Below are 56,852 nucleotides of genomic sequence, written 5' to 3' on the forward strand. Positions count from 1 at the left end.
CGAGAGCACGAAGTTGCGGCGGCGGTCGTACTGCTCGCGCATCTCCACGACCTCGTCCTCGCAGTTGCGCAGCGCCTCGATGGCGGCGTGCTGGGCGGTCGTGGGCGCGGACAGCATCGTGTACTGGTGGATGCGGTTCATCGACTCGATGGCTTCCGGCGGCGCGAGCGCGTAGCCCAGCCGCAGCCCAGTCATCGCGTACGCCTTCGAGAAGCCGTTGAACACGACCGTGCGCTCGCGCATCCCGGGCAGCGTCGCGATGGACGTGTGGTCGTGCTCGTAGGACAGCGCGGCGTAGATTTCGTCGGCGAACACGCGCAGGTCGTGCTCGCGAACGAATTCGGCAACCGGTTCGAGTTCCTCACGGGTCATCGTTGCGCCGGTTGGATTGTTCGGGTAGCACAGCACCAGCGTGTCCGCGTCGGCGGCACCCGACGCTTCGAGCACGTCGCGCGTGAGCTTGAATTCGTCCTCGCGGCGCGTCGGTACGTCGAGGACGTCAGCGCCTGCAAGCCGGGCCGCCGGCACGTAGGAGAGATACGACGGCTGCGCGACCGCGACCGTGTCGCCGGGGTCGTGGAACGCACGGAACGCGAGGTCGACGGCTTCGCTCGCGCCGGCGGTGACCAGCACCTCCTCGTCGGCGTCGTAGTCGAGGTCGTAGTTGTCGTCGACGTGCTCGACGATTTCCTCGCGGAGTTCGCGCAGCCCGCGGTTCGGCGTGTACGAGGTCTGCCCGCGCTCCAGCGACGTGATGGCGGCGTCGCGGGCCGCCCACGGCGGCGCGAAGTCGGGTTCGCCGACGCCCAGCGAGATGATGTCGTCCTGTTCCTCGGCGAGTTCGAAGTACCGCCGGATGCCGCTGGGCGGGACGGTTTCGAGGCGTTCGGACTCCTCGAAGCTCATGGCGAGACTGAGAGCCGGTCGTCGTCGTCGCCGTCCTCGAATTCCACGCCACCCTCCTTGTACGTCTCCATGATGTAGTGGGTGACCGTCTGCGTGATCTCGGGGACGGGCGCGACCTGCTCGCTGATGAAATTCGACACCTCGCTCATCGAGTCGCCCTCGACGTCCATCGCGAAGTCGTAATCACCACTGACCAACCGCAATCCCTCCACTTCGGGGAACTTCGCGAGGCGCTCGGCGATGTCGTCGTAGCCCGTCTCGCGGTCGAGCGTGACGTTCAACTCGACGGACGCACGCACGCGCTCGGGCTCGATTTGGTTCCGGTCGACGATGGCGCGATAGCCGCGCACGACGCCGTCGCTCTCTAACTCCCGGATGGTCGCTTCGACCTCCTCGACGTCGAGGCCGGTCTGCCGGGCCAGGTCTTCGGTAGAGTAGCGCGCGTTCTCGCGCAACAACGGGAGTATCTTCTCGCGATTGCTCATAGATACCTTCCACGGCATCACGACAAAAGGATTTCTCACCCTCGGCAGATACTGACACGCCGCCGGTTCGGAGGGCGGCCAACGAGGCAGGTGACGGAATCGACGACTACCCGGCGACTACAATAGGCACCTATTTTACCTAAGTCAACTATTGAATAGTGGGGCCCCTACCATCGTGAGCGCCTGCCCGGCAGTGTTCGAACCTAACTTATTGTGTGAGGGCGACGTATCGAGTGACATGGTATCTACTGGCGACTCCGCACCGCAGTTCGAAGCGACGTTCGGAACGAGCGATCACGAGGACTTCGCGCTCGAAGACCAGCTCGGTGACGGCCCGGTCGTGTTGGCGTTCTTCCCGGGCGCGTTCACGCCGCCGTGCACGAACGAGATGGTCGCGCTGCAGGACCGCCTCGACGACTTCGAGGACGCGGGCGCGACCGTCTTCGGCGTGAGCGCGGACTCGCCGTTCTCGCAGGGCGCGTTCCGCGAGGAGCACGGCATCGAGTTCGACCTCGTTAGCGACATGGCCGGCGACGCGATTCGCGCGTACGACCTCGAAATGGACATCCCCGACCTCGGACTCTACGGCATCGCCAACCGCGCGGTGTTCGTGCTTGATGACGAGGGCGATGTGGTGTACTCGTGGGTCGCAGACGACCCCACCAACGAACCCGACTACGAAGCAATCATCGACGCGGTCGAATCGGCATAACAGTCCACGTATCGACAAAATTCTTTCAGTAGCGGTTTCACATCGTCGCTTCGTCGGAGGACCCCCGACTGAAGGCCACAATTAACATCGTTGGATGTTATTTCTTACCATGGAATGAGCGAAGATCCGATCAGCGGGGACGATCTCGTCACCGACTCCCCGCGAGATGCAGCCAACGAGACATCAGAGGAGAGTAACCCGCAGCTACTGCTTTACCGCACCCTCCGCGACGAAACGCAGTCCCGGACTGCACAACACCAACAGCGGCTTCTAAGTGGGCTTTCAGTCATCGGCGTCATCATCGCCTACGCGCTCCTCTCCGGCGAATTCGTCTTTCTCGCGGTCATTCCAATCGTCGTCGGATTCGTCGCCATCCAAACCGCACAGTACCTCAACAACCTCTACTTCATCACTCGACACCTGAGTCGAATCGAACACGCGCACACGGACGAGTACCCGCTATTCGAGTGGGAGCACCGGTACGGCATCGCTGGCACCGATCGAACTGTCGTTCGGTGGGGAATTGACTGGTCGAGTGTCCCTCAGCTCATCATCCTGGTTCTGGCTGCACTCGGATATCTCGGCAGTATCTACGTGGCCTACGTCGTCTGGCCACCGACCGGAATCGAAGTCCTCGCCATCGGACTTACACGAAGCGGCCTCCTCGGAATCTACGCTCTGTTGACCGGCCTCATCTGTCTCGCCGGCTACTCCTTCTACCTCCATCATGCCAAACTGACAGCCGTCGAGCCGTAGCGAGGACACCCGTATCGGGTCACTCGTGACTACCTCAGTCTGGGTAGACCGTTGAATCGAGAGAGTGGCTGGGGTAGCGTAGCCTCAGCCGCTGAGGTACTGGTTTCGTTCTCGCGGTCAGGGCGTGACGACGAGCTTCCCGAGGTAGCTCTCGGTGAGCATGTCGCGGTGGGCGTCGGCGGCCTCGTCGAGGTCGTACGTCTCCGCGAGCTCGATGGAGAGTTCGTCGGTCGCCATGAGGTGCGCGACGCCGCGCAACGGCACGCGCAGGTCCGGCGTGTTGAACATGCTCATGAACTGGTAGGTGACGTCCTTCTTGCGGGCCGCGGTGTCGTTCGTGAACCCGGGGTCGGGACTGTTCTCGCCGATGCCGATGACGCGAGCGTCGTGCGCGGCGACGTCCGCGTCGAACTGGAGGTAGTCGTCGAGGCGGTGGTCGAGGACGACGTCGACGCCGCCCTCGGAGGCCGACACGACGGCGTCTTCGAGGTCGTGGCGCGTGTAGTCGAGGACAGTGTCGGCACCGAGCGCACTGACGTCGTCGTGGTACTCCGGTCGCGCCGTCGTGAGCACGCGCGCGCTCACCGCGTCCGCAATCTGGACGGCAGCGTGCCCGACACCACCGGAGCCGCCGTGGACGAGCGCGTACTCGGCGGGGTCGAGAGCAGCGTGGTCGACGAGCGCGCGCCACGCCGTGACAGCCGCGACACCCGCCGCGCCCGCTTCGACGATGTCCGCGCCGTCCGGCAGCGCGACAGTGCGGTCCGTCGGGACGGTCGCGTACTCCGCGTACGCGCCCTGATGTGCGCTGTTCCCGATACCCGTGCCGTAGACGCGGTCGCCGACTTCGAACGCGTCGACGCCCTCACCGACCTCGGCGACGGTGCCGGCGTAGTCGACGCCCGGCGTGAACGGGAGTCCGACCGGCTCGTACGACCCCTCACGGTAGTACGTGTCCACGGGGTTGACCCCCGCAGCTGCCACCTCGATGCGGAGTTCCCCTGCGTCGGGAGATGGTCGGTCGACGTCCTCGACGTGCATGACATCCGGGTCGCCGTGTTCCTGTAAGCGGACTGCTCGCATACTGCGTGGCCACGATACACGGGGGGATAAGACTACGGCCTCCCGCGGAACGAGCGGCCAAGTGGAGCCCTTAGAAGAGTCCGACGCCGATGCTGAGCGTCCAGCCGCCGCTGGCGACCGCTGCGACGACGAGCGACCCGCCCGCGAGGGAGACGTTCTTCAGGAAACTGTTCACTTCGTCCTGTCGCTGGTCCTCGGGGACCGCCCAGAAGTCGTGCATGACGACCGCCGAGACGACGAGGAACGCCGCGAGCGCGATTGCGGCGACGACCGGGAAGATGCCGACGATGACGCCCAAGCCGCCGAGGACGAGGAGTGCGCCGGAGGTGAGGACCGAGAGCTTCGGCGCGGGGAGGCCCTTGTACTCGGCGTAGCTGGCCATCTGTTCGGTCTGCGTGAAGTGACCGAAGCCGGTGAACGCGAGGACGCCACCGAAGAGGATGCGGCCGACGATTAGGAGGGCCGTGTCGAGTGCGAGCGCCATCAGGCGCTCACCCGTGTCGGTGTTCGGCGTACACTATCAGCGGAACCGTGCGGAGGGTTCGTCGTCATACCGTTACTGGGGCCGTGGGACGGATACGTCCGTTGACCAAGTGGTAAACGACGGACTGAAACGTACCGAGAAACCCGGTTCCGGGAGTCGCTTCCAACCATTAAGACATCGCACGTACACGCCGCCTCGGGCGTCGGGTACTACCCGAGCTGAATCGCGGCGACGACTACTGTTAAGGTCTGGACGCCGCGTACGAAACGTATGCGCGCAGCAGTCCTACAGGAGTACGGGGAGCCGTTGGTGGTCGAGGAGGTGCCGGACCCCGATTTGGACCCCCACGGGGTCGTCGTCTCAGTCGACGCGTGTGGTATCTGTCGGAGTGACTGGCACGCCTGGAAGGGGCACGGCGAGTGGGCCGACGACCAGGTCGACCGCGGGCAGATTCTCGGCCACGAACCCGCGGGCACGGTCGTCGAAGTCGGCGACGACGTGGACAGCATCGCCGTCGGCGACCGCGTCGCGGTTCCCTTCAACCTCGGTGAGGGAGCGTGTCCGCAGTGCCGGCGCGGCCACGGGAACGTCTGCGAGGACGGCTACGCGCTCGGGTTCGAACACGACGCACAGGGCGCGTTCGCCGAGCGCGTCCACGTACCACACGCGGACTTCAACGCCACCGCCGTCCCCGAAGACGTGCCGATGGAGGCGGTGGCGGCGTTGGGCTGCCGGTACGCCACGGCGTTCCACGCGCTCGCCCACCGTGCGGATGTCGCGGGCGGCGACTGGGTGGCCGTCCACGGCTGCGGCGGCCTCGGACTCGCTGGGATCCAGATTGCGACTGCACTCGGAGCCGGCGTGGTCGCCGTCGACGTGCGGGAGGAACCGCTCGCGCTCGCCGAACAGGTCGGCGCTGTAGAGACCGTGCGCTCGGACCGCGTCGAGTCGGTGCCCAAGCGCATCGCGGAGTTGACCGACGGCGGCGCGCACGTCTCGATGGACGCGCTCGGGCGTGCGGAGACCTGCCGGAACAGCGTCGACTGCCTCCGCACGCGCGGCACGCACGTCCAGGTCGGGTTGACGACCGAAGCCGAGAAGGGCGAAGTTTCGCTCCCCGTCGACGAGATCACGCGCTGGGACGTCTCCGTGCTCGGGTCGCGCGGAATGCCGCCCTCGCGGTACGACGAACTCCTGCGGATGATTGCCTCGGGACGGCTCCATCCCGGCAAACTCGTCACCGAGCGGGTTTCCCTCGAAGCTGTCTCTGACCGGTTGGCGGCGATGACCGAGTACGAAACCAGCGGTATCGAACTCGTCACGGAGTTCTAGGCGACGAGCGGGCTTGCCGCTTGCCGCACGCTTTTTCGGCCGGTGGACGTATCGCCGAACGAATATGAGTGACTCCGACGACGGGCTCGGGTTCGTGCAGTTCGGCGACACCGGCCTCCAGACCAGCGAGTTGCAGTTCGGGACGTGGCGATTCGGCAAGGAAACTGAGGAGGGGAACGTCGAAATCGGCGAGAAGCGCGCGAAGAAACTGCTGGACGCGTACGCCGACGCGGGCGGGCGCTACATCGACACGGCGGACGTCTACGGCGGCGGGAAGAGCGAGGAGTGGATCGGCGACTGGCTCGCCGACCGCGACCGCGAGCGCTACACCATCGCCTCCAAGATTTACTGGCAGATTCGAGAAGGTGACCCGAACAGCCGCGGGAACAACCGAAAGAACATTCGTGACCGCGTGGACGCCATCCTCGACCGCCTCGACACGGACTACATCGACGTGCTGTACATCCACCGCTGGGACGACCAGACGCCGACGCGGGAACTGATGCGGACGCTGAACGGTCTCGTCGAGGCCGGGAAGGTCCACTACATCGGCGCGTCGACGCTGCGCCCGAACGCGTGGAAAGTCGCGCAGGCGAACGAACTCGCGCGCAGCGAGGGCTGGGAGCCGTTCACGGTGCTCCAGCCGCGGTACAACCTCGTCGACCGCGAAATCGAGGGAGACTACCTGGAGATGGCCCGCAGCGAGGGGCTAGCAGTCTGCCCGTGGAGCCCGCTCGGCCAGGGCTTCCTCACCGGGAAGTACGACCGCGAGGACGGACTCACCGGGGAATCACGGGCCAGTGAATCCTCGCGATTCGAGGAGAACTACCTCACCGAGGAGAACTTCGCAGTCCACGACGTGCTCGACGAGGTTGCCGACGAAGTCGACGCGTCGCCCGCGCAGGTCTCGCTCGCGTGGCTGACTCATCGCGACGGTGTCACTGCACCTATCGTCGGCGCGCGCACCGTCGACCAACTGGAGGAGAATCTCGCGGCCGCGGCCATCAATCTCTCCGACGAGCAGGTCGACCGACTCACCGAAGCCAAGGAAGGCCCGTACGCCGGGCTCTGAGCCGGCCGGCCGACACCTCGATAGCGGTCGATTTCTGCCGTCGTCAGTAGCCGGTGCCGAGGTAGGTGTGCATCGCCTCGCGGGATTCGAGTTCGTCGACGAACGCCACCGCGAAATCCTCCATGGAGATGTAGCTCTCGCCGTCCTCGTCGGCGACGAGTTCGCCCTTGGCGGTCCGGTACTCGCCGGTGCGTTCGCCGGGTTCGATGAGCGCCGCGGGCGCGACGTACGTCCAGTCGAGATCGTCGACAGCCTCGAAAACCTCGTAGGCCTCGATGGCCGCACGAGCCACTGGCTCCCACTCCTCGGGGAATTCCTCGGTCTCGATGAGGCGGGTGTCGGGGGCGACGTGGAGGCCGCCCGCACCGCCCGTCCAGACGAGGCGGTCGACGCCCGCCTCCCGCATTCCTTCGACGACGGCTTCCGCCATCTCGACGAGCACCTCGGGGTTCTCGCCCTCGCTGGGACCGAGGGCGGACGCGACTGCGTCGTGGCCCTCCGCGAGGTCCGCGATGTCGATGTGGTTGGTCGCGTCGCCGGCGACCGCCTCGAAGTCAGGGTCGTCGATGCCGTCGACCTGCCCGCTCCGGGAGATGCCGGTGACCACGTGCCCGCGGTCGAGGAGTTCGTTCGCGATTCGCTGGCCGATTCGACCGCTCGCACCGAGGAGGAGTACGTCCATGTTAGCTTCAATATTATTCAGTGAGCGACATATGGTTTTGTGAAGGGGCACGCCACGGGATTGCGAAGTATCGAACTGTGACTGCGAAAATGGACGAGCGACTACTGTACGGCTTCGACGGCAGCTTCCATCGCCGCCCCCTCGTCATCGAGGTCGTCGTAGGCGGTCTCGTAGCGGTTTGCGAATTCCAGCGCACGCTCGAACGCTGGCTCCTGCTCGTCGAACGTCTCGATTGGCTCCTCGCGGTCGAACTCGTCGCGGTTCCCGCGAATCGCGCCGGCCCGATACTGCTCGGCGTCGTGGGGCGACGACGTCGACACCGGGAGCACGTGCACGCCGACGTCGTGGTTCTCCCGCACGAACAGCGTCGGGTTCGTCGCGCGGTACTTCTCGGTGATGTAGTCGGGGTTCTCTACCTCGTGCCACTCCGCCGGCAGGGACGCCATACGTTCGCTACCGACGGCCGTGGCTTGTGTGTTCTGGCAGATTCAGTCCTCGCGGCGCGCTTCCTGGACGGCCTCGGCGATTTCGTCGGGATGGTCGGCGGCCACCCGGAGCACGGCGTCGTGGAGTTCGCGCTTCTCCTCGTTGCGGACGCCTGCCTCGCGCAACGTGCGCACGACGTCCAAGTCGAGGGTGTCTTCGAGGGCCGTCCACGCCTCCGACCGTGCGTACATCGGTGCCTGCTTGACGTCGCCGTACTCGAACGCCGGCCCCTCGCTAGTCGTGGCCTCGGACGTTGCGTCCTGCTCCGTGTCCGAGTCAGTCACGGTGTCGGTCGCGGAGTCCGCCGTCTGGTCGGCGTCCGTCTCGGACACTTCTAGGTCGTCTCCGCGCTCGCTCACCGGTTCGTCGTGACCGGTCCGGTCCTGTTCGGCGGCTTCGAGGTCGTCGAAGCCCATCAGCGGGTCACCTCCCCACGCTCGACGATGGCCGCGAGTTCGTCGTACGCTCCGAGTTGGTCGCATTCGGGGTCGTAGTCGCGCAGCGGCACGCCCTCCTGGTGGGCGTCGTCGATGGCCGCACGATACCGGATGCCCGGGAGGTCGCCGTTGTAGTCGCCGGCGTCGATGGCTGCCCAGTCCCCCTCGGAGAGATACGCGAAGTTCGGGACGAGGTGGTCGATGGCGTCTCGGGTCGTAATCTCGCGGAGGAGTTTGCGGTCCCGGGTGGACTGGTCGATGCGCTTGCGGAGGTCGGAGGGAACGACCGCGAGGATGTTCAACTCGAAGTACTCGCGGGCTTCCTGGACGAGCCGGTCGAGCGTGTTTGTCAGCCCGGTCTCGTAGCCGTTCTCCGGCCGCAGCGGGATGATGAGGTTGCCGGTGGCGTACATCGCGTTGTCGTTGAGCTTCCCGCGGTTGGCGGGACAATCGATGACGACGTAGTCGTACTCCTCGCCGAGCAGCGGGTCGACGAGGTCTCGTTTCAGCCGCGTCGTCCCCATCGTCGCCTCCTTGAGTGCGGACTGCACGCTCTCCAAGTCCTCGTGTGCGGGGAAGAGGTCCAGGCCCTCCGCGACGTTGACGACGTACTCGCGGGGGTCCTCGCCTTCGAGTAGGACGGCCTCGGCGTGGTTGCTGCCGTCGTCGTCGGTGCTGTTGTACCTGTCCTCGAATCCGAGGTTGAGCGTCATGTGTCCGTTGTCGTCGAGGTCGACGACGAGCGCGCGCTCGTTGCGGTGCGCGAGTTCGCGTGCGAGGTTGAGCGCGGTGGTCGTTTTCGCGAATCCACCCTTCAGGATGCCGACACTGACAGCGCGTGGTTCCGTTTGCATTATTTACCTCGTCAGGAATAGGCACCTATTGTGGATGTGGTGCCTACGCTGAATCAGGTAGTGATTCCGCGTCATCCGGCATAAATCAACGGGAATAGGTAGACGAGGTAGCTAAGCAAGGTGCACAAGCTACACCACCTAACTTAGCTACAATAGGTAGCTAAGGCACCCCAACTACAGATACCTATTGTAGATGTGGTGACTTCGCTGAACCAGGCGGTAATTCCGCATAATACAGCATAGAACAGCAGAATAGGTAAACTAGGAAGCTAAGCAAGGTGAACTACCTACGCCAACTAGCTTAGTTGAAATAGGCACCTGAGGCGACTTAGCTACCTTCGCTCGAATTTCGTCGATAACGTCCGCGCACGAATCCTACCTCCGATAGGGGTCGTTGATGCGTGGCGAGGCGAGACCGATTGCGGTAACCACGCCTCGTGCATCAGTCGGAAGCGCTGTGCGCTCTTTCGGCGACAGAGAGAGAGCAAGCTCCCTCAGGCAGCCGGCGGGTATGCCCGTCGGCGACAGCGAGCCGCGGGAGTGTCGTGAGTGCAACGAGCGAGACCACGGGAGACGAGCACTGCGAGTCTCCCGACAGTCGAGACCGCTGAGGGCCTTCAAAACGCAACGTCGTCTCCGCTAGGTTCGTCTGCTTATCTGAACACTGCCTGCTTGAACGGCGAACCTCACAAAAAGAGAATCGGAGGCAAAGAGAGCACACACGGCTGCTCGGCACGACGTGTAGGGCTAGGGCCTGATGTCGGCATTCACCGATGACCACTGAATCCCAACCGGAAGCGTATTTTATATCGTGGAATATGGTTTATCTCCCGTCGAAACAGCGAGATTGCGTTCGAAAAGCAGCGTCAAACCCGATAGCTGAGACCGATACTCGAAAACGAGACAAGTCAGCGCCACCCGTAAACGGGTGGCTTGTCGGTGGAATCACGAGTTTCGCGCTCCACGGCTGAAAACCTCCGACTTGTAATTCTAACGCGGGGCTTCCTCGGAGACCACAGTCGGGAAGTCGGAAGGGACTCGTTCAGCGCCCCCGACTTCGAAGGCAGGCTGACAGACTGCCCGTCTCACCGACCACTTTTGAGCCAGTGAGACATATTTTTCTATCACACCCAAAGGCCAGATAAGCCAATCACTTCCGCCCAGCCTAAGCTTCCGCAAGCACACTAGGAGCTGTTCAACGTCCCCGGAGACTACTTGATAATTCAAAACAGTGCCGTCGACCCACGAGTGTTCGACCCTACGATTTCGCTACTGCATACCGTAGGTGAGATCGACCGTCAGTATCTAGACGCTGGCGTAAGGGTAGTCGAAGCCCTCGAAGAAACCGGCGGTTGACCCTCGTAAGGCCGTAAGTCAACGACCAGACGCCTCCTTCAACAGTCAGCGAACACGGCAATTCAGTTCCCGAGAACATCCAGCTGCGCTGAAATCACCGAATTCGGCATCGTACTCTTCGAAATCGGCAGGTGCGGGGAACTCGTGCGTGCGCACGATACGACTGATACGTCGTGAACTACCCCGACCTACCGCGCTCGGGCCTACCCGGTGCTCGTTGAGGGTGGGGCTTAGCGCCTGCAAAAAGCTAAATCGTATCTATAAACCGTATTCTAGGATATAGAGTTGTTACTACAGCGCTTCACAGATTCCGCGTTTAAATTTCTACAAACCACCAATTAGACGATACTTCCCATAGATCCCGACCGAATTAAGCGCTTGATAAGAATCGGTCGATACCCGTCACTCAAGATTAAATCGGTAAATCTCGGGTTCTCGGACGTTTTGTAGCAGGATGTGGTTGGAACCGAGTAGGTTCCCCTCCTTCTACACTCAGGGGATTGGAAACAGCGATCACTTACAGGGGACAACAGCGTATGGGCCGCTCGATATTACGTACGCCTACAGCCAAGAATCCGACCGAGTTATTGTCGAGGTCATTCTACTGAATGACAACGAGTGTGCGTCGTGTACACGCTATTACGAGTATGACGCAACAGTCTCATTACGGGAGGCACCCGAGGTCGTGGCGGTTGCCCATTCGGCCCCAAGAGGGACTGGAAATACAGGCATTAGTAATCGAAGAAGAGACAACCACATCCCCTGCCTGAGCAGATTCGTAACCATTCGGCATCCTGTCTTGGCGGGCTTGACCGTCCATTCGCCGCCCACATTTACTGACTGTCAGTTAACCGTTTTGCTGTAGGCAGTGTACACTCTATATTTACGGAAATCAAGGAGAGAGATCCGCCTTCAGGACGGAGATGAATCCGAAACGGCCTGTTCAATTCCACGGAACAGACGATGAACTAGGAGCGATGAACCAGCAATAAACAGAAGTAATGCGAATATGGCTCCAGCGTCCCCGTTGTTGGATAGTTATTGTGTTTGGCGATGGCTTAAGTAGCAACGTCTTGAGTGTCGTATACACTGTAATAGCTAGTATTAGGAGGCCAACCGTACTTTCGATAGTGGCTGAACTATAGTTCATCGTAGCTAATTACTGGTTCTGTCTATTCAGACAAAATGTTATTGGTGGTGAAATTAGCTGTTAGAGATCTTGGTCCCTGGCGTCATCACCCGGAAGTTCCCACCCATTAAAACCAGAAGGAAGATCGACTGAGACTCCAGTTCCCGGAATAGAAACACTCACACTTTCGAGAATATTCCATTTCGAAACATTTCCGACACTCCAAGTGTGTGAACAGTCCAGAAACGATTCCCTGAGTTGAAGTATTCTGTTTACGAACGACCATTTGTGCGTAGCCGTATCCTTCTGGATACCAGTCCGAAGCATCATCTGTATGGAATTTAAAAGTATTATCAAACGTTACTACCCCTGCTTGAGTTGGTGCATCAGGATCAGCAATCCCAGGCTCAGATTTAGCCGATATCCAATACAGTAGATCGAATCGTTTCAGACACTGGCTGAAATAGCCTTAAACGAACTGTTCAGATCGCAATATCGTATTCGTTATTCTTGTGGAACCAAGCATGGTCAGCTGCTTTTCGCCCGACATCCCGGTCCTCTCCGACACAAGACGTTGAATCCGAGAGATTCGTCGCGTGCGTCGTATGCCCGACAAGAACAGCATACTTCACACCATAATGATGGGGTCATCGATGAGATCACGGGAAAAGAACGCGGGAAGGTCTACCGAGCAACTGAAATCCGCGCAATCGTCGAGTCACCGTAACCTCTCAAACGCAGCCCCATCACCGTCCAAAATGCTGGTGTAGCAGTAGTTCCCAATACGGCTTCTTTATCAGTAGTTGCGAATACGGTTTCTTTATTCAGAGTGAGAGCTGGAACAGTCGCTAAGTACAGGTAAATGAGTGGACGCGACTGGCCGATTACTCACCTAGCGTGTGGCGTTGAATGTCGTGGTAGAAGACGGCGAGAATGGTGAGCCGACTCACGACGAACGAAATACCGTAGCACATAGTGGCGAGGGGTTCGTAACGAATTAGAAGTGTGCCGTAGGAGCCGATAACAAGTCCATTATCGGTATCAACGGTATTTCGAGAATTACGCAACATGGGCTTGAAAGTCTTGTTGATAGACTCACCGTCTGAATTAAAATCAATCTCTGAACAAATCCTCACACCTTAATGTGAAGGTACTAACACCATCAGTGATTCGTATGTCTGATTCACCCAGACATGTCAGTCGGCGTCGAGTCCTGAAAGGTATCAGCGGAATCGGTCTTTCAGCGGCCACATTCGGGGCGGTTACTGGTTCCGTCACAGGCCAACAAGAATCCGGCAGCTCAAAAAAGAAGCAATACATCGAAGAGTACAAAGTCACGTACCCGAACGGGATGAATAGCCAGCCCACGATAGAGCCAATCACGGGAACTGTCGACCGTGGTTACTGGCAAGAAATGATGGCAGCTGAAGCAGCCGCTGCTCAAGTTCGTCAAACTCTCGCTCAGAACGGACTCGATCAACGGGCGACTGTTTCGGTCAAAACAGAAAACTCTCGTCAAGAACTCATCGATCCGACAATCTCGGTCGATTACAACGCAGCCAAGACGCTCCCCCAGACCGAAGCAATCAGCAGTAAGCAAGCTGAGATTGAATCCATCAAGAGCAACGTCCCAAAGAAAGCAGAGGGCCGTATCGAAGACGAAGGAAAGACCATCTCCCGGTCTTTCGACGTCATCGTGGATACTATCGAAAAGAAGCCAGCCACAACTCCATCTACAGCCGATATCGACTGGAAGTACGACAGTGAATATCGGCCTGTTCCAGGTGGCTGCCACATCACCACACCAAACACGAACGGCTCACACGGGACACTCTGCCACAGTTTCTGGGAGCCAGATTCCAGTGCGCGGTTCCACATCACCGCATCGCACGTGTTAGCTGATGGCGGTACCCAAGAAAATCCAGAGTACAGTACCCGAGTCTATCAGCCCTACTCGGATGGGATTGGTTCAACAAAGCGAAGCGCTTGCGTCTACGAAGACAATTTCGAAGCTGGCTTCGTTGAACCGCAATCAGTCGATCCTGGCTACATCAACAAGATGGCCAACCAGGATGGCTCGAAGACGGACAACTACGTGTCATACTTCAAAGATTGGCAATGGCTCAGCACTGACGGTAAGACGACAGACATCACCAAGCAAGGAGCACGAACTGGCGAAACCTCCGGTTCGGTCTACGCGGCGGACAAGAGTAACTGGACATTCTGGATGGAAGCTTCGATGAATGGTGGCGACTCTGGAGGTCCGTCCTACATCGTGGAAGACGGGAAAATCAAACTGGTCGGAATGATGCTCTGGAGTACCTCCACTCCCCAGCAAGCTGGTGGGAATGCTATCGCAGGTCTCAACGACCGTCTCGGTCTAGTTCCGTAGCATAAGCCACAAAGCGTTTAATCACACCATTATTATTAGACATTATGGCCCCCGTGTATAAGTCAAAGCTTCCTCTCTGCCTGTTGGCCCTCACCATGATCACGGCAGGCTGTTTGGGGAATCCAACGTCTCCCAGTTCAACATCGACAGAGAATCCATCGGCCACCATCTCGGAAATGCCCAACCACCTCGAGGTCAACAAAGAATTCACTACCAACCACACGTACCACGCAAAGAACAATACTATCGAGTACATCGAGGAATACCGGGTTTCAGTTAACGAAACGACTGGGAATGTAACCAGAAAACCAGTCTACGGGACTTCCCCCGCAGACGTTTGGCTGAAGCACATGGGTGCATCGGTTGCAGCCCAAGCAGTTCGTCAAGAACTCACTGCGAATGTATCTAATCAAACCTTAGACGGTATCACAGTTGAATCAGTCTCTAAGCCAACCGTGCACGTCGCGGTCGTCTGGACGCGCAACAAGGTCGGTGACACCGCCCAAACGCCACGCCTCTCCCAAGAGACCCTCCGCGAAAACATCCCCAAGGATGTAACTGTCACACTTAGCGTCGATGAAAAGCAAATGACGCGAACCTACAACGTCACCGTCGAGGAACGAACCAAGATGTGAAACCTAACAGGAGTTGCTAGCGCTGTTTCTTTATTTAGCGGGATGTGTGAAACTGGAATGGCTAAATCGGTAAGTAGGCAATTCCACTTAGCGGTTCGACGTGCTTCAGGACTTCCAAGACCACGAGTTCAGCTACGACCATGCTGCTTAGATTGGACTATTTTCTTTCTTGTCCATTCTACAGTATCTGGGCGTGTATTCCGAATTACCGCTGAGAGGTGATTCGTATCTGTGAAAATTAACGTATACGAGACAGCCCCATCAACCAAAATAAGTCCATACTGGGGAAGGGCATCGGAAACAACTAATTGATCTATCAGTCTGGAATCATCGGTTAGCGAATTCGCGGCACCGGTATTAAACGTCTCAGCGACCGTTTCTGTAGTTATCAGGCTAATTTCGATCTGGCTTGCGTTACGTTGGTTACTGATTTCTTCCAGGTATGGAGATATGAGCACAGGAGTCATCACAACAATATTGTCAGCTTGCAAGAGATCATCAACTAAAGGATCGATTGTTGTGTAGGGAGCGTGGTCGGGTGTTTGAAATAACGAAGCACCTTCCAGAATCGTTCCTGGGAGCGTTGTTTCGACTGGGAGTGCTGCTAACTCCTGTTCAATTTTGGAAAGCCTGCCGAAAGATTGCTCAAACTGTTCGTATAGTTCATTCGCTAGTTGACCGGCGGAAGTGGGCTTGCAGAGCCCGTTGTCCCGGCATACGAGATGTTCTTCTTCTAGTTCGCGGATTGCTCGATCAATAGTTGGGCGTGACTTGGCTACCTCATCTTCTAAGTTCCGTTTCTCCGGCATCTCGTTACAGACCAGATGGAGGACTTCGGCACGCCTGAGGACAGTTTTGAGCATGTTATTGCCTTCAGACATGGGTTTGACATCCTAACTCCTCATTTAGCCACTGAGTTGGGTATGTAGTCAACCAGACACCAGATTTCATCATCGTATTCAGATTAATAATTGGACACCATCAACCCAAAATAGGATTTTATCCACCTGAATAACGGCGAAATCTATTTATGTGTTAGATTATTACATCTCTAACTCATGGGTCAATTCATAACATGTAGGCAGATGATTTTGTAGACTAGCACACGAATGCGATTCCTTCACCGATTCATCTCTTCGGTTTCGTCGTCTGAGATGGGTATGAGGTCTTCTTCCATCTGTTGGAATTTCGCTTCGCGAAGCGCTTCTTCCGACGGCTCTTTCTGCACAAGAGATTCTCCTTCGGGTAAATCCATGTCCTCTTCCTCCAGTGGGTCTGAGTCGGCTACCATCTTGCGGATTTCTATATCCCGATTGAGCTTCCCAATCAGCTGCTCGAACGACGTATCACGCTCGTGACGCAGCCGACGCAGTTTTCGAACCTTCCGCTCGAACTCCGTCTGTTCTGCCCAATCATAGATCCGACGACCAAGCAGTGTGAGCTTATACCGCTTTTCGGTTCCATGCTCAGTCGGACTGTGACTCACTGTGAAAATATCACGTTCAACACCCTCAGATAACCGTGAGGACACTGTTGAGGAACTCACTGCAACCGCGTCGACGAGTGCGTTAAACGTCGCTGTTCTCGTCCCGATCTCCGTGACGAGTTCCGGTGCGCCCTTCTGCCGGAGAAACCCCTCTAAGTCGTCTAATCCCATCGTATCCACGCATTCGCCATCACGCACTATAAATCCAACCAATATATAACTCACACCGATATTTGGTCTATACCGTATTTTAGCCACAACCAATTCTGCAACTACAGCCTGCATACCCTTTCATACATCCGCAGTGACAAGCCCCAGACAGACTACCAACGCTAATGGCTGACCCCGATTTTACTCTATTCTATACCGATATTCGTCATCCCAGCAGGGCTACACTGGGACTGAACCACTCCACAATCTGGCTAGCATCACGCTACCAGTGCAGTAGCGCGGCTCGGAGGCAGGATAATGATGAGTGACCCGTCGGCGGTCGCCCAGTCAATCGTCGTTCACGCGGAGACGCTCTGTGAGCGCGAAGACCACCTCTGGGATGTCATTCGCCAGCTCTCGATTCCAGTTAACGATCTCGAGGACGCCCGCGACCAGAACCGCGTCAACTTCGGAACCGACGAAATGTTTCGCACGCTCCTATTCAAAGGCATTCGCGGGATCTCACAGAACGAATTAGCGCAACGACTCGGACGAGAGCCAAGTCTTGTCAAGAGCTTCCACTTCGATATTACTGACCTCGAGAAGACGCCGACCCAACAGCAACTCTCGTACACGCACGGAAAATTCAGCGAGGACACCCAAGAAGTCCTCAACCGGACTGTGGCTGGCGTCCGGCAAGTTGCGCTCGACCATAATGTTGTCACGGAAGGCCTCGTGCCGTCCGTCCCAACCAAAACCGATGAAGAGGAGTCACAGAGCACGAGCGAGTACAAGAAGGAGAAGGCCCAGAAGACGCTGACGCTTGCTCGCAAACACGTCATCCCCGAGTTCGACACCCACCGAGCGGCCCACAAGACGTACTCCGACGAGGTGATCTTGGATATGTTCGCGAGTATTTGTGCAAACAACGGGAGTGCTCATTCAGAAGCGGAGTACGGCTGGCTCACCGACGACGACCTCACCTGCGACGACTCAACGTTCCTGCGGGCAATCAAGAAAATCGCCACGCTCGAGGAGTCAGACGGGCAGCTCACGTTCGAGGATTTCGAGGACGATGATTCGATGCCCGAAATCGACCAGATTCGGGACGCGATTATGACGGCGTTCAACGCCGCCACGGAGAACATCATCAACTCAATTCGCGGTGATGATCCCTTCGACTCACGGGAGACTGTTGCAGCGATAGACATCACCCACGAGCAGTTTCACGTCTGGCCGTGGGAAGACAAGGAAGCAGGTGTCGCGAAGCCGGACTATCCGAAGATGGTGAGCGGCTACAAAAAGGACGGCGAGTACAAACGCGGCTACAAGTACGCGACCATCACGCTGGTTGGCGACCACGCACCACTCATCCTTGGTATTGAGCCAGTCAAAGAAGACTCTACGTGGGAGCCCGACGGTTCGCCGTCGTACTCGAAAGCTGACCTGGTGAGTCGATTGCTCGACCGAGCGGAGCAGTTCGTCGACCTGGACATGGTGATGTTCGACCGTGGGTTCTACGCCAATCGCGTGTACGCAAATGTTGACGAGCGCGGGCTCACGTACCTGTCGCCGGTCCCTCGATACGAAGACGATTTAGCAGCGATCCAGGATGTCCAAGCGCATCCGACAGCAGACAAGGCCGTCAAACACGATGTCCCGCTAGGGATCGACGGCGACGTTCATCACGAGGCGGAGTTCCTCTACACGCCAAGCACGAGCGATGATGCTGACGGGAAGTACGCAGTGTTCGTGACGAACCAGGACCACGTCGAGCCGGAGGAGATTGGGAGCGTGGTGAATGGGTATAGTCGGCGGTGGGACATCGAGAACCAGTACAAGTCGATCAAGGACTTTCTGCCGAAGACATCGTCGACGGACTACCGGCTGCGCCTGTGTAACTTCGCGTTGTCGACATTGATATATAATCTGTGGCGGCTCACAGACTATCTGATCAAGGTCGCACTCGATAAACCGATTCGGTCGCCGCCAGTGATCACGGCGAAGACGTTCGTACGGGCGTTAGGTGACTTCCTACGGGAGTTCGGGTAACGCTTTTCTCACGCCGGGTTCATCGATTCAGTAGCGGCTGCGCTGTTCATTTTCCCGTATTTTCGCGGTATCTGTCAGTAGTTCGAGCGATGGTCAGTCGGTAAGTCGATCTCGTCCGGTTTTCGAGCTGCTTGCGGACTCACCAACTCCCAGAATTCCTAGTTTCGTTTGTAGACTTAAAAGGACGCGAAGAATGTGGCGCTTCGTTCGACGATGAGGATATCGGCTCCAAGATCCGTTAGCTTGGGAGAAGTATCTGTGAACTACCCACCTACTCAGCCGCTGGTGCGGCTTCGTTGAGGGTTGGGCTTCCTGTTTTGATAACGCGCTTTGCAGACACCTGAGTAGCGTGCGTAGGGAGGCAGTCTCCAAAGGCGTCTTTTCAGGCCATCCCAGCCCTAACACAACAAACCCGCCTGTAGAACGCTCATCACCGCATTCGCCTCCCAGTTTGCTTCGAATCCACACGAGACGCAGGAGTGTTCTCGAGCCCAGATAGGTTTCGCTGTCTCCACACCACACTTCGCGCACTCTTTGGTCGTCCCCGCCGCTTCGACGCCGAGGAAGCCTAGTTGCTCCGGGAGCGCCGCGTGGTGGGAGAACGTGAACTCTTGTGGGGGCCACGTCGCGTACGCAGACCCCTGAAAGGAGACGATGACGACGACCAGCAGCTCGAGTGGGAACACAAGCGTCCCGGACAGCAGCGCCTGGTAGCCGACGATGACCATCAGTGCGATGCCGATTAAAATAACAAGAGTAATCGTGTTATTCTTGTTCCGGACGGGTGGTCCGCCACAGACTTCGGCAAATACGAACGAGTTTCTGGCGGTCAGTTTCGTGCGAACCACCGGTGTACGCCGCGGACTCTCGGTTCGTTCGGTGTAATCGGGTAGAGATTCGAGTTCGTGGCGTCGAGTCCGTGGATTAGTGATTAGTTCACAGCGACACGTACCAGCAGATGGTCATTACTCGTCTCGTTCTCTATTTCCGAAATACGAATATTTCGACTCCCGAAGAAGCTCTGAGGGAGTGAATCCGTCATATTTCACGTTGTTAGGCCAAGCAGGCACAGAAATACAATCCCCCGTTCGTATTTCAGAAATTCCAAGTCGTATTTCGGGAATCGGGCGGTGAGCGTGGAGCTACGAATGCGAGAGGTTGAGTTCGACGATGTTCTTGGCGTTTCGGAGCTGCTGCTTGAGTTCGCCCTCGATTCGCTCCTCGGACATCCGGCTGGTCGGACCCGTGATGCTGATGCCACCGGCGACGTCGCCGTCGTTGAACACCGGCGTCGCGATGCACTTCAGGCCGTGAATCCGCTCCTCGCGGTCGTAGGAGAATCCTTCCTTACGGATGTCGTCGAGCGCGTCGTAGAGCGCCTCGCGGTCGGTAATCGTCCGGTCGGTCTTCTCGGGGAGTCCGTGGCGCGCGAGGATGGCTTCGACGCGCTCCTCGGGCAGGTTCGCGAGAATCGCCTTGCCGACGGCGGTCGTATGGAGGTGTATCTGCTGGCCGTTGTAGGAGTCGATTTTCACGGCGTTCTCGCCTTTCTTCCGGTAGATGAACGTGCCGCGGCCGTCCTGTTCGACGAGGAGGTTCGCGAGCTCGCCGGTCTCCTCGGCGATGGTCTCCAGTTCGGGTTCGGCGACAGGGTACAGCGGGACGTTGGTACGGGCGTACGCGCCCAGGTCGAGAAAGCGGAGGCCGACCTCGTAAACGCCGTCGGTCTCCACGACGTAGCCGCAGTGTTCGAGCGTCTTCAGGTAGTTGTGGACGCTGCTCTTCGGGAGGTCGAGCGCATCCGTCGCTTCCGTCAGCGTCGCGCCGTCGACGTCCTTGAGGAACTCTACGAGCTCGAACGTGCGCTCGGCCGTCTTCACGGGGGCTTGTGGACCCGTGTTCTGCTGTACCATACCTACGTAGAGGCGGGACGCCGAGAAAAGTGTTCGGGAAATACGAATCCGGGAGGTCCCTAGCTTGTCACCGCCGCTGGCCGCGGCTGCACGGTTACCGGTTCAGCGTGTGAATCGCCTGACCCTGTGCGTGCTCGGCGGCCTCCATCACGGCCTCCGAGAGCGTCGGATGCGTGTGAATCGTGGAGGCGACGTCGGCGAGCGTGGCACCCATCTCGATGGCGAGGGTCACTTCAGCGACGAGTTCGCTGGCCTCCGGGCCGACGATCTGTGCGCCGAGCACGAAGCCGGCGTCCCCACCTGCGACGATTCGCACGAACCCATCGTCGTTGCCAGTTGTCAGCGACCGGCCGTTCGCACGGAACGGCATCTCGCCGACGACCGGGTCGAAGCCCGCCTCCGCGGCGTCTGCCTCGGTCATACCGACGGTCGCGATTTCGGGGTCGGTGAACACGACTTTCGGGACGGCCTGAGAATCGAGGGCCGCTGGCTCGCCCGCAACGACCTCCGCCGCGACGATACCCTCCTTGCTGGCTTTGTGCGCGAGCATCGGTTCGCCCGCGACATCGCCGACGGCGAAGATGTTCTCGACGGCCGTGCGCGCCTGGTCGTCCGTCGCGAGGAAGCCGTTCTCGTCGGGTTCGAGTCCGATTGCGTCGAGTTCGAGCGTGTCCGTCACCGGCTCGCGACCGACCGCCACGAGCACCTTCTCGGCGTCGTACGTCGACTCTGCACCATCCTCCGTCTCCGTGGTGACGGTGATGTCGCCGTCCTCGCCCTCCCAGCCGGCCGCGCCCTCGCCGAACTGGAAGTCGATACCGAGGTCCTTCGCGCGCGCTTTCACGACGTCCGTGAGGCGGCTGTCGTAGCCGGGGAGCACGTCGTCGAGCATCTCCACGACGGTGACGTCAGCGCCGGCTTTCGCAAACGTCGTCGAGAGTTCCATGCCGATGTAGCCCGCGCCCACGACGACGATCTCCTCCGGGAGTTCGTCCGTCGCGAGCGCATCCCGCGAGGACCACACCGGGTCGTCGGCGTACTCGAAGCCCGGCACCTCGATGGGTCGGGAGCCGGTCGCGACGATGGCGTGCTCGAATTCGATGGTTTCCATGCCTTGCCCGCTGCCGTCGTGCGCGATGCGGGCGGTGTGTTCGTCCTCGAACGCCGCCGTACCGTCGACGAGGTTGACGCCGTTGGCCTTGCAGAGCTTCTCGACGCCGCCGGTGAGTTGGTCGACGACGTCGTCTTTCCAGTCGGCCATCGCTGCCACGTCGATTTCGGGGTTCGCGCTGACGCCCATCGCCTCGGCGTTACCCGCGTCGTGTGCGAGGTCCGTCGCCGTGATGAACGCCTTCGAGGGGATGCAGCCGTAGTTCAGGCACGTCCCGCCGTACGCGTCGCGTTCGACGAGCGTCGTGTCGAGGTCGTGTTGTGCCGCACGAATCGCCGCAACGTATCCGCCGGGACCGCCGCCGACGACGAGGACGTCCGTCCCGGTCGCTATGTCGCCCATTACCATACTACTCGCTTCGCGGTCCCCTGTCAAAAGTCCACGTGTTCGGCGGCCGTTTGCCGCCGCGACTTACAGCAGCAGGCGCGCGGGCTGCCCGAGCAGTTCCTGCACGCGGTTCGTGAACTGCGCAGCCTCCGCGCCGTCGACGAGCCGGTGGTCGACGGACATCGACAGCCGCATCGTCTCGCGGGCGACGACCTCGTCGTCGACGACCCACGGGCGCTTCGCAATCGGCCCCATCGCGAGGATAGCAGCTTCGGGATGGTTGATGATGGGCGCGGAGAACTCCCCGCCGATGACGCCGATGTTCGTGATGGTGAACGTCCCGCCCTGCATCTCCTCGCGGGAGAGCTCGCGATTGCGCGCACGGGTCGCGAGGTCGTCGATTTCCGCCGCGAGTTCGACGAGGCTCTTCTCGTCGGCGTGCTCTACCACCGGTACCATTAACCCGGCGTCGGTGGCGACGGCGATGCCGATGTTGTACTCGTCGTGGAGTACGATCTCCTCGGCGTCCTCGTCGAGGCTGGAGTTCAAGAAGGGGAACTCCTGGAGTGCGCGCGTGACCGCCTTCACGACGAATGGCAGGTACGTGAGGTTCACACCCTCCGCCTCTGCGGGGTCACGGAGGTCTTCGCGGACCGCCACGAGGTCCGTAGCGTCGAATTCGTCGTGGTGGGCGACGTGGGGTGCGGTGTACTTCGAGCGCGCCATCTGCTCGCCGATGGTCCGGCGAACCCCGCTGTACGGCACGCGCTCGCCCGACGTCGGCCCGACTCCCGCAGTCTCTGCTTCCGCGGGCTCAGCTGCTTTCCCGCCGGATTCGACGTACGCGCGCACGTCCGACTGCGTGACGAACGCCTCGCCGTCGCGCTCCTCGCTCGTGGGCACGTCGTTGATGTCGACGCCTTTCTCGCGGGCGAGTTGCCGGGTCGCTGGCATGGCGAGCGTGCGGTCGCGTGCCGCACCGTCGCTCTCCACGAGCACAGGCTCCTCCGCTTCCGTGGACTCACTCTCGGTCGCGTCTGCGGTCTGCGCAGGCTCGGCGGCCTCACCGCTGGATTCGACGTGGGCTCGGACGTCGGCAGCGGTGATGCGGCCGCCCGGCCCGCTACCCGAAACGTCGGCGAGGTCGGCGTCGAGTTCGCGCGCCAGCGTCCGCGTGCTCGGTGCTGCGAACACGCGCCCCCCGGACTCGCCCGTCTCGCTTGCTTCGCCTTCTTCGACGGGTTCGACCGCGGACTGCACTTCCTCCGCTGCTTCACCCTCATCGTCTTCAACCTCGAACGCGACGATGACGGAGTCCACGGGAACCGTCTCGCCCTCCGCCGCGTGGAGTTCTTTCACGGTGCCGTCGTAGGGTGACGGCACCTCCACGAGTGCCTTGTCGGTCTCGACCTCCGCTATCGTCTGGTCGGCTTCTACGACGTCACCGGGCTCGACGAGCCAGGAAACGAGTTCGCCCTCAGCGATGCCTTCTCCGAGGTCCGGTAGCTCGAACGTCTGCTCGGCCATACGTTGTACGCGTCGGCTGCCCCTTTCAGTATTTCCGTCTATCAGAAAACAGAGTGGTTAGACGGCGAGTGCGCGCTCGATGGCGTCGAGGATGCGCGGCGGGTGCGGGAAGTAGTAGTCCTCCATCGACAGCAGCGGCACGGGCGTGTCGAAGCCAGTGACGCGCTCGACGGGAGCTTCGAGGTACATCAGCGCCTCGTCGTTGATGCGCGCGACGACGTCCGCGCCGACGCCGTTGCTCCGCGGCCCCTCGTGGACGACGACCGCGCGTCCAGTCTTCTTCACGGACTCGACGACCGTCTCGGTGTCCAGCGGCGAGATGGTGCGGAGGTCCACGACTTCCGCGTCGGCGTCGAGTTCGTCGACAGCCTCCAGCGTCGCGGGCATCATCGACCCCCAGCTAATCACCGTGACGTCCTCGCCTTCCTGCCGGATTGCGGCCTCGCCGAGGGGGACCTCGTAGTCCTCGTCGGGGACTTCCTCGCGGAACGACCGGTAGATGCGCTTGGGTTCCATGAACAGCACCGGGTCGGGGTCGCGAATCGACGCGAGCAACAGCCCCTTCGTGTCGTGTGGGGTGCTCGGCGCGACCACCTTCAGGCCCGGAATGTGGGCGTACGCGCCCTCCATGCTCTCGGAGTGGTGTTCGAGCGCGCGCACGCCAGCGCCGTACGGCATCCGGACGACCATCGGCGCGGTGAGTTCGCCGCGGGTGCGCCAGCGGATGCGGCTGGCGTTCGTCACGAGCTGGTCGAACGCCGGCGGCAGGAACCCCGAGAACTGAATCTCGGCGACCGGCCGCAGGCCGTACATCGCCAGCCCCGTCGCGGCACCGACGATGGCAATCTCGGACAGCGGCGTGTCGACCACGCGGTTCTCGCCGAACGCTTCGAGGAGTTCGTCGGTCGCGCGGAACACGCCGCCGCTCTCAGCGACGTCCTCGCCGAAGACGACTACGTCGTCGTCGGCGTCCATCTCCGTGTGTAATGCGTCGTTGACTGCTTCTACGATAGTTGCCTGCATGAGTCACCCTTTGGGCCGCTGCTCGATGTAGTCGTACATCTCCGGGCGGCGTTCGAGGAGGTCGACGAACTCCTCGTACTGGCGCTGGAGTTCGGGCGGCATCTCCTCGTAGACGTGCGCGAAGATTTCGACGATTTCGCGCTCGGCGAACTCGTTGGCGGCATCGAGCGCGGCGTCGAACTCCGCCTCGATTTCGTCGACGATGGCGTCGTGGTCGATGTCCGCCCACAGGTCCTCGGCTTTCAGGAACTCGCGGTAACGCTCCAGTGGGTCCTGCCTCTCCCACGCTTCGACTTCCTCGTCGCTACGATAGCGCGTCGGGTCGTCGCTGGTGGTGTGGGCGTCCAGACGGTACGTGACGGACTCGACGAAGACGGGTTCGCCCTCGCGGACGCGCTCTCGGGCCTCCTCGACGGCTTCGTAGACGGCGAGCACGTCTTGGCCGTCGACGCGGATGGCATCCATGCCGTACGCCAGCGCTTTCTGCGCGATCGTGCTGGCGCCGGTCTGTTCGTCCGCGGACAGTGAGATGGCGTACTGGTTGTTCTGGCAGTAGAACAACGCGGGGACGCCGAGCGCGCCCGCGAAGTTGATGGCCTCGTGGGCGGCGCCCGTCGAAGTCGCGCCGTCCCCGAGGTACGCGGTGGCGATGGCGTCGTCGTCGCTGAGGTCCATCCCCCACGCCAGCCCCGCGACCAGCGGCAGGTGGCTGCCGATGGAGATGGCGATCTGGGAGTTGTGCTCGGCGAACGACTGCTGGCCCTCCTCGATGCCGCGCCAGAACAGAATCATGTCCTTCATCGGGACGCCGCGCATGAACATCGGCGTCCACGCGCGGCCGACGTACAGCCAGTCGTCGGGATCGAGGGTGTACGCGCTCCCGATGATGCTTGCTTCCTGGCCGCGGGTGGACCCGAAGGTCCCGAGTTCGCCGCGGCGCTGGATGCTCACCATGCGTCGGCTGAACACGCGGTCGGTCAGCATCCACCGGTAGAGGTCCCGGAACTGCTCGGCGTCGAGGTCGGGGACGTCGTCGGCGTCGTAAGACCCGTCCGGTCCCACTATCTGGTGGGTGTCGACCGTGAGGTCGTCCTGCGTGAGGAACCGGGGTTCGCCAGCGCTAACGGCAGCGTTGGCTGGGTGGTCGGTTGGAACGTTCTCGGTCATTCGACGGATACGACGTTGTGAGCGGGACTAAATAAATTAGGGGGTGGGGTTCGCTGACAGGACCGAACAAATTCGACCCGAGTAAAGATTTATTACAAATCACGCCGACCGACTGCGTATGCCGCCCGTTCACACAGCGGTGGTGAGTCGATGATAGACCCCAGCGAGCACCTCGTCGTCGACTGCGACTGGCACTACGCGGACACCTTCGAACAGGTCGCGCCGTACATGCCAGAACCGTGGAAGACGAAGTTCCAGAAGAGCGGCTGGGGTGGCACCGGCGTCAAACAGAACCTCTCGGCGTTCTTCCCCGCCTCCACGGGGAACCGCTTCAACTACGGGAAAATCGAACGCGAGTTCTCCGAGTACCCTGACGGCGGCGACGACAAACAGGACGTCGTCGAGGGCATGGACCACCTCGACATCGACGTCACCCTCCAGATTTCGCACCTCATCCTCGCGATGGGCGGCATCAGCGCCGACGACCGCCGCGTCGAGTCGTTCGTCAAGGGGTACATCGACTACATGCTCGAAGAAGTGCTCGACCCCGACGAGGGCATCTACGGGCTCGCGCCGATGCCGTACCACGACATCGACGCCTCCATCGACGTGCTCGACCGCATCGAGGACGAGGAAGCGTTCGTGGGCGTCGTGATGGTCACCGCGGGCGCGAGCCCGCCGCTGGGCAACCGCAAGTACGACCCCATCTACGAGCGCTGCGAGGAGGAAGGCTACCCCGTCGTCTACCACACCGGCGGCTCCGGGCTGGACGACTACGTCCGCGCGGGCTACCAGGACATGATCGAGACGCACACGCTGGGCTTCCTCGAATCGAACATGTCCCAAATCGTCAGCGTGGCGTGTCAGGGCGTCGCCGAGAAGTTCCCGGACCTCGAAATCGTGTTCATGGAGTCCGGCGTGACCTACATCCCGGGGCTGGTCAGCCGCATCAACGAGGAGTACCTCAAGCGCTCCGAGGAGGCTCCGATGCTGGAGAAGAAGCCCGGCGACTACATCACGGACTTCTACTTCGGCACGCAGCCCCTGGAGGTCTCGGCGCGCCCGGACCTGCTGGAGCTGTGTTTCGACATGATCGGCACCGACAGGATGCTGTACGCGTCGGACTATCCTCACTGGGACTTCGACAGCCCGAGCGTCATCACTGACCTCCCGATGCTCAGCGACGAGGACCGGAAGAACATTCTCGGCCAGAACGCCGTGGAGGTGTTCGACCTATGAGCGCCGACGACCGCGTCGAAGTCGGCCCCGCGTCGGAGTTCGAGGACGGCGACGCCGCCATCGTGCAGGTCGGTCGCGTGGACGTCGGCGTCATCAAAGCGGACGGCGAGTTCTACGCGCTGCGCAACGAGTGCCCCCACGACGGCGGTCCGGTCTGTGAGGGGAAAGTCGAGCCGCGACTCGTCGGCGAGTGGGGCGGCCCCGGCGAGCGCGTCGACCAGCACTACGACGACGACCAGTGCATCGTCTCGTGTCCGTGGCACGGCTGGTCGTTCGACGTCGAGACGGGCGAGCACATCGGCGACGACCGCTACATCCTCCCGATGTACGACGTCGTCGTCGAGGATGGACTCGTCTACGTGAACGACGAGTAACACCGCTCGCGGTCCGCTCCGTCTACGGGAAGTTCCGTTCTGGGGCTTCTTCGGGCGCGTTCCCGGGTTCCGGTTTATCCACCGACGTTCGTGTTGATTATCCAACATACAGACATCTTTTTGTAATTTGAGTGTGGTGCATGGTACGATGACACAGAGGAGCACTAACAGGCGCACGTTTCTGAAGAGTGGCACGGCTGCCGCGGCGGTCGGTCTCACGGGAATCACGGGTTGCCTCGGTGGCGGTGGGGGCGGCACGTCGAGTCTCACCCTCGCGTTCACCGTCCCGGTCGAGAACCTCGGGTCGCTGTTCGACATCCCGGACATCCGCGACCAGGTGTCGAACGCGGGCGACGCCTACGAACTCAGCGTCACGCGCAACGAGAGCACGCCCGACTCGCTGAACTCGATGGCGGCCGGCGAGGTCGACCTCGCGCTGCTCACCACCGTGAGCTACGGGTCCGCGGTGCGCGAGGAGGCGGTCCCCGGAAACATCTCGATGATTTCGACGGACTTCTGGGACGCCCACTCCGAATGGTACGGCTTCACGATTTTCTCCGGGCCGGACACCGGCGTCACCGAACCGGCCGACCTCGAGGGCGCGAACGTCGCGCTGAACTCGCAGGGGACTGGGGTCCACGCGGTCGTCCGCAAGGCTATCACGAGCGCGGGGCTTGACCCCGAGAACGACGTCAACATCGTCGAGATTCCGTTCCCGTCGATTACGTCGGCCATCAACGACGGCCGTGTCGACGCCGGCATCTACCCGGCGCTGTTCGCGGGCGGCGCGCGCGCCGAAGGGTTCAACGAGGTCGTCGCGAGCCAGGACCTCTGGGACGAGGCGTACCCGTTCGCGTACACTGTCGCGTCCAACGACTCCCTCGACAACAAGTCCGAGGCCATCGAGCTGTTCGGCGAGGACCTCGCGGAGCTCGTCGAGTACAGCTACGACAACCGCTCGGAGGTCGTCTCGCTGGCCGCCGAGCACTTCGAACTCCCCGAGCCGGTCGTCGACGGCTTCTTCCTGAACAACAACGACTACTACCGACAGGACATCAACGTCAACATGGACCGCCTCCAGAGCACGATGGACGAGCTCGTCGAGATGGGCTTCCTCGAGGACACCTTCGACGTCACCGAGTACGCCACCAACGACTACGTCCCGTCGATCAACTGAGACCGAGGCACAGCCGGTTTCGACCCGATAGACACTTTTTGCGCGCGCCGGGAGGAAAAGAGAGAACGCTACGTCCAGCGAAGCAGCCGGCTCCGAGCGAGTCGGAGCAGCCGGTCGAGGAACAGCCCGACGAGCATGATGGCGATGATGGCGGCGTACGTCTGCGTCGACTGGAACGACCGCACGCCCTCGATTTCGAGCGCGCCGAGGCCGCCGCCGCCCGCAATCATCTCGAAGACGAACGTGATGATGAGCGACAGCGGCAGCGCAATCTGGATGCCGGTGACGATGCCCGGAGCGGCCGCGGGGAGGACGACCCGCCACAGCAGCCGCGTGTCGCTGGTCCCCATCATGCGCGCCGCCCACACGAGGTTCTTCTCGACCTGCTTGGTCGCCTCTCTGGCGTTCACCGCGATGGGCCAGAACGTCCCCACGGCGACCATGATTATCTTGGACATGTCGCCGATGCCGAACCACAGCATGAACACCGGGATGAGCGCGATAATCGGCACCGGATAGCCGATTTTGATGATGGGGTCGAAGAACCAGTCGGCGACTCGGTTCCGCGCGCTGAGCACGCCGACGACCACGCCGAACACCACGGCGATGGCGAGCCCGACGAACGCGCGTTTCAGCGTGAGGTAGGCGTTCTCCAGCATCTCGCCGGACGCAGTTAGTTCGTAGAATCTCGCGAGGACGTCCGACAGCGGCGGCAGGAAGTAGTAGTGAATCATCCCGAGCTGGGTGACGACCTCCCAGAGCACGAGGATGATGACCAGCGAGTAGACGGACTTCAGCGCGCTGACGAGGTCGAACCGGCGGACGTTCACGTCCATACTAACACCCGTTCACGGAGGATTTCGAATCCACGGACGGCGAAGTACGCGACCGCGGAGATGACGACGATATTCGCGAACATCGTCGGGTAGTTGCCGATCTGGCCGGCCGTCAGGATGAGGTAGCCGATGCCCTGGTCGGAGGCGATGAGTTCCGCGCTCACCAGCGCGATGAACGCGATGGGAACCGCCTGCCGGATGCCGGTCATTATGTCGGGAATCGTGGCCGGGATGATGACCTTGACGAACAACCGGCGGCCCTCGGTCCCCATCATCTTCGCCGCCCACACGAGGTTCTGGTCGACGTTCTCGGCGGCGTTGTACGCGTTCATCACGATGGGGAGCAGGCACGCGAGGAACACGATGAGGACCGCGGTCTCGGTACCGACGCCCAGCCAGAGAATCGCGAGCGGGACCAACGCGGTCTTCGGAATCGGGTACGTGAGCGCGAGCAGCACCTCGAAGAAGTTCTCGACGGGGTCGAGGCGGGCCATCCCGATGCCGAGCAGCACGCCGGCGGCGATGCTCAGTCCGAGGCCGACGCCGATACGGTACAGTGAGACGAACAGGTGCGAGAACATCGTGCCCTCCACGATGAGCACCTGTATTTCGCCGGCAACGATGCTCGGCGATGGCAGCACTTCCGCGGGAACGACGGTCCCGCTGGCGTACTCCCACAGGAGCGCGAGGACGGCGAGCGGAATCCAGTCGAAGACGAACTTCCCGGCGCGCCGGACGGATTCCGGGACGCTGTCCGTCGACTGGACGGTGGCGTTGCTCACGGTTACGGTTGCACCTCCGGTTGGGTCTCCTCCCTGAGCGACTTCCAGACCTCGTTTTTCGTCTCGGTGAACGCGTCGCTGGTGATAATGTCCTCGCGGGACTGCGAGCGGTCGATGTCGACCTCCGTGACGGTCTTCTTCGTGCCGGGGTGGCGGGTCATCACCATCACTGTGTCCGAGAGGTAGACGGCTTCCTCGACGTCGTGGGTGACGAAGATGACGGTCTTGTCGAGGTCACCCCAGATGTCGATGAGTTGGTCCTGGAGGTCCTCGCGCAGCGGTTGGTCGAGCGCGCCGAACGGCTCGTCCATCAACAGAATCTTCGGGTCGTAGGCCAGGGTGCGCGCGAGCCCGACGCGCTGTTTCATCCCGCCGGAGAGCTCCTTCGGGTAGTTGTCCTCGAAGCCCGAGAGGTCCATCATGTCGATGTACTTCTGGGCGGTCGAGCGGCGCTCCTCCTCGGGCATGTCCTGTTCTTCGAGCCCGTAGGTCACGTTCTCCATGACCGTCCGCCACGGGAACAGCGCGTAGTCCTGGAAGACGACACCGCGGTCGGTTCCGGGACCGTCGATGGGCGTCCCGTCGATGTCGATGGTGCCGGAGGTCTCGTCGAGGAAGCCGGCGACGAGGTACAGCAGCGTGCTCTTCCCACACCCGGACGGCCCGACGACGCTGACGAACTCGCCGCCGTCGATGTCGAAAGAGAGGTCCTCGACGGCGATGGTCCGCTCGGAGCCGTCGTCGTACACTTTTTCGAGGTTGGATATCGTGACGTTTCCGTCCATGAGTTCAGTTCAACGCTCGTTTCCGCGGGCGAACCGTCGTTCGCTCGGGGTCTGTGCCTTCGGCTGGATGGGACCGTGTCGGGCCTGTGCGCGGTGGTGTGCGGACGTGGTCGTGGGACTGCAACCCACGCTCACTGTGGTGGAGTGTCACACTGCACTTGAAGTAGTAACCGTATAAAAAATTTTCCCGTAACGCGGGCATCGGGCGCGCTGCGGCGTCGTTTCAGCGCGTACGCACGGCCGGTGAGCCGCCCCGATTCGGCTGGCTCGCCGGCTACTCCGGCGCGACGAGTTCGACGGGGTGTGTCGACGCCTGCGGGAGCAGCGACCCGAGTTGCTCGTGGCAGGACGCGCCACTGGCGACGAGCTCGCGCTGGGCGACGTCCTGAGCCTCGAACTGGTCGGCGAGCGTCTCCCCGACGTCGACGCTGAGCTCGTAGTACTCGGACTTGTAGCCGAAGCTCCCCGCCATCCCACAACACTCCACGTCCGACGTGACGACGTCGTAGCCGAGGCGCTCGAACACCGCCTCCGTGTAGACGTCGACGTCGAGCGTGCGCTGCTGGCAGTGGCTGTGGAACGCCACCTCGCCGCCCGAGGCGAGCAGGTCGGCGTCCGCGCCGTTCTCCAAGAGGCCGTAGACGTACTCCATGACCTCGTAGCTGTGCTCGGCGAGGCGCTCGGCGCGGTCGTCGTCGAGGAGGTGCTCGTACTCGCGGCGGAACGCCGCCAGGTCCGAGGGTTCGACAACGACCACGTCGCGTCCCGAATCGAGGTGCGGGTCGAGACTGTCGGCGACGCGTTCGGCGTTCTCGCGCGCGGTTGCAATCATCCCCTGGGAGAGCGGTGCGCGCCCACTCTCGTGGCACGGTGCGACGGCCACGTCCACGCCGAGCGCTTCCAGCGTCCGGACGGCGGCCTTCCCGCGGTCGACGAGCACGTAGTTGGTGTAGGCGTCCGGGTAGAGGACGACCTCGCGGTCGGCGTCGCCGGCAGCCGGGAGCGGGTCTCGGGCCTCGAACCAGTCCACGAGCGTTTCGCGCTGGAACTCCGGGAGGTCGCGGCGGCGGTCTACGCCCGCGACGCGCTCCATCACCGCGCGCGTCGGCCCCCAGTCGGCGAGCCAGTTCGAGACCGGCGCGGTCGCGGAGCCGAGCTTCGCGAGCGTCCCGAAATTCCCGAACAGGCGCTTCTGGAGGTCCACGCCACCCGGGTCGGCGTCCGGCGTGAGCCCCTCGACGAGCCAGTCGAACTCCGCGTCTGCGCCGCGGTTGATGCGGTCGCGGACGACCGTGTTGATCCACGGAATGTCGATTTTCACCGGGCAGGCGTCGACACAGCGCGAACAGCCCGTGCAGAGGTCGTTGAACTCCGCCGCCGAGTCGAGGCCGTGGACGCCGGCCTCCCAGCCGGTCGCGATGCCACCAGTGTACGTCTCGCCGCCGAACGCGTGCCCGCCGACGTGCTGGAAGTTCGCACACGAATTCGCGCACGCGCCACAGCGGATGCAGTACAGGGTCTCCCGGAGGTCGTCGTCCTCGCGCATCTCCGTGCGGCCGTTGTCCAGCAACACGAGGTGGAACTCGCGGTCGTCCGTACTCGCGTCCAGTGGTTCGTCCGGCTCGTCGAAGTCCACGACCGGCGAGTCGACGGGCGGGGAGAGCAGCGAGAGGTACGTCGCGATGTCCTGGCCGCCGGCGGCGCGCGCGATGAGTTCCGCGAACGGCGGGAAGTCGTCGACGCTCGGAATCAGTTTCTCGATGCCCGCGACCGCGACGTGCGTGTCCGGCGTGACCGCGCACTTCCGGGCGTTGCCCTCGTTGGTGACGAGCGCGACGGTGCCCGACTCGGCGAACACGAAGTTCGCGCCGGTCATCCCCACGTCGGCGTCCACTATCTTCTCGCCGACGTGGTCGCGCGCGAACTGCGTCAGGTCCTCGGCGGTTTCGAATGGCTCGTCGGGGTCGAAGTGAGCGTTGAACAGCTCCGCGATGTCCTCGGTGGACTTGTGGAACGCCGGCCCGACGAGGTGGGAGGGCGCTTCGTCGGCGACCTGCACGACGAACTCCCCGAGGTCCGTCTCCGTGACGTCGACGCCTGCGTCCGCCAGCGCGTCGTTCACGTCGATTTCCTCGGTCGTCATCGACTTCGACTTCGCCAACGTCTCCGCGCCCTTGGACTCGGTGACCTCCGTGATGTAGCGGTTCGCGTCGGCGGCGTCGTCGGCGACGTACACTTCGCCGCCGTTGGCCTCCACGGACTCCTTGACCGTCTCGACGAGTTCGGGGAGGCGCTCGATGGCGTCCTCCTTGATGGCGCGGGCCGCGTCCCGCAGCTCGTCGATGTCGTCGCGGTGGCTGTTGGTCTCGTAGCGACCCGCGTTGACGTGCGTAGTGTTCTCGAAGACGGCGTCGCCCTCGGTTTCGAGCAGGTGGCGAATCTTCGCGGCCTTGCGCTCGCGGTCGGCGCTCATCGGTCCGTCACCACCACTGCGTGCACCGACTGCGGGCCGTGGACACCGTGGACGAGTTCGCCCATGTCGGCGGTGGCGCTGGCACCCGTCGCCAACACCGCGGCGTCGCGGCCGGCGTCGAACTCCTCGCCGAGCCACGACGCGGTCTCCTCGACATCCGCGTGGAGGTCGCTGGCGCGGACGACGCCGACGTGTGTCCGCGGGTAGAGGCTCACCGGTTCGGTGCCCGCGGCGTCGGCCTGAATCACGAAGCTCCCGTGGTCGACGATGCCGTGGACGCGTGTCACGCCAGTTTCGGCCTCCCGGAGCAGGCGTGGCGTCGGCGGCAACTCGACGGCAGTATCGTCCAGTGAGACGCCGTCAATGCCGAGTGGGACGCCGACGGCCGGTGCATCGACGACGTCGTCGAGCGCCGCGGAGAACTCCGCAGCCTCGACGCGGGTGCAGGCGACGTCGGCGGCCGCTAGCGAGGACGCGAACTGGTCTATGGTGTCCGTTCGCATGTCACGTACATCCTCCCAGACCGGGCTTATGTCTACCGGTCACTCTTCGGTCATGACCGTCACGACCGGAACCGACGCGTTGAGGAGGAACGACTGGGTGGAACTCCCGAAGACGGCCTTGCCGACGGGCGTACGCTTCCGGCCGCCGACGACGAGATACGTCGGGTCGCGGTCGTCGACGACACCGAGCACCTCCGAGACCACTTCGCTGACGCGCCCGACGTACGAGACGTCCGTCGGAGAGTCGTCGAGCGTCTCTGTCGCGACGTCGCGAGCGACGCCGCCGGCATCCCGGCGCGCCTGGTCGATGGAGTACGACTCGCCGTCGTTGCCGCCGTACTCGGTGCCGGACGCGGTCGGGAAGCCGAAATCCGGCGTCTTCCCGCCGCTGGCGCGCTCCTCGTAGGTGTCCTGTGGCATCACGTGGACGACGACGAGTTCTTCGTCGTACTGCGTGGCGAGGTCGGCACCGACCTCGACGACCCGGTCTGGAATCTGTTCGCCGTCGACTGCTGCGACGATGGCCATGCACGGCGGTTCACAGTGGGGGACCAAAAAGTACACCCCGAAATCGGCGGCCCCGTGGCTCTCGGATAGGCCCCTGAGTAGCAATTATGTATCCCGAGGCGAACACGGGGGTATGCCAGGAGTTATCGACGAACACAGCAACGAGCACCTCACACCGTCGCTGGAGCACGTTCTCGACCTCGACATCGAGGTCGCCGACCCCATCGAAATCGGGGAGACCGGGAACGGCGAGCGCCGCATCATCCAAATTACCGACGGGACAGTGTCGGGTCGCATCGACGGGCACGTGCTCCCCGGCGGCGCGGACTACCAACTCTACCGCACCGAGCGCCCCACGGAACTAGTGGCGAAGTACGCCTTCGAGACGGACAGCGGCTCGCGCGTCTACGTGGAGAATCGCGGCATCCGGTACGCATCCCCCGAGGACAGCCGCCGACTGCGCGACGGGGAGGAAGTCGACCCCGAGGACGTCTACTTCCGCTCGGTGCCGGAGTTCGAGACCGCCGACCCGGAGCTCGACTGGCTGACCCAGAGCGTGTTCGTCGCGACCGGCGTCCGCCAGCCGTACGGCGTGAAACTGGCAGTGTACCGCGTCGCCTGACCAGCGACCGAGTCGTGCGCGAGAGACGCGTCGTGTGGTGGCAAAACACTCACTCTTCTGAGTGTATCCAAAAATGATACAAACGTTGAAATACATAGTGTGGTCGTCAAACCACCGCCGCGAGTCGTACTAGCTAACCGCAGGGAGTGACACCGAGGACACCTGACACCGGAAGAGTAGTCGATGATAGTCCTTATATACCCATTATATACAAATATACGCCAAATAATAGGGCAGTGTAGCAAGTAAATATCTATACTTGTTGGGAAAGCCGCGCTGACGGTTTGGCATTCGATATGGAGTGGCGTGACTGTTGTGTACGACTGACGAGACTGAACGACCGCTGTCTCGACCCGAGTTTTCAATCGTAATAGTAGTCTGTACTTCCGAGTAGTTTGGATACTGCGCCGAGATGAGGAGTGATTACTGGTGTAGAATCCGTCGATGAACGAGCGACGAAAATCGCGGCACCTGCGGGAGGTCATATACTGGTAAGCGTTCGGGCGAGGTTAGCTCACATACAATTCAATTCTAACGGAAACATTTAACATAATGATTGTCGAGTAGGGTGTATGGGCACGTTTGACAAAGGCCAGACGCGGCGGTCGTACCTGAAGTCGGCCGGCGCAGCCGGCGCGCTCGGCATCACTGGACTGGCAGGCTGTACAGCCTTCGGTGGCGGCGGGAGCAACGATACGATTACCGTCGCGGCCGCGGTTCCGGAGACGGGGCGGCTCTCCTCGGTCGGGACCGAGATGCTGCGCGGCTACGAACTCGGCGTCGACGTCATCAACGAGAACGGCGGCATCGACGGCCAAGAGGTCGAACTTATCGTGAAAGACGACGAGAGCGACCCCACGACGCTGCGCCAGGTCATGCAGGAGACCCTCAGCAACAACGACGTCGACATGATTTGGGGGAGCTTCTCCAGCCCGCTCGTGATGGCGGGCAGCGCGCTCGCCGAGAACGAGGGGCTGCCGTTCCTCGCGGTCGCCACCTGCTACGAGGCGCCACTGACCGACGAAGGCAAGGAGTGGACGTACACGCCGTTCCCGAAGACGCGGGACGTGACGCGCGCGACCACCGGCATGCTAGAGCTGGTCCCGGAAGCCGACCGCCCCGAGCGGGTCGGCATCTGGGAGGAGAACTCCGGCTGGGGCGAGGAGATGGCCGAAGCCTGGGAGACGAAGCTCTCGGAGGCCGGCTACGAAGTCGCGATGCGGGAGACGTACAACACGGGCAACCAGGACTTCTCGACGCTCATCTCCCAGTCCGAGAGCGCGAACGTCGAGGCGCTGGTTGCGTGCCCGCAGCCCCCGGACGGCATCACGGCGATGACCCAGATCAACAACAGCGGCTACACGCCCGACTTCATCGAGTTCGTGCGGGCGTCGGACCCGCAGGCGTGGTGGTCGGCGCTCGGCGAATCGGGCAACTACGTGACGATGTGCCCCGGCTGGGCCCCCGGGATGACCGGGAACGGCAACCAGACGCTGCTGGACACCTACCGTGCGAACACGGAGGACGCGGGCGAAAACGCCGTGCCGCGCGTGATGGTCGGCGTCGGCTACAACCTCGTACAGACCGCCCAGCAGGCGCTCTCCGGGGCCGAGTCCACGGAGCCGGACGCGATTCGGTCGACACTCGACGAATCGGAGTTCCAGACCGTCATCGGCGAGTTCAGCTTCGACGAGTACGGCATGCCCGAGCCGGGCCAGCTATCGGCCGCGAGCGCGCAGTGGTGGAACGGCGACCAGCAGCTCGTCTACCCGCAGACGGAGAACGCCGCGGACCTGCGCTTCCCCATCGAGTAGCGATAGCAGGAACAGCCGGTAAGATGCGGTAGTCCACGCCCGCGCGCGTACTTTTATCTGAGACGGCTCACAATCAGTAGACGATGTCACTGGAACTTTCGATCGACGCGGACTGGAGCGAGCAGTTCATCGGCGGCGAGTGGGTGGCCGCCGACAGCGGGGAGACCATCGCCGTCGAGGACCCTTCGACGCGCGAAACGGTCGCCGAAGTTCCCGAGGGGACCGAAGCCGACGTCGACGCCGCCTACGAGGCCGCCGCCGAAGCACAAGAAGAGTGGGCACAAGCGCCGCCTGCGCAACGACAGGAAGTCCTGGAGAACGTCCTCCACCTCCTCGAAGAACACGAGGAGGACATCGTCGGCCTGCTCGGCCGCGAGGCCGGCGGCTCCGCCGTCATGGGCGGGACGTCCGTCCACCTCGCCAGCGACCAGACGAACGAGGCGGCGACCCTGCCGCGGCGGATGAAAGGCGAGCACGCCGCCTCGAACATCCCGGGCAAGGAGAACATCGTCGAACGCCAGCCGAAAGGCGTCGTCACGGTCATCTCGCCGTGGAACTTCCCGCTGAACCTCTCGATGCGCGCCGTCGCGCCCGCCATCGCCGCCGGCAACAGCGTCGTGCTCAAGCCCTCCACGAACACCCCCATCGTGGGCGGGCTCCTGCTCGCGAAGCTCTTCGAGGAAGCCGGCCTTCCCGAGGGCGTGCTGAACGTCGTCACCGGCCGCGGCTCCGAAATCGGCGACCGCGTCGCCAGCCACCCCGAGAGCTCCGTCGTCGCGTTCACCGGTTCGACGCCCGTCGGCCGCCACGTCGCGGGGCTCGCCGGCGAGAACCTCGCCGTCCCGGCGATGGAGCTCGGCGGCAACAACGCCCACATCGTGACTGCGGACGCGGACCTCGACCAGGCCATCGATGCGGCAGTCTTCGGGTCGTTCGTCCACCAGGGCCAGGTCTGTATCTCCATCAATCGCCACCTCGTCCACGAGGACATCTACGACGAGTACGTCCAGAAGCTCACCGAGCGCGCGGAATCGCTGCCCGTCGGGAGCGCCCACGACCCGGAGACGGTCGTCGGGCCCATCATCGACGAGTCCCAGCGCGACGAGATGCTCGAATACGTCGAGGAAACTATCGACGCCGGCGCAACCCTCGAAACCGGCGGCGAAACCCTCGGCGTGGAGGGCGTCTCCGACTCGCTGGTCGTCGAGCCGACCGTGCTCTCGGACGTGACGAACGACATGTCCGCGGCGTGCTTCGAGCACTTCGGCCCCATCGCGCCGGTCATCCCGTTCTCGGACGTCGACGAGGCCGTCGAACTCGCCAACGATACGGAGTACGGTCTCTCCGGGAGCGTGCACGCGGGCGACCTCGGAACGGGTCGGGAGATTGCCGACCGGATGGACACCGGGATGGTCCACGTCAACGACCAGCCCATCAACGACGAAGCCCACGTGCCGTTCAGCGGGACGAACGCGTCCGGCGTCGGCGGCTACAACACCACGGACTTCCTCGACGAAGTCACCGAGCAGAAGTGGATTAGCGTCCAGCACGAACCCCGCGAGTACCCCTTCTAGCGGGGTCGGGGCCGCCAACCAGTAGGAATTTCACGGCCCCCGCCCGACTCACGGGCATGCCAGCGAACGGGCCAGACGACTCAGTCTCCCCCCGAAACATCGTCATTCTGAAGGTGCGCGTCGCGAACCCGACCGCGTCGACGCGCGAACTCAGCGGGATTCTCGCCGACGAGTACGGCATCGAACTCTCCCACAATCGCATCAGCGAAATTCTCCGCGAGATGGGCGAAGACGGCCTCTACCGGGAGACGGTCATCCCCGACCAGAGCATCTTCAACCACTACCTGTTCCGGCTGTCCTTCCACTACCCGAACTTCGCCGACCAGTGGGAGGACTGCTACTGGGCGCTCCGTGACGACCCACACGTGTTGATGTTCTTCAACGCGGACTCGGAGTACCACTGGCAGTTCATCACGCAGTTCCGCGACAACGACCACATGCAGCGCTGGATTCACGAGTTCTTCAAGGAGTTCGGCGGGTTCATCTCGGGGTTCCACAACACCGTCCTCCATCAGGTCCACAAGTTCCAGACGGACGCCGCGGTGTTCGACGAGATGCTGCGCGAAACCGAGGAAGGCCGACAGTATCTCGCGGAGAACGAGAGGACTGAGAGCTAGTTCTGGACGGCTGCGGCGAGCAGTTCGACGGGCGTCGGCGGGCTCTCGCGGTCCTCGGGGACGAGGTCCGCGGCGTCACGGGCGTCCTCGTCGAGCATGTCGCCGAGCTGGGTGCGGCAGGACGCGCCGGGCGCGACCGCGAGTTCGCCGTCGCTGTCGTCGAGCTGGTCGACGAGGATGTCGCCGATTGCTTCGCTCATGGCGTGGTGTTCGGCCTCGTAACCGAACGTCCCGGCCATCCCACAGCACGTCGAGTCCACGGGGTCGGTCGCGTAGCCCGCGCGGCGCAGCACGCCGACCGCGTGGTGGTCTTTCTTCGTCGCCTTCTGGTGACAGTGGCCGTGGTAGGACAGCGACGCCTCGGGCGCGCTCCACTCGACTTCCTCGCCCAGCCGGAACACGTCCAGATACTCGCAGACGCCGTACGTGTTCGCGGCGAGCGTCTCGACGGTGTCACCCGAGAGCAAGTCGAGGTAGTCCGACTGGAACATCACGGCGTCGGAGGGCTCGACGAGCACGACGTCCCAGCCGTCGGCGACCCGCGGTTCGAGCGCCGCGACGTTCTGCCGAGCGGTCTCGCGGGACTTGTCGAGGAAGCCCTTCGAGTGAGCGGGCCGGCCGCTGTCGGTGCGGTCGGCGAGGTCGACGTGGACGCCCGCGGCTTCGAGCACCTGGACGGCAGCCTTCCCGATTTCGGGGTGCGCGTAGTTCGTGTAGGTGTCCGGGAACAGCACGGCCTTCCGGTCGGCGTCGCCGGCCGGGACGGTCGTGCCGCCGCGCGCGTCGAACCAGTCCTTGAGGGTCTCGCGCTCGAAGCTCGGGAGCGTGCGCTCGCTGGCGATACCCACGGTCTTCTCCATCACCGTGCGAGCGCCCGGCACCTTCGAGACGAGGTTCGAGACGGGCGCGGTCGCGCTGCCGAGCGCGGCGAGCGTGTCGACGTTGGCGAACAGTTTGTCGCGGACGCTGGCCCCCTCGCGCTGGTGGCGCTCGTGGGTGACCTCGGCTTTCATCTTCGCCATGTCGACCTCGCTAGGGCAGTCTTTCGCACAGCCCTTACAGCCGACACAGAGGTCCAGCACTTCCTCGGCGAACTCGTCGCCGGTCGGGTCGTCCGGGAGGTCGCCGCTCATCGCCTGCCGGAGCATGTTCGCGCGGCCCCGCGTCGACGTGATTTCCTCGTCGGCGGCGCGGTAGGTCGGGCACATCACGCCGCCCGTGGTGTCCTGCTCGGTGCGGCAGCCGCCACAGCCGTGGCAGAGTTCGACCATGCCGCGGAGGCCGTTCTCGTTGTCCCAGTTGAGTTCCGCGTCGAAGCCCGCGTCGAACTCGTAGTCGGGGCTGAACCGGAGGTTCTCGGTCATGTCGACGTCCCCGCAGACCTGCCCGGGGTTGAGCAGCCAGTCCGGGTCGAAGGCGGTCTTGAGGTCTCGGAACGCGCCCCAGAGCTGGTCGCCGTAGAGTTTGCGGTTCCACTGGGTGCGCGCGCGGCCGTCGCCGTGCTCGCCGGAGACGCTCCCGCCGAACTCCACGACCATGTCGGTGACGCGGTCGGCGATGTCCTCCATCGCCGCGAGATCGGTCTCGGATTTGGTGTTGATGAGCGGGCGGACGTGGAGGACGCCCGGGCCGGCGTGCGCGTAGAACGACGCGAACGTGTCGTTGTCGCCGAGAATCTCCTGGAAGCGCGTGACGAACTCCGGGAGGTGTTCGGGCGGAATCGCGCAGTCCTCGATGAACGAGATGTGTTTCCCGTCGCTCGTACGGCCCAGCAGAATCGGCATCCCGGCCTTGCGGAGCTTCCAGTAGGTCGCGCGCTCCTCGTCGTCGTGGGCTTCGAGGGCGTCGAAGGCGTACCGGTCGCCGCCGCCAGCGACGTCGGGTTCGCCGCCGTCGTGGCCGCCCGCCACGCGATCGGCGACGAGGCTGGCGGTCTTCTCCTGGCCGTCCTCGTCGTCCTCGGCGTAGAACTCCACGAGCAGTGCGGCGCGCGTTCCTTCGGGGAGCAACGCGGTGACGTCCTCGAACTCCGCGGTGTTGCTGGCGAGGTCGATGAGCGTGTCGTCGATGAGTTCGACCGCCGCGGGGTCGTGGTCGAGGACGTGCTGGACGTCGGTGACGGCGTCGACGACGCTCTCGTAGGTCAACAGCGTGACCGACTTCGTCTCCGGAACCGGTTCGAGGGAGACGGTCGCCTCGGTGACGATGGCCAGCGTGCCCTCGCTGCCCGCGAGCAGGCGTGCGAGGTTCACGGTGCCGTCGTTGGCTTCGTCGACGAGCCGGTCGAGGTTGTAGCCGGAGACGTTGCGCTTCATGTCCGGGAAGCGCGCTTCGACCTCGTCGGCGTGATCGTCGAGGATGGCGACGACGCCCGCGTAGACGCGCGGCAGGAGGTCGTCGGCGTCCGCGTCGGCCTGCTCGCGGAGTTCCTCGACGTCCATCTCGCCGAGCGTCGCGGTCGACCCGTCCGCGAGCACGACCTCACACTCCTCGACGTAGGCGTCGGTCTTCCCGTACTTCAGGGAGTGCGCGCCCGTGGAGTTGTTCCCGATAGCGCCGCCGACGGCGCTCCGGTTGCCGGCTGCGGGGTCGGGCGCGAACTTCAGGTCGTGTGGGGCGAGCCGTTGGTTCAGGTCTTCGAGGACGGTGCCCGCCTGCACGTGGGCCTCCCGGCCCTCGGGGTCGACGTCGATGATGCCGTCCATGTACCGCGTGAAGTCGAGGACGATGGCCTCGTTGACCGCCTGGCCCGCGAGGCTCGTGCCGCCGCCGCGGGGCAGCACGGGAATCTCGCGCGTGGCGCAGTAGTCGACGACCGCCGCGACGTCCTCGGTGCCGGTGGGGAAGACGACGCCGACCGGCGTCACCTCGTAGGCGGACGCGTCGGTCGCGTACAGTTGGCGCGTGTACGTGTCGAAGCGCACGTCGCCGGCGACGCGGTCCTCCAGGTCGTCGACGAGTCCGGGTCGCTCGACGTCGCCACTAACGTAGTCGTACTCCGACCGGTCGTCCGCCGCCGGGGGCGTCGCGTCGCGCCCCGGGACTCCGTGTTCGTTGGAAGCCATCTGGTTGCAAGCGACTACGGCGGACACCCTCCTTGTGTTTTCGGATGCGTCGAACTTTGGTCCCGTCGCGCGTTCGTGAAACAGTTTAGTGGCTCCGCGCGAAGGGAAACGTATGCCAAACGGGCCCACGACGCGAACGGGGGTGAAGTCCGACGAGACGCTGTTCGCGGTGTTAGCGGCGCTACGGGAGGCCGACGGCGCAGGCGTCACCGAACTCGCCGACCGCCTCGACGTCGCGAAGAGCACCGTCCACAACCACCTCGCGACGATGCGCGAGCACGGGTTCGTCGTCAAGCGCGACGGGAAGTACCACCTCGGGCTGGAGCTGTTCGACTACGGACAGGCGGTCCGCAACGGCCGCGACGTCTACCGAGCGGCGCGCCCCGTCGTCGACGACCTCGTCGAGACGACTGGGGAGATGGTGTGGCTGTTCACTCCCGAGAGCGGGCGCGTGATGTACCTCTACGGCGGTGCCGGCGAGACGGGCATCGACGTGGACACGATACTCGGCTCGTGGGACTACATGCACTGCACGTCCGGCGGGAAGGCGATTCTGGCGTACTACTCCGAGGAAGAAGTCGACGCGGTCGTCGAGCGCCACGGGCTGCCCGCACGCACCCCGAACACGGTCACGGACCGCGAGGAACTGGGCGCGGAACTAGAGACGGTCCGCGAGCAGGAGTACGCGTTGAACCTCGGCGAGGACCTCGAAGGCATCCACGCGCTCGCGGTGCCGCTACGCTACGAGGACGAACTCGTAGGGTCGCTGGCGGTCGCGGGGCCGGCCCACCGCGTGAGCCGCGAGCGCTGCGAGACCGAACTCCTCGACCAACTGCGCGCGTCCTCGAACGACATCGAGCTCAATCTCGCGTATTCGTAGTCAGCCCGCGAGTCCCGCGACTTCTGCCGCCGCACACCCTGTGCTCGCACACTGCGCCGCGAGCAGCGCTGCCGTGAACGGGTACGCCAGCGCCATCTGCGCGCGGACCGACCAGCGCGGCGCGACGGCAACCGCGAGCACCGCGTCGGCGAGGGCGGCCGCGGCGGCAATCAGCGCGAGCGTGGGAAGGATAGATGCCGCGACGAAGCCGGCGACGAGTACCGCTGCAAGCACGTGGACAGCAGCGGCGACGCGCGCACTCGTGCGGTCCCCAAGCAGGACGGGGAGCGTGTGCTTGTGGATGGTGCGGTCGAACGCCTGGTCCAATCGGTCGATGGAGATTTTCAGCCCGGAGAGTGAGACGACGAGGACGACGGCGACAGCGGCGATACCGGGCGCGAGGTGGCCCGTTTGGGCGAGATAGCCGCCAGCGAACGCGAGCGCGACGCCGACCGGGTAGTCGACAGTGACGGTCACCGGGTGTTTGTCGAGCACGGGTGCGTGGAGGACGGCGAGCGCCCACAGCGGGAGCGTTGCGGCGACAGCAGCACGGGCGCCAGCGACCCACAGGGCCGTGGCCAGCACGGCGAACGCGAGCGTTGACGCGACCGCAGCAGCCGTGGCGGCGGCCGCCGAGAGAACCGGGTCGTGCTCGCCACGCACGTGGGCGTCGACGTACTCGTCGACGACGTGCGCTGTGTAGAGGGCGGTGCCGACAGCTGCCGCGTGAGCGACGGCGAGCAGGAGCGAGATGGTGGGCGCGAGCGCGCTGCCGGCGAGCGCCAGGGCGACTGCGGGGAGCATGAACGTCGGCTTGACGCCGGCGAGGAATCCGCGGCGCACCCTGGTCGAGTCGGCGACCATGTCGACCGTTCGTTGACCTCCCGGAAAAAGTAGCCGTCCACTGGAAAATTCCGCCGACGGCATCCCGAACGATTAACCGACACTGTTATTATCTGGTGTGAGCTTGAGTCACACAGCACAGTAACGCATGCATTATTTGGAAGCATTCGAGCGGAGTGTCCGCGTCCACGGCGACGACACCGCAATCGTCACCGACGACGGTCGGTCGTTCACGTACGACGAGTTCGACCGCCGGAGCACCGAACTCACGAACGCAGTCACCGACCGCGTCGGTGACTCCCCACTCGCGGTTCTCGCGCTGAACGGACCGGCCGCCGCCGAAGCGATGATTACCGGTCACAAGCGCGGCTCGCCGACCGTCCAGCTGTCGTTCCGCGGGACGGCCGGCGAACTCGTCGACATGGTCGAGACCGCGGGTGCCGACGCCCTCCTCTTCGACGACGCCAACGCCGACACCGCCGTCGACGTCATCGACGGCGCGGACCTCTCGGTCGGCTTCCACGCCGGGTCGAAGAACGTCGACCACCCTGACGTCCTCGACTACGAGGAAACGCTGGACGCCGCCGCGTCCACGCTCCCCGACCGCCTCCCCGCGGACGGCAAGACGAACGTCTTCTACACGAGCGGCACCACGTCCACGCCGAAGGCCGTCGCGTTCGACGGCGAGCAGATGTGGACCGGCGCGTACCAGGGCGTCATGGAGCACGGCATCGACCAGACCGACCTCGCCATCGTGACGACGCCGTGGTACCACATGGTCACCTCGGACGCGTGGCTGTACCCCCACTGGCTTGCGGGCGCGACCGTCCTCCTACACGCCGAGTTCGACCCCGTCGAGGCGCTCGAACTCGTCGAGGACAACGCCGCGACTGGCCTGCTGGCGGTGCCCACGCAGCTCTCGCTGCTCACCGACGTCCAGGAGAACGGGGCCGACCCCTACGACACGAGCACGCTATCGTACATCCGGACCGGTGGGTCGGTCGTTACCGAGGAACTCGTCGAGCGCACCTCGGAGTTCCTCTCGGAGAACCTCTACAACACGTACGGGATGACCGAGGGCGGCCCGAACTTCACGTTCGCACACCCCTCAGTGCAGGACGAGCACCCGGGCACCATCGGCAAGGAGTCGTTCTCGTGGGAGCTGCGCGTCGTCGAGACCGCACCCATCACCGAACACCCCGACCCCGAGGCGGAAGTCGGGCCCGGCGAGCAGGGCGAAATCATCGCTCGCGGGCCGGGCGTCCCGGACGGCTACATCGACAACCCCGAAGCCGAGGAGAAGTCCTTCTTCGACGAGTGGCTGCGCACCCGCGACGTCGCCGAAGTCGACGAGGACGGCTTCCTCTACATCACGGACCGCGTGGACAACATGTTCATCAGCGGCGGGGAGAACATCTACCCCGCGGAGGTCGAGCGCGCCATCGACGGCCACCCCGCGGTCGCGGAGACGCTCGTATTCGGCCGCGACGACGAGGAGTGGGGGCAGAAGGTCACCGCCATCGTCGTCGCCGAGGGCGAGGTCGACGCCGACGAGCTCGACAACTTCTGCTGCAAGCACGACGGACTGGCGAACTACAAGCGTCCCCGCGAGTACGTCGTCTGCGAGGAGCCGCTGCCGCGCACGGACACCGGCACGGTCCAGCGCCAGCAGGCCATCGACCAGCACTTCGACTGACGCGGCCGTCGCTCTTCTCGAAATTTTCGGGTTTCAGAACGCGAGCGCGAAGACGCCGATTTGAATCGGGAGCAGGACGAGCAGCGTCGCCAGCGAGCACAGCGCCGCCATCTTGATGAGTTCCATCGAGTCCACGACGTCGAGGCCGAGAATCGCGACGAGGACCGCCGACTGGTAGGGGAAGAAGTACGTGTTGAGCGCGACCGCTTCGGTCATCGCGACGGGGACCAGCGGGAGGCCCGCGCCCTGGGCGAACGCCACGAGCACGGGCGTCAGCACGCTCGCGACCGCCAGCCCTTCCATGAGGAACGTCAGCGAAATCGACGCGACGGCGAGAAATCCGAGCGCGACCGCCAGCGACGCGTCCTGCGGGAACGCCGCGAGGATGGCGTCGGTGGCGACATCCGTGAACCCGGTCTGCTGAAGGCCCGCGGCGATGGCGAAGATAGCCCCGAGGAAGAACACGATGGAGAAGTTGGCTTTCCCGACGGCGTCCGGGCCGACGACGCCGATGCGCGGCGTGAACGCGAGGATGGCGACGACGAGCGCGCCGTACAGCGGGTGGAGGCCGTGGATGGAGTCGGTCGCCCAGATGGCGACGCCCACGAGGAGGAACGCCATCATGCGGCGCGCTTCCGGCGACGTCGCGGTGGCGTCCTCGGCGCGGTCGCTCGCGTCGATGGCGTCGGGGTCCGTCGGTCGGTAGCGGAGGTACGCGATGGCGGTGATCGTGGCAGCGCGGCCGACGGCCATCACGGGGCCGAGCCAGACCGCCCACTCCACCCAGCCGATGGAGACGCCGGCGTTCGTCTCGACCAGTCCCGTGATGATGATGTTCGCCAGCGACCCGGTGAGAATGCCGGTGCCGGCGTAGTAGGTGACGAACAGCGGCCCGAGGAACAGGCCGACCCGGGTGCGGCGCTCGGTGAAGCGCTTGCCGACGGAGATGAGGATGGGGCCGAGGATGAGCACGCGCACGAGCGAGGACGGCACGAGCACGACGAACCCGAGCGCGGCGGCACACAGCACGACCAGCAGATTCCGGTACGTGGTCGTCGCGTTCGTGGTGGCGTCCCCGGGTATCACGCCGAGTGCGGCGCGTTCGACGGCGGCAGCGAGCCCGCTCTGCCGAGTGGCTTCCCCGAGCAGGATGCCGAGGACGACCAGCCACGTGGCGGCCGACCCGAACCCGGTGAGCGCGAGCTCCGTCGAGAACGCGACACCGACCAGCCCGATTGCGAGCAGGCCGGTGAGCCACGGGTCGACGGGCGAACCGACCCAGAGACTGATGGAGAAGACGGTGATGGCGAGCATCGTCGCCATGTCGGGGGCGACGGGTGCGTACAGGAAGACGGCCGCGGCGGCCGCGCCGCCGACCGGCAGCGAGAGCCACGCGGGGTCGAACTCCCCGCGGAGCACGTCGGACCACGTCGATTCAGTCGTCACGTTGGAACACCGTTTGCACGGACGCAGGGAAACCGGCCTAATCTGTCTTCCGGAACAGTGGAGTGTGGCGGAAGATGTTTGGGTCTCCCACCGCCACCGTCGAAGCGATGATTACGGAGCTAGCCACCGACGTCTACGACGTCACACTCGCGGAGTTGAACGGCGGCCGCTACCGGGTGTTCGTCTTCGGCGGCGACGTGCCGACACTCGTGGACGCGGGCCTCGAAGGCACGACGGACGCGGTCGCGGACGCCCTCGCGGACCTCGGTATCGAGCCCGAACGCCTCGTCGTCACGCACGGCGACGGCGACCACGTCGGCGGCCTCCCCGATCTCGTCGAACGCTACGACCTCGAAACGTGGCTCCCCGAAGTCCTCGACGTCGAAGGGCACGAGCCCGACCACCGCTTCGGCGACGGCGACGAGGTCGGCCAGTTCACGGCCGTCCACACGCCCGGCCACGCGCCCGAACACCACTCGCTCGTCGACGAGGACAGCGGCGTGGCGGTCATCGGTGACGCGGTGTTCGGGGCGGACGCCCGCGGCCTCCCGGAAGGCTACTTCGTGCTACCGACGGGGTACTACTCGGCGGACCTCCACGCCGCCGACGAGTCGCTGGCGAAACTGTTGGCGTACGACTTCGACGTCGGCCTCGTCTACCACGGGGAGAGCGTCACAGAGAACGCCAGCGAGAAACTTGATCGGTTCGTGAACTTCGCCGGGAAACCGGCGTAGTCAGTCCGCGCCGGCGTCCGCGGTGTCGCCGATGGCTTCGCCCGCGTTCTCGCCGAGGTAGGCTTCGATGACCCGGCGGTCGTTCTGAATCTCGTCGGGCGTGCCGGTGGCGATGAGGTTCGCGTTGTCGAGGACGAACACGCGCTCGCTGACGGACATCAGCGCGCGCATCACGTGGTCGATGAGGAAGACGGTCTTGCCGCGGTCACCGATGTCGCGGATGAGGTCGACGATGGCCTCCGTCTCGTCGGTGTCGAGGCCGCCCGCGACCTCGTCGAACAGCAGGACTTCCGGGTCCGTTGCGAGCGCGCGAGCGATTTCGAGGCGTTTGAGCGCGCCGACGCTGAGTTCGTCGGGCGTGGTGTGTGCCATGTCGTCGAGCCCGACGAATTCGAGCGCTTCGTACGCGCGCTCTTTCGGCTCGCCGGTGTTCCGGCCGCCGAACTCCGCGCCGACGGCGGCGTTCTCGACGAGCGTGAGGTTCTCGAACGGGTGGACAATCTGGTGCGTACGGACGAGTCCACGGTGACAGATTTCGTGCGGCGTCATCCCCGTGATGTCCTCGCCGTCGAGGTAGACGGTCCCCTCGGTCGGCTCCTGAACGCCGGAGATGAGCCGGAACAGCGTCGACTTCCCGGCACCGTTCGGCCCGATGAGTCCCACGGTCTCCCCCTTGTCGATGGAGAAGGAGACGTCGTCGACGGCGACGATACCGCCGAAGTTCTTCGTGAGGTGCTCGCCTTCGAGTACGGTCATCTTGGTAGCCGTTCCCTACCCACCCGCATAAATGTAGCCCTCGCCGCCGAGTGTCCCAAAAGCATGTAACCGGCGGCGTCGACTACGGAGACGATGCTTCGAGCTTACGACGGCGTGACGCCGACGGTCGCGGAGTCGGCGTACGTCGACGAGCGCGCGACCGTCATCGGGAACGTGGAAATCGGGCCGGAAGCGAGCGTGTGGCCGGGCGCGGTGTTGCGCGGCGACCACGGTCGTATCGTGCTCGGGGAGCGCGCGAACGTCCAGGACAACGCGACGCTGCACGAGCACGCGGTGCTGGAGGCCGGTGCGACCATCGGCCACAACGCAGTCGTCCACGACGCGACCGTCGGCGAGCGCAGCGTCGTCGGCATCGGCGCGGTCGTCCTCGACGACGCCGAAATCGGGCCGAGGAGCGTCGTCGGCGCGAACAGTACGGTCACCGAGGAGACCGAGATTCCCGGTGGCGTGCTCGCCGTCGGGACGCCCGCCGAAGGCCGCCGAGAGTTGGCGGGCGACTTCTGGGCGGGCACGGGCGACCGGTACGCAGAACTCGCGAAGGAGTACGCCGGAACGACGCGCGTCGTCGAGGACGGTCCCGTACTCCCGGAATGAGGACGAGACGCGAGTGCAGCGAGAGCGACACGATGGCCAGCGATTGACGCAGGGAAAACCGTTTTAGTGGCATTCGGTGTACTGTGGGACGTGAACTTACAGCGCCTGTTCCGTCCCGAGCGTATCGCAGTCGTCGGTGCTTCCGCCACGGAAGGGAAGCTCGGCTACGAGGCGATGGCGAACGCCGTCGAGTTCGAGGGAACTGTCTACCCGGTGAACCCGTCCGGCGAGGGCGAAGTGTTCGGCGAGCCGTTCGTAGAGTCCGTCACCGACATCGAGGAGACCGTCGACCTCGCGCTGCTGGCGGTCCCCGCGCACGTCGTCCCGGACGTCGTCGAGGAGTGCGGCGAGGCCGGCGTCGGCGGCGCGGTCATCTACGCCGGCGGCTTCGCGGAGGCCGGCGGTGAGGGCGAGGAACTCCAGGACGCCGTCGTCGCGGCGGCCGACGAACACGACGTCGCGCTGCTCGGGCCGAACACCAGTGGGTTCGTCGCGCCCGCCAGCAATCTACTGGCGTCGTTTGCGGGCGGCGTCGAGCGCCTCCGCCCGGGCGGCGTGACGATTCTCGCGCAGAGCGGCGGGGTCGCCCACCAGTTGGCGTTCAGCGCGCACCGCGAGGGACGCGGCGTCGCGACGATGGTCGGCCTCGGGAACCGCGCGAACGTCGGCTTCGAGGAGGCCATCCCGTACTTCGACTCGGACCCGAACACGGACGCCATCGTCCTCCACGTCGAGGGGACCGACGACGGCCGCGCGCTCCTCGAAGCGTGCCGCGAGTCCGACACGCCGGTCGTCGCGTACAAGGTCGGGCAGGCCGACGTCGGCGACTTCGCGGAGTCCCACACGGGCGCGCTCACTGGCGACCACGCGCTCTACACCGCCGGCTTCGCGCAGTACGGCGTACCCACAGTCGAATCCACGACCGAACTGTTCGACGGCGGACAGGCGCTCGCGAACTCCCCGGAGCCCGACGGCGCGAACGTCGGCGTCGTCACCGCGCAGGCCGGCCCGGGCATCATCATCGCGGACCGCCTGCAGCGAGCGGGCGCGACGCTCCCCGACCTCGCCGCGGACACGCAGGACGAGGTCGGGGAGATTCTCCCCGGCATCACGTACGCGGAGAACCCCGTCGATACCGGGCGCCCGATGCCCGAGTTCGGTGACGTCGTGGAGGCCGTCGCGGAGGACGAGCACGTCGACGCCGTGCTCGTCTACGAACTGTTCGAGGAAGCGCTGGGCTTCCCGCAGGAGACCCTGGACGGCCTCGCCGAGCGCGTGGACAAGCCCGTCCTGTTCGCGACCGAAGGCCCAGTCGAGTCGATGTCCGGCGACCTCGACGCACTCAGAGCGGCCGACGTGCCCGTGTTCACGTCGCCGGAGCGCGGTGCGGACGCCGCTGCGGTGCTCGCGCGGTACGCGACACTGGACGACGCTGCCGCGGACGAGGAGGTGAGCGCCGATGTCTGAGGGCCCCATCGCGGCCGCGCAGGCCGATGGCCGCACCACGCTCACGGAAGCGGAGGCGAAGTCGCTGCTCGCGGACGCGGGCATCGAAACGCCCGCATTCTCGGTCACCGCAGATTCGGACGCGGCCGTCGACGCCGCCGCGGACATCGGCTTCCCGGTCGTCGTGAAGGTGTCCTCGCCCTCGGTCACGCACAAGAGCGAGTGGGCGGGCGGCGCGGGCGTCGCGGTCGGGCTGGACTCGGCGGAAGCAGTCCGGGCTGCTGCGGACGCCATCTTCGACGCGGCGGACGCACGCGACATCGACGCCGACGTGCTCGTGGAGGAGGCGCGGGACGTGGACGCCGGCACGGAAGTCATCGTCGGCGGGCTGCGCGACCCGTCGTTCGGCCCGGTCGTGCTGACCGGCTTGGGTGGTATCTTCACGGAGGTCTACGAGGACACCAGCCACCGCATCGCGCCAATCGACGCGGCGGAGGCCCGCGAGGCCATCGAGGAGTTGACCGCCATCGAACTGCTGGAGGGATACCGCGGCCGCGAGCCCGCTGACGTCGGCGCGCTCGCCGAGGTCGTGGCGGCGGTCGGCGACCTCGTCGACGAGCACGAGGCGATTTCGGAAGTGGACGTGAACCCGGTGCTGGCGACCGAGGAGGGCGCTGTGGCGCTTGACGCGCTCGTCGTGCTGGGGGGTGAGTGAGATGGCGGGCTACGAGCGCGAGTGGACCGTGCGATTCTCGGACACGGACCCGTTCGGCATCGCGCACTACCCGCGCATCGTGGACGCGCTCCACGAGACCTCGGACATGTTCATGCAGGAACTCGGGTTCCCGTTCTGGGAGATCTCCCAGGAGCACGGGTTCGGGCTGCCGCTCGTGGAGATGAACTTCGAGTTCGAGAATCCTGTCGAAGCCGGCGACGAGGTGACCATCGAACTCACGCCGAATCCCGGCGGACGGAGTGTGCGCTTCGAGTACGTCGCGCGTTGTGACGGCGAGGTGGCGTTCTCGGGGTACGAGCAGCGGGTCTGCGCGCACCACGGCGGCGGCGGGTCGATGGAACTCCCCGACGACTTGCGCGCGGCGTTCGAGGCGTACGCCGAAGACTGAGCAGGCGGTTCCGTTGACGGTACGTTTTTGCTGTTCGGTGCGCGAGGTACTGACATGGCCGAGTTCACGAACCCGTACGCGGAGGCCGACCCGTTCGTGGAAGCGCACTTCGACTGCCTGAACTGCGGCGGGAAGCTCTGGGAGTACGCCATCCAGGGGGCGATGGTCTGCGAGGACTGCCGTGCGATGTTCCGCTCGAAGGACGTCTTCGCCGAGCAGATCGCGGAAGGAGCCTAACACGTTCGTCTCCGCTGGACGCCGGGTCCAGTACACTTATGAGATTTCTATGCTAATGTAACACTATGGCAACGCAAGAGCCAGAGGACCTCCTAGAGATGAGTGCGGACACGAGGGGGCTTCTCGACGAACACGACCTCGTCCCGTTGTGGGAGGTCGAGAACGACATGGGCGACCTCCTCGACGACATCGGGGCGAACATCTGGAAGTGGGACGACATCCAGGCCGCCATCGACGGCATCGAGGAAGACGTGCCTATCGAGGACCTGCCGCCGGGCTTCCAGCGCCGGGTCGCCGTCCCCATCAACGCGCCCCACGCGATTTCGAACACCATCTACGTGGGCGTCCAGACGGTGTCCCCCGGTGAGACTGCGCCCGCGCACCGCCACGCGTCGAGCGCGCTCCGGTTCACCATCGACGGCCACGAGGACATGAAGACGGTCGTCGCGGGCGAGGAGTTCCCGATGCACGACCACGACCTCATCACCACCCCGCAGTGGGAGTGGCACGACCACGTCAACGACTCCGACGAGACGGCGGCGTGGCTGGACATCCTCGACCTGCCGCTGTTCCTGGACACGCTGAACAACTCCCACGTCTTCGAGAACCACGAACTCGAACGCCAGCCGGTGACGAAGACGCAGGGCTACTGGGACTCCCAGTACGGCCGCGGCCGCCCGACCAACGAGGACGACGACGGTTCCATCCCCGGCCCCTTCGAGGGCAACCGAGAGGCGACGCCCCCGTACCGGTTCGGCTGGGACGAGATGCTGGAGACGCTGCGCCAGCACGCGGACAACGACGACCCGGACCCGTACGACGGCCACAGTCTCGCGTACGTCAACCCGGCGACGGGTGAGCCACCGGCGACGCCGACGATGTCGTTCCGCGCGCAACTCCTCCAGGAGGCCACCGACCGCCACTTCCACAACTCCACGGAGGTGTACTTCGTCATCGAGGGCGAAGGCGTCACCCACGTCGGCGACGAGGCCCTGGAGTGGGGCGAGAAGGACATCTTCGTCGTGCCGCCGGACGAGATTCACCACCACGAACCGGACAGCGAGGAAGCCATCCTGCTCGGCATCACCGACGAGCCGGTGCTGCGCGCGCTCAACTTCTACGCCGAAGCCGAGCCGTCCTCGTAACCCGCATCTCGACTCGCGTTCGTTTTCTTTCACTCGCTGGGAGGAGGAAGGAGCCGTGAGCCTGTCCAGTAGTGTCAGTATTTGTAGAGTTACCGCATGTTTTATGATGTGAGTGATGTAGGTGTGGGTATAGCATGGTGGACAGTGACAGGTCCCAGAGCAGGCGTACGTATCTCAAAACACTCGGCGCAGCCGGCACCGTCGGCATGTCCGGACTCGCTGGCTGTACCCTCCTCGGCGGCAGTGGTGGAGGCGGCGAGACCGTCACGATAGCAGCAACGATCCCCGAATCCGGCCAGTTCTCCTCGCTGGGCGCGGCGGTCAAGCGCGGGTACGAACTCGGCGTCGCCATGATGGACGAAGCGCTCGACCAAGACGTCGAGCTCATCATGCAGGACGACGAGAGCGACCCCGAAGTCGTCCGGCAGAGCCTCACCCAGATTACGAGCAACAACGAAGTCGACATGATCTGGGGGAGCTTCTCCAGCCTCCTCGTGACTGCCGGCTCCGCGTTCGCGGAGGGACAAGGAATCCCGTTCATCGGCGCGTTCTTCGCCTACGAGGCCCCGCACCGCAACGAAGGATACGAGTGGACGTACTCGCCGTTCCCGAAGTCCCGCGACGTCGCGCGCTCGACGGCGGGCCTGCTCGACCTCATCCCCGAGAGCGAGCGCCCGAGCAACGTCGGCCTCTGGGAGCCCAACAGCGGCTGGGGCGAAGAGCAGGCCGACTACTGGGAGCAGACGCTCACGGACGCCGGTTACGACGTCGTGCTCCGGGAGACGTTCTCGCTGGGCAACCAGGACTTCGCGACGCTCATCTCCCAGTCCGAGAGCGCGAACGTCGAGGCGCTGCTGTCGACGCCGACGCCGCCCGGCGGCATCACCGCCGTCAACCAGATGCAGGAGAACAACTGGTCGCCGGACGTGCTGAAGTTCGTCCGCGCCGCGGACCCGACGGCGTGGTGGTCCGCACTCGGCGAGTCGGGCGCGTACGCCTGCATGTGCCCCGGCTGGGTGCCCGGCCTCACCGGCGGCGGCAACGAGGCGATGTGGTCGGCCTACGAGGAGGAGTACGGGCTCGACGACGGCGAACTCATCCGGACGCCCGTCGGCGGCGCGTACAACGTCGCCCAGACCGCGCTCCAGGCAATCGAGGGCTCGAGTTCCACGGACCCGGGCGCGCTCCAGGAGACGCTGCGCTCCGCGGAGTTCGAGACGGTCATCGGCTCGTTCGGCTTCGAGAACAACGGCCTGCCCTCCGAAGGCGACCTCACGGCACCGACCGGTCAGTGGTGGGAAGGCAACCAGCACACGGTCTACCCCGATGCGGACGGCCGCGGGGCCATCGACTTCCAGTACCCGATTCCGCCGTGGAGCGAACGGTAATCTCTTAGCCCCCCACTCTCTCGGTACACATATCCACACATGGTAGCAACCGACCTACTCGTTCAGTCGCTGCTCAACGGCCTCCTCCTCGGCGGGATTTACGCCGTCGCCGCGCTCGGGCTCTCGCTCGTGTTCGGCATCATGGACATCGTCAATCTCGCCCACGGCCACATGCTGATGGTCGGCGCGTACGTCGCCATCGTCCTGTTCACGGCGCTCGGCCTCACGCCCATCGTCGGGATGGTCGTCGCGTTCGCCGTGCTGTTCGTGCTCGGCATGGCGCTCCAGCGATTCGTCCTCGAACCCGTCGTCGGCGAAGGCATGGAACAACCGATTATCGTCCTATTCGGGCTGGCACTGATGCTCCAGAGCATCGGCCGTATCGTCGTCGGGAGCGACGCACAGGCGACGGACATCGGCATCCCCGGCGAAGCCATCACCATCGGCGCGGCGACGCTGTCGTTCCCCCGCGTCGTGACGTTCGTGCTCTCTATCGTCCTCATCCTCGGAACGTGGGCGTTCCTGAAGTACACGACCACCGGACTGGCGATCCGCGCGACCGCCCAGAACAGCTCCGCTGCCCAGTACATGGGCATCGACACGGACAACATCTACGTGCTCACGCTCGGCATCGGCACCGGGCTCGCCGGCGCGGCGGGCGCGCTCCTCTCGATGCTGTTCCCGATTACGCCGTTCGTCGGCTGGTCGTACCTCCTGAAGGCGTTCGCCGTGGTCGTCCTCGGCGGCGTCGGCAGCGTCGCCGGCACGCTCGTCGGCGGGCTCATCCTCGGCGTCTCCGAGAACGTCGGCGTGCTCTACCTCGGCGGCGGCTTCCGGGACATCATCAGCTTCAGTATCTTCGTGCTGGTGTTGCTCGTGCGGCCACACGGCCTGTTCGGCAGCTCCGGGGGTGGTGAGTGATGGTGTCACTCACTGAGCCTTTCGAGGGCCTGTTCGGGAACCGCCGCCGCCTCGCCGTCGCCATTATCGGCTTGCTCGCACTCGCCGTCATCCCGTTCTCGACGACGGCGTACGTCACCGACCTCGTGTTCACCGGGCTCGTCTTCGTCGTGTTGGGCGTGTCGTGGAACCTCGTCGCCGGCTACGCCGGCCAGGTCTCGCTCGGTCACCACGCGTTCTTCGGGCTCGGCGCGTTCGTCTCCGCGTGGTTGACCACGCCGGCGCGAGCAGGGCTCCCGGAAGCAATCCAGTCGCCGGCGCTGGTCGCCGTCGCCGGCGGGACGCTCGCCGCAGGCCTGCTCGCGCTCGTACTCGGGCCGATTCTGTTCCGCCTGACCGGCCACTACTTCGCCATCGGGACGCTCGCGGTCGCGGCAATCATCCAGCTCGTGTTGCTCGACCAGCGCCGGTTCTCCGGCGGGTCGACGGGCTACTACGTCCAGAACAACCTCAGCGAGCCGACAGTGTTCCTGCTGATGCTGGCCGCGACTGTCGGCGTCGTTCTCGTCACGTACGCTATCGTGAACAGCCGCTCCGGGCTGGGCATGCGTGCCATCCACGACGACGAGGACGCGGCTAGCAGCCTCGGCGTCAACCCGCTGCGGTACAAGCTGCTCGCGTTCGCTGTCGCCTCCGCGATGGCAGGGCTGGCTGGCGGGTTCTACGCGCAGTTCTCGCTGTACGTCAACCCCGACTCGACGCTCGGCGTCACGTGGATGGTGGACACGCTCGTCGTGGTCGTCCTCGGCGGCATGGGGACGATGGCCGGACCGCTGCTCGGCGCGGGCCTGTTCCTGACGCTGGACACGGTCCTGCGCGAGACGGCCGGCGAGTTCGCCACCACCATCGAGGGCGCGCTCATCATCATCTTCGTCATCTTCGTGCCGGGCGGCCTCTACAAGCTCATCACGAACCGCTCGGGCGGCGACGAATCCCGGGAGACTGAGGGAGAAGCCGCAGCCGAACGAGCCGAGTAACGTCGGCGAACCGCTTCGGTGCCGACTTTTCTGTCGACACTTCGGCTTCCGGAGAAGTGAGTCGTCAGTCCGCGTTTAGCCGCCGAGGTACGACGCCGCGACGCGGTCGTCGGTCGCGAGCTCTTCGGCGTCGCCCGAGAGCGTCATCCGGCCGGATTCGAGAACGTAGCCGCGGTCGGCGATGCGGAGCGCGTTGTTGACGTCCTGCTCGACGAGCAACACCGTCGTCCCTTCCTCGTTGATGCGTTCGATGGCGTCGAAGACGTCCTCGACGAGCACGGGCGCGAGCCCGAGACTGGCCTCGTCGAGCAGGATGAGGTCCGGGTCGCTCATCAGCCCGCGGCCGATGGCGAGCATCTGCTGTTCGCCGCCGGAGAGCGTCCCCGCCTTCTGGCCTTTCCGCTCCTCGAGGCGCGGGAAGATTTCGTACACGCGTTCGAGGTGCTCGCTCATGCCGTCGCGGTTCGTGTACGCGCCCAGCCGGAGATTCTCGCGGACGGTGCTGTCCGAGAAGATTTCCCGGCCTTCGGGGATGTGCGTGACGCCCTCGGGGACGACCTCGTCCTGCTGGAGGTGGCCGACGGACTCGCCCTGAAACGTTATTTCGCCGTCGCTGGGGG

52 protein-coding genes and 1 pseudogene (2 of these 53 only partly in view) are annotated in these 56,852 nt (G+C 63.9%); 26 read left to right on the top strand and 27 right to left on the bottom strand.

All coding sequences use genetic code 11. The features are described from left to right. A protein-coding gene (locus LT974_RS08490) for a pyridoxal phosphate-dependent aminotransferase (protein WP_232587243.1) crosses the window boundary here: on the bottom strand, positions 1-906 show its 5' portion. The gene continues 240 nt to the left of window position 1, outside the view; only the first 906 of its 1,146 coding nucleotides appear in the window; it begins with the start codon at positions 904-906; the stop codon falls past the left edge of the window. Then, a complete protein-coding gene (locus tag LT974_RS08495) occupies positions 903-1,391 on the bottom strand; it encodes an Lrp/AsnC family transcriptional regulator (protein ID WP_232587244.1) in 489 nt (162 codons plus the stop codon). The genes LT974_RS08490 and LT974_RS08495 overlap by 4 nt, the downstream gene beginning before the upstream one ends. Positions 1,392-1,629: 238 nt before the next feature. Here LT974_RS08495 and LT974_RS08500 point away from each other — a divergent pair, with 238 nt between their 5' ends. Next, a complete protein-coding gene (locus tag LT974_RS08500) occupies positions 1,630-2,103 on the top strand; it encodes a redoxin domain-containing protein (protein ID WP_232587245.1) in 474 nt (157 codons plus the stop codon). Positions 2,104-2,217: 114 nt separating this feature from the next. Continuing rightward, a complete protein-coding gene (locus LT974_RS08505; RefSeq protein WP_232587246.1) occupies positions 2,218-2,859 on the top strand; it encodes a hypothetical protein in 642 nt (213 codons plus the stop codon). Positions 2,860-2,976: 117 nt separating this feature from the next. Here the strand turns inward: LT974_RS08505 and LT974_RS08510 are convergent, their stop codons facing one another. Both LT974_RS08510 and LT974_RS08515 read right to left on the bottom strand, forming a co-directional pair. Further along, positions 2,977-3,942 carry an NADPH:quinone reductase gene (locus LT974_RS08510; RefSeq protein ID WP_232587247.1) on the bottom strand — a complete coding sequence of 322 codons (966 nt, stop codon included), beginning with the start codon at positions 3,940-3,942 and terminating at the stop codon, positions 2,977-2,979. A 70-nt stretch (positions 3,943-4,012) separates the two neighbouring features. Beyond that, positions 4,013-4,426 (bottom strand): DoxX family protein, encoded by a 414-nt coding sequence (locus LT974_RS08515; RefSeq protein ID WP_232587248.1) that lies wholly within the window; start codon positions 4,424-4,426, stop codon positions 4,013-4,015. Between the two features lie 270 nt (positions 4,427-4,696). Between LT974_RS08515 and LT974_RS08520 the strand changes: the two genes are divergently transcribed. Next, complete coding sequence (locus LT974_RS08520; protein WP_232587249.1) at positions 4,697-5,758, top strand: zinc-dependent alcohol dehydrogenase family protein; 1,062 nt, start codon at positions 4,697-4,699, stop codon at positions 5,756-5,758. A gap of 64 nt (positions 5,759-5,822) precedes the next feature. Continuing rightward, positions 5,823-6,830: an aldo/keto reductase gene (locus LT974_RS08525; protein ID WP_232587250.1), complete on the top strand. Its 1,008-nt coding sequence runs from the start codon at positions 5,823-5,825 to the stop codon at positions 6,828-6,830. 43 nt (positions 6,831-6,873) lie between these two features. Here the strand turns inward: LT974_RS08525 and LT974_RS08530 are convergent, their stop codons facing one another. The 4 genes from LT974_RS08530 to LT974_RS08545 form a co-directional block, all read right to left on the bottom strand. After that, a complete protein-coding gene (locus tag LT974_RS08530) occupies positions 6,874-7,512 on the bottom strand; it encodes an NAD(P)-dependent oxidoreductase (RefSeq protein ID WP_232587251.1) in 639 nt (212 codons plus the stop codon). A gap of 101 nt (positions 7,513-7,613) precedes the next feature. Continuing rightward, positions 7,614-7,958 (bottom strand): hypothetical protein, encoded by a 345-nt coding sequence (locus LT974_RS08535; RefSeq protein WP_232587252.1) that lies wholly within the window; start codon positions 7,956-7,958, stop codon positions 7,614-7,616. Between the two features lie 42 nt (positions 7,959-8,000). Next, positions 8,001-8,414 (bottom strand): hypothetical protein, encoded by a 414-nt coding sequence (locus LT974_RS08540; RefSeq protein ID WP_232587253.1) that lies wholly within the window; start codon positions 8,412-8,414, stop codon positions 8,001-8,003. Then, complete coding sequence (locus LT974_RS08545; RefSeq protein WP_232587254.1) at positions 8,414-9,289, bottom strand: ParA family protein; 876 nt, start codon at positions 9,287-9,289, stop codon at positions 8,414-8,416. The genes LT974_RS08540 and LT974_RS08545 overlap by 1 nt, the downstream gene beginning before the upstream one ends. Before the next feature lie 3,659 nt (positions 9,290-12,948). Here LT974_RS08545 and LT974_RS08550 point away from each other — a divergent pair. Beyond that, positions 12,949-14,166: a hypothetical protein gene (locus tag LT974_RS08550; protein WP_232587255.1), complete on the top strand. Its 1,218-nt coding sequence runs from the start codon at positions 12,949-12,951 to the stop codon at positions 14,164-14,166. 44 nt (positions 14,167-14,210) lie between these two features. Beyond that, positions 14,211-14,801 carry a hypothetical protein gene (locus LT974_RS08555; protein WP_232587256.1) on the top strand — a complete coding sequence of 197 codons (591 nt, stop codon included), beginning with the start codon at positions 14,211-14,213 and terminating at the stop codon, positions 14,799-14,801. Positions 14,802-14,929: 128 nt separating this feature from the next. Here the strand turns inward: LT974_RS08555 and LT974_RS08560 are convergent, their stop codons facing one another. After that, positions 14,930-15,682: a transcriptional regulator FilR1 domain-containing protein gene (locus tag LT974_RS08560; protein WP_232587257.1), complete on the bottom strand. Its 753-nt coding sequence runs from the start codon at positions 15,680-15,682 to the stop codon at positions 14,930-14,932. Positions 15,683-15,921: 239 nt separating this feature from the next. Continuing rightward, positions 15,922-16,458, bottom strand: coding sequence for a hypothetical protein (locus LT974_RS08565; RefSeq protein WP_232587258.1), 537 nt, complete (start codon positions 16,456-16,458; stop codon positions 15,922-15,924). Between the two features lie 297 nt (positions 16,459-16,755). On the opposite strand from LT974_RS08565, the gene LT974_RS08570 reads away from it, so the two are divergent. Further along, positions 16,756-18,489 carry a transposase gene (locus LT974_RS08570; protein ID WP_232587259.1) on the top strand — a complete coding sequence of 578 codons (1,734 nt, stop codon included), beginning with the start codon at positions 16,756-16,758 and terminating at the stop codon, positions 18,487-18,489. 271 nt (positions 18,490-18,760) lie between these two features. On the opposite strand, the pseudogene LT974_RS08575 reads toward LT974_RS08570, so the two are convergent. The 6 genes and pseudogenes from LT974_RS08575 to LT974_RS08600 form a co-directional block, all read right to left on the bottom strand. Then, positions 18,761-19,046: pseudogene (locus tag LT974_RS08575) on the bottom strand (zinc ribbon domain-containing protein); the annotation flags it as partial. 585 nt (positions 19,047-19,631) lie between these two features. Then, positions 19,632-20,402 carry an IclR family transcriptional regulator gene (locus LT974_RS08580; RefSeq protein ID WP_232587260.1) on the bottom strand — a complete coding sequence of 257 codons (771 nt, stop codon included), beginning with the start codon at positions 20,400-20,402 and terminating at the stop codon, positions 19,632-19,634. 94 nt (positions 20,403-20,496) lie between these two features. Then, entirely contained in the window at positions 20,497-21,921 is a 1,425-nt protein-coding gene (gene lpdA / locus LT974_RS08585) for a dihydrolipoyl dehydrogenase (protein WP_232587261.1), read from the bottom strand. A gap of 63 nt (positions 21,922-21,984) precedes the next feature. Further along, the gene (locus LT974_RS08590; protein ID WP_232587262.1) at positions 21,985-23,427 is read right to left on the bottom strand and encodes a 2-oxo acid dehydrogenase subunit E2; all 1,443 of its coding nucleotides are present in this window, start codon (positions 23,425-23,427) and stop codon (positions 21,985-21,987) included. A 57-nt stretch (positions 23,428-23,484) separates the two neighbouring features. Beyond that, positions 23,485-24,450, bottom strand: a complete 966-nt coding sequence (locus tag LT974_RS08595; protein ID WP_232587263.1) for an alpha-ketoacid dehydrogenase subunit beta — start codon at positions 24,448-24,450, stop codon at positions 23,485-23,487. A 3-nt stretch (positions 24,451-24,453) separates the two neighbouring features. Then, positions 24,454-25,617, bottom strand: a complete 1,164-nt coding sequence (locus tag LT974_RS08600; protein ID WP_232587264.1) for a thiamine pyrophosphate-dependent enzyme — start codon at positions 25,615-25,617, stop codon at positions 24,454-24,456. A gap of 150 nt (positions 25,618-25,767) precedes the next feature. On the opposite strand from LT974_RS08600, the gene LT974_RS08605 reads away from it, so the two are divergent. The 3 genes from LT974_RS08605 (at position 25,768) to LT974_RS08615 (ending at position 28,407) form a co-directional block, all read left to right on the top strand. Beyond that, the gene (locus tag LT974_RS08605; protein WP_232587265.1) at positions 25,768-26,856 is read left to right on the top strand and encodes an amidohydrolase family protein; all 1,089 of its coding nucleotides are present in this window, start codon (positions 25,768-25,770) and stop codon (positions 26,854-26,856) included. Then, complete coding sequence (locus LT974_RS08610; RefSeq protein ID WP_232587266.1) at positions 26,853-27,230, top strand: Rieske (2Fe-2S) protein; 378 nt, start codon at positions 26,853-26,855, stop codon at positions 27,228-27,230. Before LT974_RS08605 ends, LT974_RS08610 begins: the two co-directional genes overlap by 4 nt. Before the next feature lie 148 nt (positions 27,231-27,378). Then, positions 27,379-28,407: an ABC transporter substrate-binding protein gene (locus LT974_RS08615; protein ID WP_232587267.1), complete on the top strand. Its 1,029-nt coding sequence runs from the start codon at positions 27,379-27,381 to the stop codon at positions 28,405-28,407. A gap of 68 nt (positions 28,408-28,475) precedes the next feature. Here LT974_RS08615 and LT974_RS08620 read toward each other — a convergent pair whose 3' ends face one another. The 6 genes from LT974_RS08620 to LT974_RS08645 all read right to left on the bottom strand — a co-directional run bounded on the left by LT974_RS08620 (position 28,476) and on the right by LT974_RS08645 (position 34,314). Continuing rightward, entirely contained in the window at positions 28,476-29,243 is a 768-nt protein-coding gene (locus LT974_RS08620; RefSeq protein WP_232587268.1) for an ABC transporter permease, read from the bottom strand. Continuing rightward, the gene (locus LT974_RS08625; protein ID WP_232587269.1) at positions 29,234-30,025 is read right to left on the bottom strand and encodes an ABC transporter permease; all 792 of its coding nucleotides are present in this window, start codon (positions 30,023-30,025) and stop codon (positions 29,234-29,236) included. The genes LT974_RS08620 and LT974_RS08625 overlap by 10 nt, the downstream gene beginning before the upstream one ends. A gap of 2 nt (positions 30,026-30,027) precedes the next feature. Next, the gene (locus tag LT974_RS08630) at positions 30,028-30,810 is read right to left on the bottom strand and encodes an ABC transporter ATP-binding protein (protein WP_232587270.1); all 783 of its coding nucleotides are present in this window, start codon (positions 30,808-30,810) and stop codon (positions 30,028-30,030) included. A 274-nt stretch (positions 30,811-31,084) separates the two neighbouring features. Beyond that, positions 31,085-33,283, bottom strand: coding sequence for an LUD domain-containing protein (locus tag LT974_RS08635; RefSeq protein WP_232587271.1), 2,199 nt, complete (start codon positions 33,281-33,283; stop codon positions 31,085-31,087). Then, on the bottom strand, positions 33,280-33,786 hold the full coding sequence (locus LT974_RS08640) for an LUD domain-containing protein (RefSeq protein WP_232587272.1): 507 nt from the start codon (positions 33,784-33,786) through the stop codon (positions 33,280-33,282). Before LT974_RS08640 ends, LT974_RS08635 begins: the two co-directional genes overlap by 4 nt. A gap of 39 nt (positions 33,787-33,825) precedes the next feature. Continuing rightward, complete coding sequence (locus LT974_RS08645; RefSeq protein WP_232587273.1) at positions 33,826-34,314, bottom strand: universal stress protein; 489 nt, start codon at positions 34,312-34,314, stop codon at positions 33,826-33,828. Between the two features lie 112 nt (positions 34,315-34,426). On the opposite strand from LT974_RS08645, the gene LT974_RS08650 reads away from it, so the two are divergent. The 4 genes from LT974_RS08650 to LT974_RS08665 all read left to right on the top strand — a co-directional run bounded on the left by LT974_RS08650 (position 34,427) and on the right by LT974_RS08665 (position 38,920). Next, positions 34,427-34,915, top strand: coding sequence for a DUF3237 domain-containing protein (locus LT974_RS08650; RefSeq protein WP_232587274.1), 489 nt, complete (start codon positions 34,427-34,429; stop codon positions 34,913-34,915). A gap of 572 nt (positions 34,916-35,487) precedes the next feature. Continuing rightward, positions 35,488-36,729, top strand: a complete 1,242-nt coding sequence (locus LT974_RS08655; protein ID WP_232587275.1) for an amino acid ABC transporter substrate-binding protein — start codon at positions 35,488-35,490, stop codon at positions 36,727-36,729. A gap of 83 nt (positions 36,730-36,812) precedes the next feature. Next, a complete protein-coding gene (locus LT974_RS08660) occupies positions 36,813-38,303 on the top strand; it encodes an aldehyde dehydrogenase family protein (protein ID WP_232587276.1) in 1,491 nt (496 codons plus the stop codon). 56 nt (positions 38,304-38,359) lie between these two features. Further along, entirely contained in the window at positions 38,360-38,920 is a 561-nt protein-coding gene (locus LT974_RS08665; RefSeq protein ID WP_232587277.1) for a helix-turn-helix domain-containing protein, read from the top strand. On the opposite strand, the gene LT974_RS08670 is transcribed toward LT974_RS08665, so the two are convergent. Next, positions 38,917-41,985 (bottom strand): FAD-binding and (Fe-S)-binding domain-containing protein, encoded by a 3,069-nt coding sequence (locus tag LT974_RS08670; protein ID WP_232587278.1) that lies wholly within the window; start codon positions 41,983-41,985, stop codon positions 38,917-38,919. The genes LT974_RS08665 and LT974_RS08670 overlap by 4 nt on opposite strands. A 112-nt stretch (positions 41,986-42,097) precedes the next feature. On the opposite strand from LT974_RS08670, the gene LT974_RS08675 reads away from it, so the two are divergent. Next, positions 42,098-42,865, top strand: coding sequence for an IclR family transcriptional regulator (locus tag LT974_RS08675; RefSeq protein ID WP_232587279.1), 768 nt, complete (start codon positions 42,098-42,100; stop codon positions 42,863-42,865). On the opposite strand, the gene LT974_RS08680 is transcribed toward LT974_RS08675, so the two are convergent. Then, positions 42,866-43,729, bottom strand: a complete 864-nt coding sequence (locus tag LT974_RS08680; protein ID WP_232587280.1) for a UbiA family prenyltransferase — start codon at positions 43,727-43,729, stop codon at positions 42,866-42,868. Between the two features lie 127 nt (positions 43,730-43,856). Here LT974_RS08680 and LT974_RS08685 point away from each other — a divergent pair, with 127 nt between their 5' ends. After that, on the top strand, positions 43,857-45,404 hold the full coding sequence (locus tag LT974_RS08685) for a class I adenylate-forming enzyme family protein (RefSeq protein WP_232587281.1): 1,548 nt from the start codon (positions 43,857-43,859) through the stop codon (positions 45,402-45,404). A 33-nt stretch (positions 45,405-45,437) separates the two neighbouring features. Here the strand turns inward: LT974_RS08685 and LT974_RS08690 are convergent, their stop codons facing one another. Continuing rightward, entirely contained in the window at positions 45,438-46,850 is a 1,413-nt protein-coding gene (locus LT974_RS08690) for an SLC13 family permease (protein WP_232587282.1), read from the bottom strand. Positions 46,851-46,924: 74 nt separating this feature from the next. On the opposite strand from LT974_RS08690, the gene LT974_RS08695 reads away from it, so the two are divergent. Then, positions 46,925-47,584 carry an MBL fold metallo-hydrolase gene (locus LT974_RS08695; RefSeq protein WP_232587283.1) on the top strand — a complete coding sequence of 220 codons (660 nt, stop codon included), beginning with the start codon at positions 46,925-46,927 and terminating at the stop codon, positions 47,582-47,584. Here the strand turns inward: LT974_RS08695 and LT974_RS08700 are convergent, their stop codons facing one another. Beyond that, positions 47,585-48,340, bottom strand: a complete 756-nt coding sequence (locus LT974_RS08700) for an ABC transporter ATP-binding protein (RefSeq protein WP_232587284.1) — start codon at positions 48,338-48,340, stop codon at positions 47,585-47,587. Between the two features lie 93 nt (positions 48,341-48,433). On the opposite strand from LT974_RS08700, the gene LT974_RS08705 reads away from it, so the two are divergent. The 9 genes from LT974_RS08705 to LT974_RS08745 all read left to right on the top strand — a co-directional run bounded on the left by LT974_RS08705 (position 48,434) and on the right by LT974_RS08745 (position 56,232). Continuing rightward, on the top strand, positions 48,434-48,955 hold the full coding sequence (locus LT974_RS08705) for a gamma carbonic anhydrase family protein (protein ID WP_232587285.1): 522 nt from the start codon (positions 48,434-48,436) through the stop codon (positions 48,953-48,955). Between the two features lie 90 nt (positions 48,956-49,045). Continuing rightward, on the top strand, positions 49,046-50,422 hold the full coding sequence (locus LT974_RS08710; protein WP_232587286.1) for a CoA-binding protein: 1,377 nt from the start codon (positions 49,046-49,048) through the stop codon (positions 50,420-50,422). Next, complete coding sequence (locus LT974_RS08715) at positions 50,415-51,116, top strand: acetate--CoA ligase family protein (protein ID WP_232587287.1); 702 nt, start codon at positions 50,415-50,417, stop codon at positions 51,114-51,116. The genes LT974_RS08710 and LT974_RS08715 overlap by 8 nt, the downstream gene beginning before the upstream one ends. A gap of 1 nt (position 51,117) precedes the next feature. Continuing rightward, on the top strand, positions 51,118-51,525 hold the full coding sequence (locus LT974_RS08720) for an acyl-CoA thioesterase (RefSeq protein ID WP_232587288.1): 408 nt from the start codon (positions 51,118-51,120) through the stop codon (positions 51,523-51,525). 54 nt (positions 51,526-51,579) lie between these two features. After that, a complete protein-coding gene (locus tag LT974_RS08725; RefSeq protein ID WP_232587289.1) occupies positions 51,580-51,762 on the top strand; it encodes a hypothetical protein in 183 nt (60 codons plus the stop codon). A 65-nt stretch (positions 51,763-51,827) separates the two neighbouring features. Further along, positions 51,828-52,907 (top strand): cupin domain-containing protein, encoded by a 1,080-nt coding sequence (locus tag LT974_RS08730; RefSeq protein WP_232587290.1) that lies wholly within the window; start codon positions 51,828-51,830, stop codon positions 52,905-52,907. A 134-nt stretch (positions 52,908-53,041) separates the two neighbouring features. Then, positions 53,042-54,295, top strand: coding sequence for an ABC transporter substrate-binding protein (locus LT974_RS08735; RefSeq protein WP_232587291.1), 1,254 nt, complete (start codon positions 53,042-53,044; stop codon positions 54,293-54,295). A 39-nt stretch (positions 54,296-54,334) separates the two neighbouring features. Further along, positions 54,335-55,216: a branched-chain amino acid ABC transporter permease gene (locus LT974_RS08740; protein ID WP_232587292.1), complete on the top strand. Its 882-nt coding sequence runs from the start codon at positions 54,335-54,337 to the stop codon at positions 55,214-55,216. Beyond that, complete coding sequence (locus LT974_RS08745; RefSeq protein WP_232587293.1) at positions 55,216-56,232, top strand: branched-chain amino acid ABC transporter permease; 1,017 nt, start codon at positions 55,216-55,218, stop codon at positions 56,230-56,232. The genes LT974_RS08740 and LT974_RS08745 overlap by 1 nt, the downstream gene beginning before the upstream one ends. Positions 56,233-56,307: 75 nt before the next feature. Here the strand turns inward: LT974_RS08745 and LT974_RS08750 are convergent, their stop codons facing one another. After that, positions 56,308-56,852, bottom strand: partial view of an ABC transporter ATP-binding protein gene (locus LT974_RS08750; RefSeq protein WP_408611715.1) — the 3' portion only. Its footprint extends 154 nt past the window's final position; only the last 545 of its 699 coding nucleotides appear in the window; the start codon falls outside the window, past its right edge; its stop codon occupies positions 56,308-56,310.

It is taken from the genome of Halobacterium noricense, from assembly GCF_021233435.1.
GTDB lineage: Archaea > Halobacteriota > Halobacteria > Halobacteriales > Halobacteriaceae > Halobacterium > Halobacterium noricense.

Bases quoted from the DNA above. Each gene is read 5' to 3' on its own strand.
- LT974_RS08745 (WP_232587293.1), top strand. From the start codon at position 55,216: ATGGTGTCACTCACTGAGCCTTTCGAGGGCCTGTTCGGGAACCGCCGC.
- LT974_RS08695 (WP_232587283.1), top strand. From the start codon at position 46,925: ATGTTTGGGTCTCCCACCGCCACCGTCGAAGCGATGATTACGGAGCTA.
- LT974_RS08525 (WP_232587250.1), top strand. From the start codon at position 5,823: ATGAGTGACTCCGACGACGGGCTCGGGTTCGTGCAGTTCGGCGACACC.
- LT974_RS08530 (WP_232587251.1), bottom strand. From the start codon at position 7,512: ATGGACGTACTCCTCCTCGGTGCGAGCGGTCGAATCGGCCAGCGAATC.
- LT974_RS08670 (WP_232587278.1), bottom strand. From the start codon at position 41,985: ATGGCTTCCAACGAACACGGAGTCCCGGGGCGCGACGCGACGCCCCCG.
- LT974_RS08640 (WP_232587272.1), bottom strand. From the start codon at position 33,786: ATGCGAACGGACACCATAGACCAGTTCGCGTCCTCGCTAGCGGCCGCC.
- LT974_RS08590 (WP_232587262.1), bottom strand. From the start codon at position 23,427: ATGGCCGAGCAGACGTTCGAGCTACCGGACCTCGGAGAAGGCATCGCT.
- LT974_RS08535 (WP_232587252.1), bottom strand. From the start codon at position 7,958: ATGGCGTCCCTGCCGGCGGAGTGGCACGAGGTAGAGAACCCCGACTAC.
- LT974_RS08635 (WP_232587271.1), bottom strand. From the start codon at position 33,283: ATGAGCGCCGACCGCGAGCGCAAGGCCGCGAAGATTCGCCACCTGCTC.
- LT974_RS08545 (WP_232587254.1), bottom strand. From the start codon at position 9,289: ATGCAAACGGAACCACGCGCTGTCAGTGTCGGCATCCTGAAGGGTGGA.
- LT974_RS08610 (WP_232587266.1), top strand. From the start codon at position 26,853: ATGAGCGCCGACGACCGCGTCGAAGTCGGCCCCGCGTCGGAGTTCGAG.
- LT974_RS08680 (WP_232587280.1), bottom strand. From the start codon at position 43,729: ATGGTCGCCGACTCGACCAGGGTGCGCCGCGGATTCCTCGCCGGCGTC.
- LT974_RS08665 (WP_232587277.1), top strand. From the start codon at position 38,360: ATGCCAGCGAACGGGCCAGACGACTCAGTCTCCCCCCGAAACATCGTC.
- LT974_RS08500 (WP_232587245.1), top strand. From the start codon at position 1,630: ATGGTATCTACTGGCGACTCCGCACCGCAGTTCGAAGCGACGTTCGGA.
- LT974_RS08495 (WP_232587244.1), bottom strand. From the start codon at position 1,391: ATGAGCAATCGCGAGAAGATACTCCCGTTGTTGCGCGAGAACGCGCGC.
- LT974_RS08515 (WP_232587248.1), bottom strand. From the start codon at position 4,426: ATGGCGCTCGCACTCGACACGGCCCTCCTAATCGTCGGCCGCATCCTC.
- LT974_RS08735 (WP_232587291.1), top strand. From the start codon at position 53,042: ATGGTGGACAGTGACAGGTCCCAGAGCAGGCGTACGTATCTCAAAACA.
- LT974_RS08540 (WP_232587253.1), bottom strand. From the start codon at position 8,414: ATGGGCTTCGACGACCTCGAAGCCGCCGAACAGGACCGGACCGGTCAC.
- LT974_RS08705 (WP_232587285.1), top strand. From the start codon at position 48,434: ATGCTTCGAGCTTACGACGGCGTGACGCCGACGGTCGCGGAGTCGGCG.
- LT974_RS08700 (WP_232587284.1), bottom strand. From the start codon at position 48,340: ATGACCGTACTCGAAGGCGAGCACCTCACGAAGAACTTCGGCGGTATC.
- LT974_RS08570 (WP_232587259.1), top strand. From the start codon at position 16,756: ATGATGAGTGACCCGTCGGCGGTCGCCCAGTCAATCGTCGTTCACGCG.
- LT974_RS08675 (WP_232587279.1), top strand. From the start codon at position 42,098: ATGCCAAACGGGCCCACGACGCGAACGGGGGTGAAGTCCGACGAGACG.
- LT974_RS08650 (WP_232587274.1), top strand. From the start codon at position 34,427: ATGCCAGGAGTTATCGACGAACACAGCAACGAGCACCTCACACCGTCG.
- LT974_RS08555 (WP_232587256.1), top strand. From the start codon at position 14,211: ATGGCCCCCGTGTATAAGTCAAAGCTTCCTCTCTGCCTGTTGGCCCTC.
- LT974_RS08655 (WP_232587275.1), top strand. From the start codon at position 35,488: ATGGGCACGTTTGACAAAGGCCAGACGCGGCGGTCGTACCTGAAGTCG.
- LT974_RS08725 (WP_232587289.1), top strand. From the start codon at position 51,580: ATGGCCGAGTTCACGAACCCGTACGCGGAGGCCGACCCGTTCGTGGAA.
- LT974_RS08620 (WP_232587268.1), bottom strand. From the start codon at position 29,243: ATGGACGTGAACGTCCGCCGGTTCGACCTCGTCAGCGCGCTGAAGTCC.
- LT974_RS08685 (WP_232587281.1), top strand. From the start codon at position 43,857: ATGCATTATTTGGAAGCATTCGAGCGGAGTGTCCGCGTCCACGGCGAC.
- LT974_RS08550 (WP_232587255.1), top strand. From the start codon at position 12,949: ATGTCTGATTCACCCAGACATGTCAGTCGGCGTCGAGTCCTGAAAGGT.
- LT974_RS08740 (WP_232587292.1), top strand. From the start codon at position 54,335: ATGGTAGCAACCGACCTACTCGTTCAGTCGCTGCTCAACGGCCTCCTC.
- LT974_RS08715 (WP_232587287.1), top strand. From the start codon at position 50,415: ATGTCTGAGGGCCCCATCGCGGCCGCGCAGGCCGATGGCCGCACCACG.
- LT974_RS08615 (WP_232587267.1), top strand. From the start codon at position 27,379: ATGACACAGAGGAGCACTAACAGGCGCACGTTTCTGAAGAGTGGCACG.
- lpdA (WP_232587261.1), bottom strand. From the start codon at position 21,921: ATGGTAATGGGCGACATAGCGACCGGGACGGACGTCCTCGTCGTCGGC.
- LT974_RS08560 (WP_232587257.1), bottom strand. From the start codon at position 15,682: ATGTCTGAAGGCAATAACATGCTCAAAACTGTCCTCAGGCGTGCCGAA.
- LT974_RS08505 (WP_232587246.1), top strand. From the start codon at position 2,218: ATGAGCGAAGATCCGATCAGCGGGGACGATCTCGTCACCGACTCCCCG.
- LT974_RS08520 (WP_232587249.1), top strand. From the start codon at position 4,697: ATGCGCGCAGCAGTCCTACAGGAGTACGGGGAGCCGTTGGTGGTCGAG.
- LT974_RS08565 (WP_232587258.1), bottom strand. From the start codon at position 16,458: ATGGGATTAGACGACTTAGAGGGGTTTCTCCGGCAGAAGGGCGCACCG.
- LT974_RS08720 (WP_232587288.1), top strand. From the start codon at position 51,118: ATGGCGGGCTACGAGCGCGAGTGGACCGTGCGATTCTCGGACACGGAC.
- LT974_RS08660 (WP_232587276.1), top strand. From the start codon at position 36,813: ATGTCACTGGAACTTTCGATCGACGCGGACTGGAGCGAGCAGTTCATC.
- LT974_RS08595 (WP_232587263.1), bottom strand. From the start codon at position 24,450: ATGCAGGCAACTATCGTAGAAGCAGTCAACGACGCATTACACACGGAG.
- LT974_RS08730 (WP_232587290.1), top strand. From the start codon at position 51,828: ATGGCAACGCAAGAGCCAGAGGACCTCCTAGAGATGAGTGCGGACACG.
- LT974_RS08510 (WP_232587247.1), bottom strand. From the start codon at position 3,942: ATGCGAGCAGTCCGCTTACAGGAACACGGCGACCCGGATGTCATGCAC.
- LT974_RS08580 (WP_232587260.1), bottom strand. From the start codon at position 20,402: ATGGTACAGCAGAACACGGGTCCACAAGCCCCCGTGAAGACGGCCGAG.
- LT974_RS08645 (WP_232587273.1), bottom strand. From the start codon at position 34,314: ATGGCCATCGTCGCAGCAGTCGACGGCGAACAGATTCCAGACCGGGTC.
- LT974_RS08600 (WP_232587264.1), bottom strand. From the start codon at position 25,617: ATGACCGAGAACGTTCCAACCGACCACCCAGCCAACGCTGCCGTTAGC.
- LT974_RS08605 (WP_232587265.1), top strand. From the start codon at position 25,768: ATGATAGACCCCAGCGAGCACCTCGTCGTCGACTGCGACTGGCACTAC.
- LT974_RS08630 (WP_232587270.1), bottom strand. From the start codon at position 30,810: ATGGACGGAAACGTCACGATATCCAACCTCGAAAAAGTGTACGACGAC.